Source organism: Phenylobacterium sp., assembly GCF_004297125.1.
Classification (GTDB): domain Bacteria; phylum Pseudomonadota; class Alphaproteobacteria; order Caulobacterales; family Caulobacteraceae; genus Phenylobacterium.
This window is the reverse complement of sequence record NZ_SCVD01000023.1, coordinates 53,698-108,602: the sequence shown is the minus strand read 5'-3', so window position 1 is coordinate 108,602 and position 54,905 is coordinate 53,698. Positions and strand designations below refer to the sequence as shown.

Annotated in this window: 56 protein-coding genes (1 of these 56 running past the window's edge); 29 read left to right on the top strand and 27 right to left on the bottom strand. The window is 69.9% G+C overall.

Annotated features, from left to right (window positions below):
• The first annotated feature begins 69 nt into the window (after positions 1–69).
• Positions 70–1,191: an NF038122 family metalloprotease gene (locus EPO51_RS16125; RefSeq protein ID WP_293352365.1), complete on the top strand. Its 1,122-nt coding sequence runs from the start codon at positions 70–72 to the stop codon at positions 1,189–1,191.
• A gap of 61 nt (positions 1,192–1,252) precedes the next feature.
• On the opposite strand, the gene rpoD is transcribed toward EPO51_RS16125, so the two are convergent.
• The 6 genes from rpoD to EPO51_RS16095 form a co-directional block, all read right to left on the bottom strand.
• A complete protein-coding gene (rpoD, locus tag EPO51_RS16120) occupies positions 1,253–3,208 on the bottom strand; it encodes an RNA polymerase sigma factor RpoD (protein ID WP_293352363.1) in 1,956 nt (651 codons plus the stop codon).
• Positions 3,209–3,663: 455 nt separating this feature from the next.
• Complete coding sequence (gene dnaG / locus EPO51_RS16115) at positions 3,664–5,574, bottom strand: DNA primase (RefSeq protein ID WP_293352361.1); 1,911 nt, start codon at positions 5,572–5,574, stop codon at positions 3,664–3,666.
• A 304-nt stretch (positions 5,575–5,878) separates the two neighbouring features.
• On the bottom strand, positions 5,879–6,736 hold the full coding sequence (gene sigJ / locus EPO51_RS16110; protein ID WP_293352360.1) for an RNA polymerase sigma factor SigJ: 858 nt from the start codon (positions 6,734–6,736) through the stop codon (positions 5,879–5,881).
• A gap of 10 nt (positions 6,737–6,746) precedes the next feature.
• Entirely contained in the window at positions 6,747–7,292 is a 546-nt protein-coding gene (locus EPO51_RS16105) for a hypothetical protein (RefSeq protein WP_293352358.1), read from the bottom strand.
• A gap of 3 nt (positions 7,293–7,295) precedes the next feature.
• Positions 7,296–7,688, bottom strand: coding sequence for a hypothetical protein (locus EPO51_RS16100; RefSeq protein ID WP_293352357.1), 393 nt, complete (start codon positions 7,686–7,688; stop codon positions 7,296–7,298).
• A 76-nt stretch (positions 7,689–7,764) separates the two neighbouring features.
• Positions 7,765–8,463, bottom strand: coding sequence for an HAD family hydrolase (locus EPO51_RS16095; RefSeq protein ID WP_293352355.1), 699 nt, complete (start codon positions 8,461–8,463; stop codon positions 7,765–7,767).
• 161 nt (positions 8,464–8,624) lie between these two features.
• Here EPO51_RS16095 and EPO51_RS16090 point away from each other — a divergent pair, with 161 nt between their 5' ends.
• Positions 8,625–9,740 (top strand): response regulator, encoded by a 1,116-nt coding sequence (locus EPO51_RS16090; protein ID WP_293352353.1) that lies wholly within the window; start codon positions 8,625–8,627, stop codon positions 9,738–9,740.
• Here the strand turns inward: EPO51_RS16090 and aqpZ are convergent.
• The 3 genes from aqpZ to EPO51_RS16075 form a co-directional block, all read right to left on the bottom strand.
• A complete protein-coding gene (gene aqpZ / locus EPO51_RS16085; RefSeq protein WP_293352351.1) occupies positions 9,737–10,459 on the bottom strand; it encodes an aquaporin Z in 723 nt (240 codons plus the stop codon). The genes EPO51_RS16090 and aqpZ overlap by 4 nt on opposite strands.
• Positions 10,460–10,529: 70 nt before the next feature.
• Positions 10,530–10,775: a DUF1272 domain-containing protein gene (locus EPO51_RS16080; protein WP_293352349.1), complete on the bottom strand. Its 246-nt coding sequence runs from the start codon at positions 10,773–10,775 to the stop codon at positions 10,530–10,532.
• Positions 10,776–10,837: 62 nt separating this feature from the next.
• Positions 10,838–11,272 (bottom strand): DUF1330 domain-containing protein, encoded by a 435-nt coding sequence (locus EPO51_RS16075; RefSeq protein WP_293352347.1) that lies wholly within the window; start codon positions 11,270–11,272, stop codon positions 10,838–10,840.
• Positions 11,273–11,349: 77 nt separating this feature from the next.
• Here EPO51_RS16075 and carA point away from each other — a divergent pair, with 77 nt between their 5' ends.
• Positions 11,350–12,516 carry a glutamine-hydrolyzing carbamoyl-phosphate synthase small subunit gene (gene carA / locus EPO51_RS16070; protein ID WP_293352345.1) on the top strand — a complete coding sequence of 389 codons (1,167 nt, stop codon included), beginning with the start codon at positions 11,350–11,352 and terminating at the stop codon, positions 12,514–12,516.
• A gap of 7 nt (positions 12,517–12,523) precedes the next feature.
• Here the strand turns inward: carA and EPO51_RS16065 are convergent, their stop codons facing one another.
• The 5 genes from EPO51_RS16065 to EPO51_RS16045 form a co-directional block, all read right to left on the bottom strand.
• Positions 12,524–12,991 (bottom strand): YbjN domain-containing protein, encoded by a 468-nt coding sequence (locus EPO51_RS16065; protein ID WP_293352343.1) that lies wholly within the window; start codon positions 12,989–12,991, stop codon positions 12,524–12,526.
• 73 nt (positions 12,992–13,064) lie between these two features.
• Positions 13,065–13,823: an anti-sigma factor gene (locus EPO51_RS16060; protein WP_293352341.1), complete on the bottom strand. Its 759-nt coding sequence runs from the start codon at positions 13,821–13,823 to the stop codon at positions 13,065–13,067.
• The gene (locus EPO51_RS16055) at positions 13,820–14,377 is read right to left on the bottom strand and encodes a sigma-70 family RNA polymerase sigma factor (protein WP_293352339.1); all 558 of its coding nucleotides are present in this window, start codon (positions 14,375–14,377) and stop codon (positions 13,820–13,822) included. Before EPO51_RS16055 ends, EPO51_RS16060 begins: the two co-directional genes overlap by 4 nt.
• 88 nt (positions 14,378–14,465) lie before the next feature.
• The gene (locus EPO51_RS16050) at positions 14,466–14,894 is read right to left on the bottom strand and encodes a cupin domain-containing protein (protein ID WP_293352337.1); all 429 of its coding nucleotides are present in this window, start codon (positions 14,892–14,894) and stop codon (positions 14,466–14,468) included.
• Positions 14,895–14,927: 33 nt separating this feature from the next.
• Positions 14,928–15,158 carry a hypothetical protein gene (locus EPO51_RS16045; RefSeq protein ID WP_293352335.1) on the bottom strand — a complete coding sequence of 77 codons (231 nt, stop codon included), beginning with the start codon at positions 15,156–15,158 and terminating at the stop codon, positions 14,928–14,930.
• 248 nt (positions 15,159–15,406) lie between these two features.
• On the opposite strand from EPO51_RS16045, the gene carB reads away from it, so the two are divergent.
• Positions 15,407–18,697, top strand: coding sequence for a carbamoyl-phosphate synthase large subunit (gene carB / locus EPO51_RS16040; protein ID WP_293352333.1), 3,291 nt, complete (start codon positions 15,407–15,409; stop codon positions 18,695–18,697).
• Between the two features lie 93 nt (positions 18,698–18,790).
• Positions 18,791–19,486: a VIT1/CCC1 transporter family protein gene (locus EPO51_RS16035; RefSeq protein WP_293352331.1), complete on the top strand. Its 696-nt coding sequence runs from the start codon at positions 18,791–18,793 to the stop codon at positions 19,484–19,486.
• Here EPO51_RS16035 and EPO51_RS16030 read toward each other — a convergent pair.
• Positions 19,483–19,764: a hypothetical protein gene (locus tag EPO51_RS16030; RefSeq protein WP_293352329.1), complete on the bottom strand. Its 282-nt coding sequence runs from the start codon at positions 19,762–19,764 to the stop codon at positions 19,483–19,485. The genes EPO51_RS16035 and EPO51_RS16030 overlap by 4 nt on opposite strands.
• A 43-nt stretch (positions 19,765–19,807) precedes the next feature.
• Positions 19,808–21,727 carry a TonB-dependent receptor gene (locus EPO51_RS16025; protein WP_293352327.1) on the bottom strand — a complete coding sequence of 640 codons (1,920 nt, stop codon included), beginning with the start codon at positions 21,725–21,727 and terminating at the stop codon, positions 19,808–19,810.
• Positions 21,728–21,949: 222 nt separating this feature from the next.
• Between EPO51_RS16025 and EPO51_RS16020 the strand changes: the two genes are divergently transcribed.
• The 3 genes from EPO51_RS16020 to EPO51_RS16010 all read left to right on the top strand — a co-directional run bounded on the left by EPO51_RS16020 (position 21,950) and on the right by EPO51_RS16010 (position 24,301).
• Positions 21,950–22,939 carry an alpha/beta hydrolase gene (locus EPO51_RS16020; RefSeq protein ID WP_293352325.1) on the top strand — a complete coding sequence of 330 codons (990 nt, stop codon included), beginning with the start codon at positions 21,950–21,952 and terminating at the stop codon, positions 22,937–22,939.
• Positions 22,936–23,895 carry a hypothetical protein gene (locus tag EPO51_RS16015; RefSeq protein ID WP_293352323.1) on the top strand — a complete coding sequence of 320 codons (960 nt, stop codon included), beginning with the start codon at positions 22,936–22,938 and terminating at the stop codon, positions 23,893–23,895. The genes EPO51_RS16020 and EPO51_RS16015 overlap by 4 nt, the downstream gene beginning before the upstream one ends.
• A 232-nt stretch (positions 23,896–24,127) precedes the next feature.
• Positions 24,128–24,301 (top strand): hypothetical protein, encoded by a 174-nt coding sequence (locus tag EPO51_RS16010; RefSeq protein ID WP_293352321.1) that lies wholly within the window; start codon positions 24,128–24,130, stop codon positions 24,299–24,301.
• 14 nt (positions 24,302–24,315) lie between these two features.
• Here the strand turns inward: EPO51_RS16010 and EPO51_RS16005 are convergent, their stop codons facing one another.
• Positions 24,316–24,837, bottom strand: coding sequence for a GNAT family N-acetyltransferase (locus EPO51_RS16005; RefSeq protein ID WP_293352319.1), 522 nt, complete (start codon positions 24,835–24,837; stop codon positions 24,316–24,318).
• A 195-nt stretch (positions 24,838–25,032) separates the two neighbouring features.
• Here EPO51_RS16005 and EPO51_RS16000 point away from each other — a divergent pair, with 195 nt between their 5' ends.
• Complete coding sequence (locus EPO51_RS16000; protein ID WP_293352317.1) at positions 25,033–25,821, top strand: SDR family NAD(P)-dependent oxidoreductase; 789 nt, start codon at positions 25,033–25,035, stop codon at positions 25,819–25,821.
• A gap of 45 nt (positions 25,822–25,866) precedes the next feature.
• On the opposite strand, the gene EPO51_RS15995 is transcribed toward EPO51_RS16000, so the two are convergent.
• From EPO51_RS15995 to EPO51_RS15985, 3 genes are all read right to left on the bottom strand, one after another.
• A complete protein-coding gene (locus EPO51_RS15995) occupies positions 25,867–26,271 on the bottom strand; it encodes a hypothetical protein (RefSeq protein ID WP_293352315.1) in 405 nt (134 codons plus the stop codon).
• 298 nt (positions 26,272–26,569) lie between these two features.
• Entirely contained in the window at positions 26,570–27,052 is a 483-nt protein-coding gene (locus EPO51_RS15990) for an SRPBCC family protein (protein WP_293352313.1), read from the bottom strand.
• 4 nt (positions 27,053–27,056) lie between these two features.
• Positions 27,057–27,392 carry an ArsR/SmtB family transcription factor gene (locus EPO51_RS15985; RefSeq protein ID WP_293352311.1) on the bottom strand — a complete coding sequence of 112 codons (336 nt, stop codon included), beginning with the start codon at positions 27,390–27,392 and terminating at the stop codon, positions 27,057–27,059.
• Between the two features lie 73 nt (positions 27,393–27,465).
• Between EPO51_RS15985 and EPO51_RS15980 the strand changes: the two genes are divergently transcribed.
• Positions 27,466–27,966, top strand: coding sequence for a P-loop nucleotide/nucleoside kinase family protein (locus tag EPO51_RS15980; protein WP_293352309.1), 501 nt, complete (start codon positions 27,466–27,468; stop codon positions 27,964–27,966).
• 6 nt (positions 27,967–27,972) lie between these two features.
• On the opposite strand, the gene EPO51_RS15975 is transcribed toward EPO51_RS15980, so the two are convergent.
• Complete coding sequence (locus tag EPO51_RS15975) at positions 27,973–28,608, bottom strand: glutathione S-transferase family protein (protein WP_293352307.1); 636 nt, start codon at positions 28,606–28,608, stop codon at positions 27,973–27,975.
• A gap of 137 nt (positions 28,609–28,745) precedes the next feature.
• On the opposite strand from EPO51_RS15975, the gene EPO51_RS15970 reads away from it, so the two are divergent.
• The 8 genes from EPO51_RS15970 to EPO51_RS15935 all read left to right on the top strand — a co-directional run bounded on the left by EPO51_RS15970 (position 28,746) and on the right by EPO51_RS15935 (position 37,941).
• A complete protein-coding gene (locus EPO51_RS15970; protein WP_293352305.1) occupies positions 28,746–28,952 on the top strand; it encodes a hypothetical protein in 207 nt (68 codons plus the stop codon).
• 174 nt (positions 28,953–29,126) lie between these two features.
• On the top strand, positions 29,127–29,810 hold the full coding sequence (locus tag EPO51_RS15965; RefSeq protein ID WP_293352303.1) for a winged helix-turn-helix domain-containing protein: 684 nt from the start codon (positions 29,127–29,129) through the stop codon (positions 29,808–29,810).
• A gap of 28 nt (positions 29,811–29,838) precedes the next feature.
• On the top strand, positions 29,839–31,191 hold the full coding sequence (locus tag EPO51_RS15960) for a sensor histidine kinase (protein ID WP_293352301.1): 1,353 nt from the start codon (positions 29,839–29,841) through the stop codon (positions 31,189–31,191).
• Between the two features lie 91 nt (positions 31,192–31,282).
• Entirely contained in the window at positions 31,283–31,756 is a 474-nt protein-coding gene (greA, locus tag EPO51_RS15955) for a transcription elongation factor GreA (RefSeq protein WP_293352299.1), read from the top strand.
• Positions 31,757–31,766: 10 nt separating this feature from the next.
• Complete coding sequence (locus EPO51_RS15950) at positions 31,767–32,735, top strand: mitochondrial fission ELM1 family protein (protein WP_293352297.1); 969 nt, start codon at positions 31,767–31,769, stop codon at positions 32,733–32,735.
• 130 nt (positions 32,736–32,865) lie between these two features.
• Positions 32,866–35,142: a beta strand repeat-containing protein gene (locus tag EPO51_RS15945; RefSeq protein ID WP_293352295.1), complete on the top strand. Its 2,277-nt coding sequence runs from the start codon at positions 32,866–32,868 to the stop codon at positions 35,140–35,142.
• A 141-nt stretch (positions 35,143–35,283) separates the two neighbouring features.
• Entirely contained in the window at positions 35,284–36,297 is a 1,014-nt protein-coding gene (gene pseG, locus EPO51_RS15940; RefSeq protein WP_293352293.1) for a UDP-2,4-diacetamido-2,4,6-trideoxy-beta-L-altropyranose hydrolase, read from the top strand.
• A 63-nt stretch (positions 36,298–36,360) separates the two neighbouring features.
• On the top strand, positions 36,361–37,941 hold the full coding sequence (locus EPO51_RS15935; RefSeq protein ID WP_293352291.1) for an aminotransferase class I/II-fold pyridoxal phosphate-dependent enzyme: 1,581 nt from the start codon (positions 36,361–36,363) through the stop codon (positions 37,939–37,941).
• Positions 37,942–38,052: 111 nt separating this feature from the next.
• On the opposite strand, the gene EPO51_RS15930 is transcribed toward EPO51_RS15935, so the two are convergent.
• From EPO51_RS15930 to pseI, 4 genes are all read right to left on the bottom strand, one after another.
• The gene (locus EPO51_RS15930) at positions 38,053–39,768 is read right to left on the bottom strand and encodes an O-linked N-acetylglucosamine transferase, SPINDLY family protein (RefSeq protein ID WP_293352289.1); all 1,716 of its coding nucleotides are present in this window, start codon (positions 39,766–39,768) and stop codon (positions 38,053–38,055) included.
• Between the two features lie 2 nt (positions 39,769–39,770).
• Complete coding sequence (locus tag EPO51_RS15925; RefSeq protein WP_293352407.1) at positions 39,771–40,706, bottom strand: phytanoyl-CoA dioxygenase family protein; 936 nt, start codon at positions 40,704–40,706, stop codon at positions 39,771–39,773.
• A 94-nt stretch (positions 40,707–40,800) separates the two neighbouring features.
• A complete protein-coding gene (locus tag EPO51_RS15920; RefSeq protein ID WP_293352287.1) occupies positions 40,801–42,315 on the bottom strand; it encodes a flavin-containing monooxygenase in 1,515 nt (504 codons plus the stop codon).
• Positions 42,316–42,448: 133 nt separating this feature from the next.
• The gene (gene pseI / locus EPO51_RS15915) at positions 42,449–43,504 is read right to left on the bottom strand and encodes a pseudaminic acid synthase (protein ID WP_293352285.1); all 1,056 of its coding nucleotides are present in this window, start codon (positions 43,502–43,504) and stop codon (positions 42,449–42,451) included.
• A 92-nt stretch (positions 43,505–43,596) separates the two neighbouring features.
• Between pseI and trxB the strand changes: the two genes are divergently transcribed.
• From trxB to EPO51_RS15895, 4 genes are all read left to right on the top strand, one after another.
• The gene (gene trxB / locus EPO51_RS15910; RefSeq protein WP_293352283.1) at positions 43,597–44,610 is read left to right on the top strand and encodes a thioredoxin-disulfide reductase; all 1,014 of its coding nucleotides are present in this window, start codon (positions 43,597–43,599) and stop codon (positions 44,608–44,610) included.
• A gap of 120 nt (positions 44,611–44,730) precedes the next feature.
• Positions 44,731–44,889, top strand: a complete 159-nt coding sequence (locus EPO51_RS15905; RefSeq protein WP_293352281.1) for a hypothetical protein — start codon at positions 44,731–44,733, stop codon at positions 44,887–44,889.
• Positions 44,890–44,920: 31 nt separating this feature from the next.
• Entirely contained in the window at positions 44,921–45,406 is a 486-nt protein-coding gene (locus tag EPO51_RS15900) for a GNAT family N-acetyltransferase (RefSeq protein ID WP_293352279.1), read from the top strand.
• Between the two features lie 60 nt (positions 45,407–45,466).
• Entirely contained in the window at positions 45,467–45,811 is a 345-nt protein-coding gene (locus tag EPO51_RS15895; RefSeq protein ID WP_293352277.1) for a hypothetical protein, read from the top strand.
• On the opposite strand, the gene EPO51_RS15890 is transcribed toward EPO51_RS15895, so the two are convergent.
• Positions 45,808–47,010, bottom strand: coding sequence for a cell wall hydrolase (locus EPO51_RS15890; protein ID WP_293352275.1), 1,203 nt, complete (start codon positions 47,008–47,010; stop codon positions 45,808–45,810). The genes EPO51_RS15895 and EPO51_RS15890 overlap by 4 nt on opposite strands.
• Before the next feature lie 246 nt (positions 47,011–47,256).
• On the opposite strand from EPO51_RS15890, the gene EPO51_RS15885 reads away from it, so the two are divergent.
• The 4 genes from EPO51_RS15885 to nadC all read left to right on the top strand — a co-directional run bounded on the left by EPO51_RS15885 (position 47,257) and on the right by nadC (position 52,798).
• On the top strand, positions 47,257–49,188 hold the full coding sequence (locus EPO51_RS15885; protein ID WP_293352273.1) for an ATP-binding protein: 1,932 nt from the start codon (positions 47,257–47,259) through the stop codon (positions 49,186–49,188).
• Positions 49,189–49,341: 153 nt separating this feature from the next.
• On the top strand, positions 49,342–50,427 hold the full coding sequence (nadA, locus tag EPO51_RS15880; RefSeq protein WP_293352271.1) for a quinolinate synthase NadA: 1,086 nt from the start codon (positions 49,342–49,344) through the stop codon (positions 50,425–50,427).
• The gene (locus EPO51_RS15875) at positions 50,427–51,950 is read left to right on the top strand and encodes an L-aspartate oxidase (RefSeq protein ID WP_465246609.1); all 1,524 of its coding nucleotides are present in this window, start codon (positions 50,427–50,429) and stop codon (positions 51,948–51,950) included. Before nadA ends, EPO51_RS15875 begins: the two co-directional genes overlap by 1 nt.
• Entirely contained in the window at positions 51,947–52,798 is an 852-nt protein-coding gene (gene nadC, locus EPO51_RS15870) for a carboxylating nicotinate-nucleotide diphosphorylase (protein ID WP_293352269.1), read from the top strand. Before EPO51_RS15875 ends, nadC begins: the two co-directional genes overlap by 4 nt.
• Before the next feature lie 82 nt (positions 52,799–52,880).
• Here the strand turns inward: nadC and EPO51_RS15865 are convergent, their stop codons facing one another.
• Positions 52,881–53,423 carry an AAA family ATPase gene (locus tag EPO51_RS15865; protein ID WP_293352267.1) on the bottom strand — a complete coding sequence of 181 codons (543 nt, stop codon included), beginning with the start codon at positions 53,421–53,423 and terminating at the stop codon, positions 52,881–52,883.
• Between the two features lie 82 nt (positions 53,424–53,505).
• Here EPO51_RS15865 and EPO51_RS15860 point away from each other — a divergent pair, with 82 nt between their 5' ends.
• The 3 genes in view from EPO51_RS15860 to EPO51_RS15850 are tightly spaced (at most 32 nt apart) and all read left to right on the top strand, a layout consistent with a single transcriptional unit that may run on beyond the window.
• Entirely contained in the window at positions 53,506–53,871 is a 366-nt protein-coding gene (locus EPO51_RS15860) for an ArsR/SmtB family transcription factor (RefSeq protein ID WP_293352265.1), read from the top strand.
• A complete protein-coding gene (locus EPO51_RS15855; protein ID WP_293352263.1) occupies positions 53,868–54,401 on the top strand; it encodes an SRPBCC family protein in 534 nt (177 codons plus the stop codon). The genes EPO51_RS15860 and EPO51_RS15855 overlap by 4 nt, the downstream gene beginning before the upstream one ends.
• A gap of 32 nt (positions 54,402–54,433) precedes the next feature.
• Positions 54,434–54,905, top strand: the 5' portion of a protein-coding gene (locus EPO51_RS15850) for a DUF899 domain-containing protein (protein WP_293352261.1). Its footprint extends 284 nt past the window's final position; the window shows 472 of its 756 coding nt (coding positions 1–472); it begins with the start codon at positions 54,434–54,436; the stop codon falls past the right edge of the window.

Genomic DNA, 54,905 nt, shown 5'->3' with positions numbered 1-54,905 from the left:
GCAGTGGGGTAACGAATGTCGGCTTCCGGACTAAAGTATTTACTGTTGGGAACGCTTGCCGTGGGGGCCGTGACCTCCGCGACACCCGCGGCGGCCCTCACGATCGCCCTGAACGACATCGGTGGCGTCACGGGCTCGCAGGCGGAGAAGGGCTTCCGCATCGCGGCCAAGTATTGGGAATCGGTTCTGACGAACTCCGGCACCGTCGACCTGAACGTCGGCTTCAGCAGCCTGGGCTCGGGGATCCTGGGCGGAACCAGCAGCGCCCTCGCCACCTACGTGCCGATCGACCTCTACTACGACCTCCTGGGCGCCAGCGGTAACAGCGCCCTGGACGCGATCGCCGTCTCCAACCTGTCGCCTACCAACGCGGCGGGAAGCGTGCAGGTGACCGTGCCGGGCGAGACGGTCCCCGGCGGCGGCGTGGACCCGTTCTCGACGCGCCTGGCGCCCACCGACGGCTCCGAGATCAGCAGCACGATCGCGCTGTCGACAGCCAATGTCCTGGCCCTCGGCTTCGACATCAATCCCGGCGCCGACGCGGAGATCCAGTTCTCCAGCGACTTCGCCTTCGACTTCGATCCGACCGACGGCATCGCCACCGGCAAGTACGACTTCATCGGCGTCGCGGTGCATGAGATCGGCCACGCCCTGGGCTTTATCAGCGGCGTCGACGACTTCGACTTCGTCGCGGGCACGGACGATCCGGTCGATCCGTACTGGTGGGGCTATGGCGCGGACATGTTCCGCTACAGCGACGCCGACAAGCTGGACTGGAGCATTGGGACGTCGTCGTATTTCTCCATCGACGGCGGCCAGACCGCGCTGTTCGACGGCTACTTCTCGACGGGGACCGACTACGGCAACGGATGGCAGGCGTCGCACTGGCTCCCGCCGAACGACGCCAGTCAGCCTTGCGTCGATTTCCGCGGCATCATGAACCCGTACATCTGCAGCCGGTTGGTGGACTCCGTGACGGGCCTCGACCTGGCGCTGTTCGACGCCATCGGCTGGAACATCAACTTCGACGTCCTGGCCGACAACAACGCCTACGACTTCACGACGGCCCAGATGTACGACAAGTTCCTAGCCGAGGTGCCCGAGCCTGGGACTTGGGCGCTGATGATCCTGGGCTTCGGCCTGACGGGCCAGATGGTCCGCCGCCGCCGGCTCGCGCCGACCCCCGGCTGAGAAAAAGGAAGCGCCACCGGCTTCGAACCGGCGGCGCTTCTTTCGTCCTGGGCTTTGGCGCCTAGCTGTCGAGGAAGCTGCGCAGCTTCCGCGACCGCGAGGGGTGCTTCAGCTTGCGGAGCGCCTTGGCCTCGATCTGGCGGATCCGTTCGCGGGTGACCGAGAACTGCTGACCGACCTCTTCGAGGGTGTGGTCGGTGTTCATGCCGATGCCGAAGCGCATGCGCAGCACGCGTTCTTCCCGCGGCGTCAGCGAGGCCAGCACGCGGGTGGTGGTTTCCCGCAGGTTCGACTGGATGGCCGCGTCGATCGGCAGGATCGCGTTCTTGTCCTCGATGAAGTCGCCCAGGTGGCTGTCTTCCTCGTCGCCGATCGGCGTCTCGAGGCTGATCGGCTCCTTGGCGATCTTCAGGACCTTGCGCACCTTCTCCAGCGGCATGGCCAGCTTCTCGGCCAACTCCTCGGGGGTCGGTTCGCGGCCGATCTCGTGCAGCATCTGGCGGCTGGTGCGGACGATCTTGTTGATCGTCTCGATCATATGCACCGGGATGCGGATGGTCCGCGCCTGGTCGGCGATCGAGCGGGTGATCGCCTGGCGGATCCACCAGGTCGCGTAGGTCGAGAACTTGTAGCCGCGGCGGTACTCGAACTTGTCCACCGCCTTCATCAGGCCGATGTTGCCCTCCTGGATCAGGTCCAGGAACTGCAGGCCGCGGTTGGTGTACTTCTTGGCGATGGAGATCACGAGGCGCAGGTTGGCCTCGACCATTTCCTTCTTCGCCTGACGGGCCTCGCGCTCGCCCTTCTGCACGGTCTGGACGATGCGGCGATAGTCGTCGATCGGCACGCCCGTTTCCTGGGCCAGGGCCGCGATCTCGTTGCGGATGTCCCCGATCTGGCCGGCGTCGTTCTCGGCGAACTTGGTCCAGCGGACGCCCAGGGCCTTCACCTGGTCGCCCCAGTCCGGGCGCATCTCCTGGCCGAAGTAGGCCTTGAGGAATTCCACCCGGCTGATGCCGTAGCTGTCGGCCAGCCGAAGCAGGCGGCCTTCCAGGACCATCAGGCGCTTGTTGATCGCATAGAGCTGCTCGACCAGCGCCTCGATGCGGTTGTTGTTCAGCTTCAGGGTCTTGAGGTGCTGGACGATGGCGCCGGCGGCCGTCTGGTAGGCGGCGCGGTCCTTGTCGGCCAGGTCCTCGCCTTTCAGGCGCTGGGCGACCAACTTCTCCTGCAGGAGGCGGAAGGCTTCGAACTCGCCGGCGATGGCGTCCAGGGTCGCCATGACCCCTTCGCGCAGTTCGGCCTCCATCGCGCTGATGGTCGGGCCGGCGCCGTCGTCGAATTCGTCGTCGTCGTCGCTTTCGCCCTTGGCGACGGCCTCGCCGTCCTCGTTGACCTCGGGCGCCTCTTCCTCGACCTCGGCCGGCGGCGGCGCGTTGGCGGCCAGTTCCTCGGCTGCGGCGGCGTTCATGCCGCCGTAGGTCTGTTCGAGGTCGATCACCTCGCGCAGCAGGATGCGGCCGCCTTCCAGCTCCTCGCGCCACACCATGATGGCTTCGAAGGTCAGCGCGCTCTCGCACAGGCCGCGGATCATCGTGTCGCGGCCGGCCTCGATGCGCTTGGCGATGGCGATTTCGCCCTCGCGGGACAGCAGCTCGACCGAGCCCATCTCGCGCAGGTACATCCGCACCGGGTCGTCCGTACGGTCGTAGGCCGGCTCCTTCGTCGTCTCGACGACGGCGGACTCCTCGCGGACCGCGACCTCGCCGCCCTCGGCGTCGTCCTCGGATTCCACGACGTTGACGCCCATCTCGCTCAGCATGGCGAGGGTGTCTTCGATCTGTTCCGAGGTGACTTCCTCGGAGGGCAGGACCTTGTTCAGCTCGTCCATCGTGACGTAGCCGCGGGTCTTAGCCTGCTTGATGAACTTCTTGACCGCCGCATCCGTCAGGTCGAGCAGCGGACCGTCGCCGGCTGTGGTCTCTGGCGTATCGGCTTCGGCCGTGTTTGCGCTCATCTAAATCTCCGACATCGGCTGCCGTCCCATGCAAGGGACGGGCCGAAAATGGTGGGCGGCGGCCCAGGATCGAGAGGTCGCGTCAATACGACCCGCAGTCCGCCGAAATCGTTCCCGTCTTTCTCGAATGCGCCAGTGGATACGCCGGCCCGGCCAAGTCAGACGCCGCCATAGGACAACCACCACGAAAGTTTCCCTTCGCAGCGCCCTGTGGCGTCGACCGCGGAACGGCGCGACCACTGCGATTTCCGCGCAACCGAGGGAGACATCATCATCCGCGTGGGGGGCGCGTCCGTGTTCGCAACGGCCCATCGATGTCTATCGTCACGCGCTAAATGCGCAGGACGGCAGATGGCGCGTGACACGCGCAGTGTCAAGACACCGCCATCCACAGGGGAATGCGCACCGGACGTTTCGCCGCAGGGTGGCGACCGCTTGCGTCGATAGTCCGACCGTCAATGCGGCAGGACCACCGCACCGCCCTCTTCGCCGTTGGCCCAATCGCTCTTCAGCAGCTTGCGCAGTTGGTCGCGCTCAGCCTTCAGGCTGTTCAGCGCGGTGACGTCCTGGTCGCGGGAGAGGTCCTGGGCCGCGGCGCTCACGGCGCGCTCCAGCGACTCCAGCTGCATCAGGAGATCGAAGGCCTGGCGCCAGAGCTGGCGCGCCCGCTCGCCGGTTTCCTTCAGGAACGGCGCGCTGACGCCCGCCCGCTCGGCCTCCTTCTGCAGCCGCACGAAGTCGGCGGGCGTGAAGCCCTTGGCCTGCAACCGGCGCAGCGAGGCGTCCATCTCCAGGTGCTCGGCCTCGTAGCGCAGGCTGACCAGCTCCTGGGCCAGGCCGTCCAGCTTCTCGTCGCCGAAGCCGTGCGACCCGACGCGCTCGATGGCGTCGTCGATCACCCCCGGATCGCGCACCGCCGCCACGGCCAACGCCGCCGACAGGGCCCGCGGCGCGCCGCGCAGGCGCTCCATGGCGTCCTTGGTCTCCACATGGGCGCCGGCCAGCGGCGCCTTGCGCTTGTCCCAGCGGGCCCGCGACAGCTCCCGGCCCGCCGCGCCCACCGTGTAGACCGGTTGGCGGGTCGGCCACAGGCCCTCGAAGCGGGCGAGCAGGTCCTCCTTGTAGGCCTGGGCCAGATCCGGGTCGGCGATGGTGGCGGCCAGCTTGCGCAGCCGCACCTTCAGCGCGGTCTTGCGTTCGGGGGTGTCGAGGTCTTCCAGGTCCTTCTCGCGCAGGAACAGGGCCTCGGCGAACGGCGTGGTCTTTGAGAGCTGGGCCTTCAACACCGCCGGCCCCTGTTCCCGCAGGACGTCGTCCGGGTCCTTGCCGCCCTCGACGAGCGCAAAGCGGAAGCTCTTACCCGGCTTCAGCAGCGGCAGCGCCCGGTCGATGGCCCGCCCCGCCGCCTGCCGTCCGGCCCGGTCGCCGTCGAAGCACAGGGTGGGCTCCGGGTGGTGGCGCCACAGCACCTCCATCTGGTCCTCGCCCAGCGCCGTGCCCATGGCCGCCACCGCCGGCACGCCCGCGCGCTGACAGGCGATCACGTCCATATAGCCTTCCACCACCACCAGCGGCGGCTCCTCGCCGGCCGGCGCGGCGGCGATGATCTTGCGCGCCTCGGACAGGCCGTAGAGCTGGTGGCCCTTGTGGAAGACCACCGTCTCGGGGCCGTTCAGGTACTTGGCGCGGGCCTGCGGGTCCATCGCCCGGCCGCCGAACGAGACCACCCGGCCTCGCACGTCCAGGATCGGGAAGATGATCCGGTCGCGGAACCGGTCGTAGGCCGCCCCGCCGTCCTCGGGCGCGATCAGCAGGCCGGCCTCGATCAGCTCGGGCGGCCGCGCGCCCTTGGTGACCAGGTAGTCCTTCAGCGCCGTGCGCCCGCCCGGCGAGAAGCCCAGCCGAAACCGCGACCACTCGCTCTCGGGCAGGCCGCGCTTCTCCAGATAGGCCCGCGCGTCGCGGCCGGACGGCCGGCGCAGTTCGCCCTCGAACCACTGGGCGGCCATCTCCAGCCACTCGCCCAGGCCGTGGCGCTTCTTGTCCTGCTCCTGCCCCCGCGGATCCAGCGCCGGCAGCGGAACCCCCGCCTCGGCCGCCAGCCGCTCCACGGCCTCCGCGAAGGTGAGCCGCTCGGTCTCCTGCAGGAAGGTGATCAGGTCGCCGGTCTTGCCCGACGAGAAGTCGAAGAACTGGCCCTTGTCGTCGTTCACGTAGAACGAGGGCGTCTTTTCCTTGTTGAACGGCGACAGGCCTACGTACTCGCGGCCCTGCTTGCGCAGCTTCACGGTCCGGCCGATGACGTCCGACGGCCGCAGCCGGGACTTCACCTCCTCCAGAAACCGCTCGTCAAATCGCCCGACCATTGCACCTGCACCTGCGGTCCGGGCGGCTCAAGACGCACCCCCCGCCGCCTGTGAATCGCGGGAACAACCGAGGAGCATTGTGGATAGATTCGGCGTCAGAAACGGACGCCTCCTCTCCCCCGACACGAAGTGCGAGGGGAGAGGGTAGGGTGAGGGGCGGCTCGTGAGACCGGTTCGCGCCAATGGTCCAGCGATGACCCAGTGTCGGCGCCACTGATCCTCGCGGGACCCACGGGGGAGCTTCGAGGCCCAGCCGCCCCTCACCCTACCCTCTCCCCTCTCGCTTCGCGGGGGGCGAGGACAACTAGATGTGCGTGAGCTTGTCCGGATTGCGCACCGCATAAACCGCGGCGATCTTCCCGTCCTCGCCGGGCTCGAAGGCGAAGGTGGCCGGGCCATCCTCCAGCTGGATCAGGAACCCCGGATAGCCGTTCACCCGCACCGCCACGATGTCGCCCACCCATTGCGGGCCATGGCGCCAGCGCAGGCGCTCCAGCAGCCGGATGATGTCTTCGCGTCCGACCATGACCCGGAGGGCCGCCGTGCGCTTGCCGCCGCCGTCCGACACCATGATGGCGTCCTCGGCCAGCAGCTCGGTCAGCGACTTGGTGTCGGCGGTCCGCGACGCGGTCATGAACGCAGCGGCGAGTTGCATCATCCGGTCGTGGTCCACCGAGAACCGCGGACGGGCGTCCTGGACGTGCTGGCGGGCGCGGGCGGCGAGCTGGCGGATCGCCGGTTCCGTGCGCTCCAGCGTGCCGGCGACCTCGGCGTAGTCCTGGTCGAACACGTCGTGCAGCAGGAATACGGCACGCTCCAGTGGCGACAGGCGCTCCAGAGCCAGCAGGAAGGCCACCGAGACCTCCTCCGCCTTCTCCACGGGATCGTCGGTCAAGGGCTCGATCAGCGGCTCCGGGAGCCACGGGCCCCTGTACGCCGCGCGCTCGGCCTTGGCGGCGCGCAGGCGGTCGATGCAGAGGCGGGTGGTGGCGCGGACGAGCCAGGCGGCGGGGTCGGTGACGCCCTCTCCCGCCCGCTGCCAGCGGATCCAGGCGTCCTGGACCGCGTCCTCGGCCTCCGAGACCGAGCCCAGCATGCGGTAGGCCAGCCGCTTCAGCCGCTGGCGATTGACCTCGAAGGCGTCGGTGAGGCTCGCATCCATCACCGCGATCCTACGCCGCCAGCCGGAGCGGGGCGACGGTCTCGCCGCCCACCTTCACCCGCGAGCACGCCTTGCCGTAGCCCAGGGCGTACTTCAGCGTGGGGTACATCCGCGCCTGGGTGAGCATCAGGCCGATGGCGACCAGCCCCTTGTCGCCCCAGCGGCGGACGATCTCATCGCGCAGCGGGTCGCAGGCTTCCATGTCGCGAGCCAGGCTGGCCTGGGCGAAGCGGTAGGCGAGGCTCGCGGTCTCGCCCATGGCGTCCAGATCGCCGGCGATGACGGCCCGGATGATGGCTGGGTCCATGCCGTTCGCTGTGGCGATGTCCACGCCCACCTGCACGCAGGGGCCACAGTCCTCCGACAGCGTGCCGACCAGGCCGGCGGCGAACAGCGCCTCCATCGGCGCGGCCTTGCGGTCCGCCGCCTGGCTGCCGAGGCTGAATTTCAGCAGGCTGGCGGGGCTCGCCCGCAGCACGTGGCGCATGTAGCTGGCGTCGTAGTCGAAGGTCTTCTCGAACTTGTCGAGCCAGCGGGAGAGGAGGATCTTCAGCATCGGTCAGGCTCCTTTCGGCTTGCGGGTGAGGGCCAGCGCCAGCGGGATCGCGGCGAACACGTAGATGGCCAGGAAGTCGCGCTTGAAGTCAGCCAGCGGCGTCGATCCGCAGGTGGCGTCGTACACATGGATCGCCGCATGGATCGTCAGCCAGGCGGCCGTGGCGGCCATCGCCGCCCACCCCTGCGCCGGCCGCCAGGCGAACCAGGCCATGCCCAGCGCGCCCATCAGGTAGACGGCGCCGATGTCGCGGACAAAGTGCGGGTTGAACGGCCCGGTCTGCGGCACGCCCGGAACCGCGTCGTACCAGGGCAGCGGCGCGAACAGCATCGCTGCGCTGTTCGCCGCGAAGAGCAGGGCCATCAGCCCGGCCAGATATCGATCCCAGTTCCGCATGCGCCCAATCCCTCGGTTTCAGGCCAAGGACGGAGCGGTGGGCGCGGCTGTGACATGGGCGCCGCGGAATCTCTCGTCAGGTCAGCGAACCCACCCACGCCGGCAACTCGGAGATGCTCTTCAACTCGGCGAACCGCGGATGCTCGCCGGGGGGTTCGGCGACCTCGTGGGCCCAGGTGATGTGGTAGGGGATGTAGGCCCCCCAGCAACCCGCCTCGAGCGCCGGCAGGATGTCGGAGCGCATGGAGTTGCCGCACATCACGGCCTCCGCCGCCCCGCTGCCGTAGCGGTCGAACACCCGCGAATAGGTCGAGGCGTCCTTCTCGCTGACGATCTCCACGGCGGCGAACAGGTCGCCCAGGCCCGAGGCGGCCAGCTTCTGCTCCTGGTGCAGGAGGTCGCCCTTGGTGATCAGCACCAGCCGGTACCCCGCCTCCGACAGTTCGGCCAGCGCGTGGTCGACCCCCGGCAGCGGCTCCACCGGCTCGGACAGCATCTCGCGGCCCGCGGCCAGGATGTCGGCGATCAGGCGCCCCGGCGGCTCGCCCTGCGTCAGCTCCATCGCCGTCTCGATCATCGAGAGCGTGAAGCCCTTCACGCCGTAGCCGTAGAGCCGCAGGTTGCGCTTCTCCACCTCGGCCAGCTTGGCGTTGGTGGTGTCGCGGTCGGCGAAGTCCGCCAGCATCTCGCGCAACCGGTCCTGGGTCAGGCGGAAGATCGTCTCGTTGTGCCAGAGCGTGTCGTCGGCATCGAGGCCGACCGTGGTGATGCGCATGGAGGTTCCCTTAAGGCGCGGCCCCCGCCTTGCGCAATCGCCGGGCGCCTCATGCGTTCGACTTGGGCGCCGGGCGTCAATCCCCCGCGCGCCCGGCGATTGCGAACCTCCGGTAACCCGCGCGACGCATGCTTTCGGCGGGTGAGTCGGGGATCGTGCGTATGGCGTCAGGGGGGCTCAAGGGTTGGTTCGCGCGGCTGACCGGCGCGGCGGCGCTCGCCGATGCGAGGGCCCAGGCCGAGCTCGCCGAGGCGCGGCTGCGCGACGCCATCGACGCGATTCCCGAGGGCGTCGTCTTCCTGGACGCCGAGGGCCGCTACATCCTCTGGAACCGGCGTTACGCCGAGATCTACCACCGATCGGCCGACCTGTTCCGGCCGGGCGCCCGGCTGATCGACACCCTGCGCGAAGGTGTGCGGCGCGGCGACTATCCCGACGCCATCGGGCGCGAGGAAGCCTGGCTGGCCGAGCGGGAGGCCAAGCTCGCCACCGCCACCGGCCAGCGCCATGAGCAGCAGGTAGCCGACGGCCGCTGGCTGATGATCGAAGAGCGGCGCACGTCGGACGGCGGCGTCATCGGCCTGCGCGTCGACATCACCGAGATGAAGCGCCAGGCCGAGGCGCTGGAACAGGCCCTGGCCCACGCCGAGGCCGCCCATCGGGCCAAGGCCGAGTTCCTGGCCGACATGAGCCACGAACTGCGCACCCCGCTGAACGGCGTCGAGGGGCTGGCCCGGGCGCTCGACGCCTCCAAGCTCGACCCGACGCAGCGCGGGCTGGTCGCCGACATCCGCGCCGCCGCCCGCCAGCTCGACCGGCTGGTCAGCGGCCTGCTGGACTATGGCGACGCGGACCTCGCGCCTGAGGAAGGCGCCCACGTGGCGCCGGACCGGCCGCTGCGGGTCCTGGCGGCGGACGACAACCCCACCAACCGCAAGGTCATCGAACTGATGCTGGAGGCCGCGGGCGTCCAGGTGGTGACGGTGGAGAACGGCTTCGAGGCGGTCGAGGCCTGGCGGGCTGGCGGCTTCGATGCTGTGCTGATGGATCTGCGGATGCCGGTGACCGACGGCCTGAGCGCGATCCGGGCGATCCGGGCGGAGGAGGAGGCGCTGGGCCGCGCCCGCATTCCGGCCATCGTGCTGTCGGCCAATACCTCCCCCGACGATCGCGCCGCCAGCGCCGCCGCCGGCGCGGACGGGCACATCGGCAAGCCGATCCGCGTGGACGTCCTGTTCGCCGCCATGGAATCGGCGCTCGCGGCCGCCGCGGCCTAGCTGCCGGTGACGGGAACCGGCTCGGGCTCGGGGCCGCCCACCCAGCGATAGACCACGCCCGCCAGCGCCGCTCCGGCGATCGGGGCCAGCCAGAACAGCCACAGCTGGCCGATCGCCCAGTCGCCGACGAAGACCGCCACGCCCGTGCTGCGCGCCGGGTTCACCGAGGTGTTGGTCACCGGGATGCTGATCAGGTGGATCAGGGTCAGGCACAGGCCGATGGCGATCGGCGCGAAGCCCTTCGGCGCGCTGCCATGCGTCGAGCCCAGGATCACGAACAGGAAGCCGAAGGTCATCACCACCTCGCAGACCAGCGCCGCCAGCAGGCCATAGTGGCCGGGCGAGTGCTCGCCGTAGCCGTTGGACGCGAAGCCGGCCGCTACGTCGAAGCCCGGGGCGCCGCTGGCGATCACATAGAGGATGCCGCCGCCGGCGATCCCGCCCAGCACCTGGGCGGCCACATAGGGCAGGAGGTCCTTGGCGGGGAACCGGCCGCCCACCAGCAGCCCGACCGACACCGCGGGATTGAGATGACATCCGGAGACGTGGCCGATCGCATAGGCCATGGTCAGGACCGTCAGCCCGAAGGCCAGGGAGACGCCCAGCAACCCGATGCCGACGTCGGGAAATGCGGCGGCCAGCACGGCCGAGCCGCAGCCGCCCAGCACCAGCCACAAGGTTCCGAGGAATTCCGCCGACAACCGCTTGACCAGGCTCATCGCGCCCTCCGCGTCCGCGGTGGAAACAGAGACCGCACTCAACCGGAGGTCAAGTGAAGTTCACCCTCGGTCAGGCGGCGCAGGCCTTGTGCGCCTTGGTGACCCGTTCGGTCGAGGCGGGGAAGCGGGCCAGCGCGTCGGCCGGCCGGATCGGCCGCTCCACGAGGTTGCCGCCGCAGTTGGGGCAGACGCCGCCCAGGCGGTTGTCCACGCAGTCGGCGCAGAAGGTACACTCGAAGGTGCAGATGCGGGCGTCGCGGCTGTCGGGCGCGAGGTCACGGTCGCAGCATTCGCAGTTGGGTCGGAGGGCGAGCATGCCGTGACTCTAGCTCACGTCGCGAACGGCTGGAATGCCAGACTTCCCTCGTTTCCAGCCAGCTATTCGCCGAAGCCGTCGCCGGGCTCGCGCACCGGCTCCAGGCGCAACAGGCGCGAGTCCGCCACGCCGGCCGTCCTGTGCGCCACGAGCTGGCGGTACTCGGGATCGCGGACCATGGCGATGAACGCCTCGGAGCTCGGATATTCGGCGATGAAGGCGATGTCCCACGCCTCGGCGCCCGGCCCGGTCACCATCACCTGCGGCTTGCCCACCCAGACCTGCCTGCCGCCGACGCGGGTGAAGATGTGGGCGGTGGTGCGGCCATAGGCGCGGTAGGCGTCCAGGCCGGTAAGGTCGCGGCCATGGTCAGGGTGACCTTCGGGATATTCCGCCCGCGGCTTGAGCTTCACCAGGTTCAGCATCTGGATCGGCTGGTCGCGCGGCAGGGCTTTGAAGACCTCCCAGGCCTCGCGGTCCGGATCGATATAGGCCATAGGTCCCTCGCGTCGCATTGACCCCGCGTCCGGGACTCACTACCTACGCCGCCGTTTGCCCACAAGGAGCCCCAACTATGTCGCGTGATCTGCTGCCTGGCGTCACCGGCGTTCTGGTGCTGGCCGACGGGACCGTCCTGCAGGGCGTCGGCGTCGGCGCGGTGGGTGAGGCCGTGGGGGAGGTGTGCTTCAACACCGCCATGACCGGCTACCAGGAGATCCTGACGGACCCCTCCTACATGGCCCAGATCGTGGCCTTCACCTTCCCCCACATCGGCAATGTCGGCACGAACATCGAGGACATCGAGCAGATGTCCGGCTCGGCCGAGACGGCGGCCCGGGGCGCGATCTTCCGCGACCTGCCGACCAAGCCGGCCAACTGGCGCGCCGACAGCGACCTGGAGACCTGGATGACCCGGCGCGGCGTCATTGGCCTGGCCGGCGTCGACACCCGGGCGCTCACCCGCGTCATCCGCGAGAAGGGCATGCCGCACGCCATGATCGCCCACAGCCCGGATGGCGTGTTCGACCTGGACGACCTGGTCGCCAAGGCCAAGGCGTGGTCGGGCCTGGAGGGCCTGGACCTGGCCAAGGACGCCTCGTGCCTGCAGCCCTTCACCTATGACGAGGGTCTGTGGGACTGGAACGGCGGCTACGCCAAGCCGGGCCAGCCCAAGTACGAGGTGGTGGTCGTCGACTACGGGGTGAAGCGCAACATCCTGCGCGCGCTCACCTCGGTGGGCGCCCACGTCACGGTCGTGCCGGCGAAGACCACCGCGGAAGAGATCCTGGCGCGCAATCCCGACGGCGTGCTGCTGTCCAACGGCCCCGGCGACCCCGCGGCCACCGGCGAATACGCGGTGCCCGAGATCAAGAAGCTGGTCGACAGCGGCAAGCCGGTGTTCGGCATCTGCCTGGGCCACCAGATGCTGTCGCTGGCGCTGGGCGCCAAGACCGTGAAGATGGACCAGGGCCACCACGGGGCGAACCACCCGGTGAAGGACCTGACCACCGGCAAGGTCGAGATCGTCTCGATGAACCACGGCTTCACGGTCGATCGCGACAGCCTGCCGGAGCCGGTGGTGGAAACCCACGTGTCGCTGTTCGACGGCACCAACGCGGGCCTGGCCCTCAGGGACCGCCCCGTCTTCTCAATCCAGCACCATCCCGAAGCCTCCCCCGGCCCCACGGACAGCCTCTACCTGTTCGAACGCTTCGCCGGCCTTATGGACAAGGCGAAGTAGGCCGGAGCTACCAGCCGATGTGCTCGAGGATTTCGGGGAAGAACTGGACGAAGACGTCCAGGTCGTCCTCCAGCGCCTCGTAGCTGCCGCCCGGCGCCAAGTTGGCGTCGTAGGCGAAGATCGGATCGCCGCTGCCGTCCAGATAGGCCCGGACATAACGCTTCTTGAGGTTCCACTCGTTGGCCTTGGCGGCCGGCAGCGGGTCCTTCAGGTCGAAGCTGGCGACGAACTGCACGGCGCGGCAGCGGCGGTCCGCGCAGTCGTAGAGGTCGATATTGAAATTGACGCCGTCCTTCTGGGTGGCGACGTAGGGCTCGCCGGCGTCGGTCTTGGCGATCTTCGCGTCGAAGCCGGCGCTCTTCATGAAGGCCAGCACCTCTTCGACCGTGAGGCCCGCGTCGGGGATCGGGCGCGCCTGGGCTGCGCCCACGCCCAGGACCAGCGCGGAGACGGCCGCCAGCAACATGCGCTTCATCACGACTCCCAGGACATAGGCCCGCGGAGAACGGCGCCGCGCCCCGCGTCTTCGCGGAGGGCGGCGCCCGTTCCTACAGCTTCGACAGCTTGCCGACGCCGATCACCGGGCCGCTCGGGCCGTCGGGGTTCTTGGAACCGCCGGGCGGTTCGACCGACACGGCCAGGGCCGCGCCTTCGGCCATCTTAGCCATGACTTCCGTCGGCAGCGCGATGACCTTGGCCTTGCCGGACTCCACCAGGCCCAGGGACTTGGGATTGTCCTGGCCGGCGATCAGCCACAGCTCGTGCACCTTGTCGCGGTCGGAGCCTTCCGGCAGCAGCGAGGTGACGATCAGGGCCTTGCGGTCGGGGTCGTAGGAGGCCGTGAACAGCGGCTGGACGCGGCTGCCTTCCTGGCTGACGACGCTGGCGCTGAGCAGTTGCCCCTGCGGCTGCACCGGGATCTGGCGCTCCACCACCACCGGCGGCTGGTTCACCTGCACCAGGACGCCCGCAAGGCTGGCCGCGGCCAGGGCGAAGCCGCCCACGGCCGAGTTCCGCCAGAAGCGCAGCCTGTTCATGATCGCGCCGTTGTCGTTGGCCGGCGCGCGGGATTCGTTGGCCGGCAGCAGGCGCTCGATCCGCGGCCACAGGCCGGCCGGGGCCGGGACAGCCTCCACGCTCTCAAGCATGGGCGCCAGGCGCGCGCGCCAGGCCTCTACATCGGCGGCGAAGGTCGGCTCGCGGGCCATGCGGGTCTCGGCCTCGGCCCGTTCGCGGGCATTCAGAACGCCAAGCGCATGTTCGGCGGCCAGGGCTTCGTCTTCGGACAGGTCAGGGGCTTCGCTCATGACTGGAGGCACCCCTTCAGCTTCGCCAGTCCCCGACGGATCCAACTCTTAACGGTGCCAAGCGGAGCATCCATGCGCTTGGCTAAGGCTTCGTAAGTGACGCCCTCGAAAAACGCCGTCCGGATGACCGACTGGGTGCGGTCGTCCAGTTCCGACATGCATCCGTGCAGCCGGTTCCGGTCGTCCGCCGCGGACAGCAGCGTCTCGGCGCTGTCCTGCCCGTCGGCGATTTCCAGGTCGTCCACCTGCTCGGCGTAGGCCATCGGCCCGCGCGCCCGCAGCCGGTCGATCGCCCGGTTCCGCGCGATCGTCGATACCCAGGTCATCACGCTCGCGCGGGCGCCGTCGAAGCGGTCAGCCCGTCGCCATATGGTGACGTACACGTCCTGCAAAACGTCCTCACTCTCCTCGCGGTCGGAGAGGATACGGAGGCAGACGCCAAATAGCTTCGCGGAGGTGGCCTGGTACAATTGTCGCAGGGCCTCGCGCTCGCCCGCGGCGATGCGTTCCATCAGCGGCGTCAGGATGTCGGTTGTCGTCGCGGCGGCGGCCAAGGCAGTCCCTATGGTTGTGTCGCTTTGATCAGCGAACGAATTAAGGCGAAGCTGCCTCGCTGCGCCGCAAGACGCAAGCATTCCCGTATCAAGGGAAGCGGGGAATCGTGACGGTTGCGCCGGGAGGCGCCTGGTCGACGGTCATCAGGCGCGCGGGTTCGTCGCCGATCACCTGGGCCTCGTGCCACTGGTCGACGGCGTCGACCATCCAATCGCCGGCGACGGCTTCACGCGCCTCGCCCGTGTCGAGGTTGGTGATCTTCAGCCGCCCGGCCAGCAGGTTCACGACCCGCGGGTAAGGATGTTTATGGACCGGCAGGCGGCCGCCCGCGGGGATCACCGTCTGGGTGATGACGACCCGCAAGGCGCCTTCCGGGGCGCGGATGGGCTGGCCCGAGAGCGTGGCGTCGATCGTCACCGGCTTGCCGGGCGGCGGCGGAACCTGGGCCGCAGCGGGCGGGGCGAGCGCGGCGGAAGCGAGCAGGACGAGGGCTGGGATCGGCAGGGTGCATCGCATGGGCCCCACCCTGCCTTGGCCGTGAGCCAAGCGCTAGGCGGCGGCGGCCTTCGTGGTGGCCTTGCGCGTGGCGGCGCGCTTTTCCTTGGCGCGCTCCAGTCGCGCCTCCTTGCGCTGGTCGGCCTCGGCCTGCAGCGGCTCCAGAAGCTCGGCGGCGGCCGCCTTCTGCTTCTCGTCACCCTGTTCGCTGAGGCGCCGCGCGTTGGCCAGCAGGTTCACGACCTCGTCGTCGCTGAGGGTCGGGATTCTGTCGAGCAGGCTCATGGCGACTCCGCATGTCATGGAGCGCCGAACATCGACGCCCACAAATATAGAGCCCCAGGCCGGGGTTAGTTGCGTGATTCGCTTGAGAAATTTCCGGGAACCAAAGATCGGGTGGCGACTTGCCGACGCTGGCGTCGGAAGCGTGCTTGCGCGAGCCGCCCTACCCCTCTAAATCGCCCGCTTAACCTGCAGTTCTGACCTTAGAGGCGGCGGTGCGAAAGCACGCGCGGCCCTTGCGCGCGAGACCCATGCCCAAACGCACCGACATTTCCTCGATCCTGATCATCGGCGCGGGGCCGATCGTCATCGGCCAGGCCTGCGAGTTCGACTATTCCGGCGTCCAGGCCTGTAAGGCGCTGCGCGCTGAGGGCTACCGGATCGTGCTGGTGAACTCGAACCCGGCGACGATCATGACCGACCCGGACGTGGCCGACGCCACCTACATCGAGCCGATCACGCCCGAGATGGTCGAGAAGATCATCGCCAAGGAGCGCCCCGACGCCCTGCTGCCCACCATGGGCGGCCAGACGGCGCTGAACACCGCCCTGGCTCTGGAAGCCTCCGGCGCGCTGGCCAAGTACGGCGTGGAGATGATCGGCGCGCGGGCCGACGTCATCGACAAGGCCGAGGACCGCCAGAAATTCCGCGACGCCATGGACAAGATCGGGCTGGAAAGCCCCAAGTCCAAGGCCGCCCACACCCTGGACGAGGCCATGGAGGGCCTGGAGTTCGTGGGCCTGCCCGCGATCATCCGCCCGTCCTTCACGCTCGCCGGCACCGGCGGCGGCATCGCCTACAACGTCGAGGAATTCCGCGAGATCGTCGAGCGCGGCCTGGATCTGTCCCCCACCACCGAGGTGCTCATCGAGGAGAGCGTGCTCGGCTGGAAGGAGTACGAGATGGAGGTCGTCCGCGACAAGGCGGACAACTGCATCATCGTCTGCTCGATCGAGAACATCGATCCGATGGGCGTACACACCGGCGACTCGATCACCGTCGCCCCGGCCCTGACGCTGACCGACAAGGAATACCAGTGGATGCGCCGCGCCTCGATCGCGGTGCTGCGCGAGATCGGCGTCGAGACCGGCGGCTCCAACGTCCAGTTCGCGGTGAACCCCGCCGACGGCCGGATGGTGGTCATCGAGATGAACCCGCGGGTGTCGCGCTCCTCGGCCCTGGCGTCGAAGGCCACCGGCTTCCCGATCGCCAAGGTCGCCGCCCGCCTGGCCGTGGGCTACACCCTGGACGAGCTGATGAACGACATCACGGGCGCCACGCCCGCCTCGTTCGAGCCCAGCATCGACTACGTCGTCACCAAGATCCCGCGCTTCGCCTTCGAGAAATACCCGGGCGCGGAGCCCTACCTGACCACCTCCATGAAGTCGGTGGGCGAGGTCATGGCCATCGGCCGCACCTTCGCCGAGAGCCTGCAGAAGGCGCTGCGCGGCCTGGAGACCGGACTGACGGGCCTGGACGAGATCGTCATCGAGGGCGGCGACGATCCGGAGATGCGCCACGCCGCGGTGCTGCGCGCGCTGGCCCAGCCCACGCCGGACCGGCTGCGGGTCATCGCCCAGGCGTTCCGCCACGGCCTGACCTGCGACGAGATCCACGGCGCCTGTTCCTACGAGCCCTGGTTCCTGCGCCAGATCGAGACCCTGGTCCGCACCGAGGACGCCGTCCGCGCGGGCGGCCTGCCCACCGACGCGGCCAGCTTCCGCAAACTGAAGGCCCAGGGCTTCTCCGACGCCCGCCTGGCCAAGCTGACCCACACCACCGAGAAGGAAGCCCGCGAGCAGCGGCGCGCCCTGGGGGTGCGGCCGGTGTTCAAGCGCATCGACACCTGCGCCGGCGAGTTCCGCGCCGAAACGCCGTACATGTACTCGACCTACGAGAGCGGCGCCCTGGGCCAGCTTCCCGACTGCGAGTCCGAGCCCTCGGACCGCAGGAAGGCGATCATCCTGGGCGGGGGTCCGAACCGGATCGGCCAGGGCATCGAGTTCGACTACTGCTGCTGCCACGCGGCCTTCGCCCTGGACGAGATCGGCATCGAGTCGATCATGGTGAACTGCAATCCCGAGACGGTCTCCACCGACTACGACACCTCCGACCGCCTCTACTTCGAGCCGCTCACGGCCGAGGACGTGCTGGAGCTGATCGCGGTCGAGCAGACCCGTGGCGAGCTGGCCGGGGTCATCGTCCAGTTCGGCGGCCAGACCCCGCTGAAACTGGCGGCCGCCCTGGAAGACGCCGGGATCCCGATCCTGGGGACCTCGCCCGACGCCATCGACCTGGCCGAGGACCGCGAGCGCTTCCAGCAGCTGCTGCACAAGCTGAACATCGCCCAGCCGGTCAACGCCATCGCCCGCAGCCGCGACGAGGCCTTCGCGGGCGCGCACAAGGTCGGCTACCCCGTCGTGATCCGCCCCTCCTACGTGCTGGGCGGCCGGGCGATGGAGATCGTCCGCGATGACGAGCAGCTCGAGCGCTACATCACCCACGCGGTCCAGGTGTCCGGCGACAGCCCGGTCCTGATCGACCAGTACCTGTCCCGCGCCACTGAGGTGGACGTGGACGCCCTGTGCGACGACACCGGCGCCGTCTTCGTGGCCGGCGTCATGGAACACATCGAGGAGGCCGGGGTGCATTCCGGCGACAGCGCCTGCTCGATGCCGCCCTTCTCGCTCAGGCCCGACACCATCGCCGAGCTGAAGCGCCAGACCGAAGAGATGGCCCGGGCGCTGAAGGTCCGCGGCCTGATGAACGTGCAGTTCGCCATCGAGGAGCCGGCCAGCGCCAGTCCGCGGATCTATGTCCTGGAGGTCAACCCCCGCGCCAGCCGCACGGTGCCCTTCGTAGCCAAGACCATCGGCCAGCCCGTCGCCGCGATCGCCGCCAAGCTGATGGCCGGCAAGCCGCTCAGCGACTTCAACCTGACGGACAAGCCCTACGACCACATCGCGGTGAAGGAGGCGGTCTTCCCGTTCGCCCGCTTTGCCGGCGTCGACACCATCCTGGGTCCCGAGATGCGCTCGACGGGCGAGGTCATGGGCCTGGACTGGATCCGCCCGGGCGAAGGCCCCGGCCCCGCCTTTGCGCGCGCCTTCGCCAAGAGCCAGCTCGGCGGCGGAACCGTGCTGCCGGCCACGGGCTGCGCCTTCATCTCGGTGAAGGACAGCGACAAGGAATGGATCCTGGAGGCCGCCCGGATCATCTCGGCCCAGGGCTTCCGCATCCTGGCCACCTCCGGCACCGCCGCCTATCTCGCCGGGCAGGGGGTGAAGGTCGAACTGGTGAAGAAGGTGCTGGAGGGCCGCCCGCACATCGTCGACGCCATGAAGAATGGCGAGGTGCAGCTGGTCTTCAACACCACCGAGGGCAAGCAGTCGCTGCTGGACAGCTTCGAGATCCGACGCAGCGCCCTGATGATGAAGATCCCCTACTTCACCACCTCGCCGGCGGCGCTGGCCGCGGCGAGGGCTATCGCGGCGGTGGCCGAAGGGCCGCTCGAGGTGCGCCCGCTGCAGAGTTACGCCTGACGCAGATCAAGGCGACGCCTTGCCCCGAGCGCCAGATGCAGCTTGGCTGAAATCCGCCAGCGCCGCCTCCTGCGCCGGTGATCGGGGGACACCATGGCGCCGCGCCATCTCGAACGACACATGGTCCAGCGCATCGGCTGGCTGCGCGCCGCCGTGCTCGGGGCCAACGATGGGATCGTCTCCACGGCCAGCCTGCTGGTGGGCGTCGCCGCCGCCGCGCAGGGGCGCAGCGAGATCCTCCTCGCAGGTGTCGCGGGCCTTGTGGCGGGCGCCTTCTCGATGGCCGCCGGCGAATATGTGTCGGTGAGTTCGCAGTCCGATACCGAGCGGGCCGACCTGGCGCGGGAGCGCGCCGAACTCGCCAGCCAGCCGGCGTTCGAGCGCGAGGAACTGGCCAACCTCTACGTCGCCCGCGGACTGGAACTCGGCCTCGCCCGCCAGGTGGCCGACCAGCTGATGGCCAAGGACGCTCTGGGCGCCCATGCCCGGGACGAACTCGGAATCTCAGACATCACCACGGCGCGGCCAATCCAGGCGGCGGTCGCCTCCGCCCTCACCTTCTCGGCCGGCGCGGCCCTGCCGCTCCTGGCCGCCCTGCTCGCGCCCACAAACCTGATCGTCGCCGTCGTCTCGGCCGCCGCTATCGCGTTCCTCGCGCTGCTGGGCGCGATCGGCGCCCGGGCCGGAGGCGCCGGCATCGGCAAGGCGGTCGTGCGGGTCACGTTCTGGGGCGCCCTCGCGCTGGCCGCCACCGCGGGCGTCGGCGCCCTGTTCGGCGTCGCCGCCTAGCCTTCGTCGTCCGGCTCTTCCAACGGCGCCTCTTCGTCCCCGCTCGTGAGGACGCCGAACGCCTCGTGGAAGCGCTTGAGGGCGCCGATGGAAGCCTGAACCCGCTGGGTCGCCGCCTGGACGTCGCCCTGGGCGCCGTTGATCACCGCCAGGTTCGTGCTGGCGATGGCGTCGGCCAGGGCCTGCAGGCAGCCTTTCAGCGCGGCGAAGTCGGCCGCGACGTCCGGGCCCTCGTCATCGCCTTCGCCGTCGTCGATGTAGTCGTCCAGGCTGACCATGGCGTCCTCCGAAGGGTTCGGCGCCGGTGTGCCGCCATGCGGCCTAGAAGTCCATGGTCAGGAACAGGCTGAAGGTGCGCGGCTGGTTCACCTCGTAGGCGCCGCTGCTGACCACCTTCCAGTCGAAGGCGTTGGTCAGGTTGGTCACCTGGAACCGTAGCAGGGCCGGCGTGCCCGCGGCCTCGAACCTATAGCGCAGGCCGGCGTCCAGGAGGGTCCGGGCCGGGACCTTCACCCGATTGGCCTGGTCGCCCGTACGCGCGCCGTGGTGGTTGGCCGCGAAGGTCAGCGACAGGCCGGGCGGCGGCAGGGCGTAGGTTCCGCTGAGCGTCACCACGCGGCGCGCCTGACCCACCGGCCGGCGGCCGATGCGCCCTTCGTCCACGGGATCGCCCGTGACCCGCGGCTGCATCAGCACCACGCCCCCCACCACCGTCAGTCCCTTCGCCGGCTGGCCCGTCAGGCTGAGCTCGACGCCCCGATGGCGCACCTGCCCGAGTTCGCGGAACACATTGGCGTCGTCGGGCGAGAAGTAGGGCTTTTCCACCTGGAAGACGCCGGCCACCAGCCGCAGGTCCCTGGCCACGACCCAACGGACGCCCGCGTCCCACTGATCGGTGAGGATCGCCGGCAACGCTTCCCCCCGGTTGGCCGCGCTGTCGGGCGCCGCGCCGCTCTCCTCCAGGCCGCGGGTCACGCTGCCGTAGGCCGCCAGGTCGGGCCGCAGCTCGACCGCCAGGGCGCCGTTGTAGAGCCAGGTGGGGTCATGGGTCTCGGACCTCGCCACGCCCGGCCGCGCCACACGCTTGCGGTAGTCGGTGCGCTGCAGGCCCAGGTTCAGCGACCCCCGGCCCCGCCAGCGGCCTTCGTAGGCGACGCCGCCGGTCCACTGGTCCACGCGGTCCGTCGATCCCGGCCGGGGCGTGAACGCCGGCTGGGCCACGGTGATCGGCGCCAGGAGCGACACGCGCCCGAACTCGGTCGCCACGCCGCCGCCGTACGCGGCTTCCCGCCGGCGTCCGCGCAGGGACGCGTAGACTGTGTGCCGGAGGTCGCCATCAGTGAAGGTGCGGCTGGCGCGCAGTTCACCGCTTGTCGCGTCCGTCCCCTGCGAGGGGTCGCGGTTGATGCGCAGGCGCGCCGTGCCATCCGGCCCGAATTCCGAGAACACCTCGGCGTAGTTGGCGCGCACCTGGTTCTCGGAGCGGAACAGGATCGCCGCCACTTGGACGCCAAGGAACGACGGCCCCCGGGCCAGGAGGCCGTAGTTGTTCGAGACGTTGCGCTGATCCGGCCAGACCGGTCCGGGATAGCGCCGCCGCGAGACCCTGGGCGGCAGTCCGGTCGATCCGGTCACGTAGAGCGGCGCGGCCTCGCGGTCGTAGTCGTCGATCCGGCTCCAGAATGGGATCACCTCCGCTCCGGGCGCGGGCTTCCAGCGGGCGACCAGGCCGTACGAGACCGCCAGCGGATCGACGCCGTTCGCGTACTCGTGCTCGAAGATGGCCGCGCCAGCCGCCAGGCTGAGGTTCGGCGCCAGGGGGATCTGGGCATCGACCTCCAGCCGCCCGCCGCCCATCGGGCCATAGCCCGCCAGAACGCTGACGATCCGGTCCGGGCCGGCCCGGCGCAGCCGGTACTCGACGATGCCGGTCGGGGCCGGGAACAGGTAGTTCTGCGCGGCCAGCCCCACGCGCACCGTGTTGCTCTCCACCAGCCGGTCGGTGAACGTGGCCGGGCGGTCGACGTAGAGCCCTTCGAGCCGGATGTTGCCGGCGGTCACGGGCGAGAATCCCCGCACGTCGCTGGCGCTGTAGAGGCCGACCTTCTCGGTGCCGATGCTGGCGCCGAAGGCGTCCTCGGCTGTGGCCACCGTATTATCGTTCACCCGCTGGGCCGAGGCAGGCGCCGCCCACGCCGCCAGCGCCGCCGCCAGGGCCGCGCCACGCCAACTCCACCCCATCACCCACACGCTCCCACGCACTGGAGTGTGCCGGACCCTGAACGGCGCCCGACGGCAAGCCGGCGCGTGCGTCTATACAGTCCTGCCCGTCCCTCTGCCGCCCAGGCCCCCGCCTGACCGCGGGCGTGACCGCAAAAGCGGCAGACCCTTGGCATAGACCCCGGCTATGCCCGCGCCGCCGCGCGCCGGTGATAGCCTCGCGCAAAGGCCAGGGAGGCGGGCGTGCTGAGAGTGTTGCTGGGCGCGGTGATGGCGCTGTTCATGGCCGGGCTGGCCCACGCGCAGGCGCGGGTCGAGACCATCGAGCTGACCTCGAAGCTGGTCCCCTCGCCGGTGAAGGTCTCGGTGCTGCTGCCGGCCGGCTATCAGGCGTCGCAGAAGCTGCCGCTGCTGCTGATGCTGCACGGCGGCGGGGGCGACAACGGCTTCCTGGAGCGGATGCGGCCCGTCGTGGCAGCCGCCTGGGCCACGGGCGATTTCCCGCCCGCCGTGGTGGTGACGCCGGACGTCGGCCGGTCACTCTACATGGACTTCAAGGATGGGTCGCAGAGGTGGGAGACCTTCCTGGTCAGCGAGATGATCCCGGAGCTTCGCCGCCGCTACGGCCTGTCCGACCAGCGCAGCAAGACCGTGGTCACCGGCATCTCCATGGGTGGCCTTGGCTCCCTGCGCCTGGGCTTCGATCATCCCGAGGTCTTCGGGGGGCTCGCGGCCATGGAGCCGGGAATCGAGCCGGCCCTGGCGTTCGACGACGTCAGGATGCGCAACCGCTTCCAGCGCGACGACAGGTTCTTCAAGACCATCTTCGGCGATCCGGTCGACCGCGAGTTCTGGAAGCGGGCGAACCCGGCGAACATGGTCCTGACCAACAAGGCGGCCATCCTGAAGTCGGGCCTGGCCATCTACATCGAGGTCGGCGACCAGGACATGTTCCACCTCGACGAGGGGACCGAGTACCTGCACCGCGTCATGTGGGACCACGGGATCCCGCACGAGTACCGGCTGGTGCGCAACGCCGACCACACCGGCAAGACGGTGCCGGCGCGGATGCGCGACGCCCTGCGGTTCCTGGATCGCGAGGTGCTGAACCCACCGCCGCCCGACGAGACCCTGGCCGCCAGCCGGCCGCGTATCGACCGCCTGCGTCGGGCCATGGGCGTGCCCGACGACGAGCCGCGTCCGCCCCTTCCCCCGACGAGCCCCGCCCGATGATCGACCGCCGCTCGCTCATCGCGGCCACGCCGGCCCTGCTGGCGACCCCGGCCCTGGCGGCGCCCTCGGGGGACCTCGCCGTGCGCGGATCCAAAGCCTATTCCGAATCCGCCATGGTCATGTCGGTGACGCCCGACGGCGGCAGCGCGCTCACCCTGCGGTTCTGCCGCTTTCCGGTGGAAGGCCAGACGTGGCTCTGGTGCCACATCTTCCATGAGGGACGGTTCTACGCCTTCACCAGCCACGACCTGCCCTGCGCCAGCGAGCGGTTGGCCGGCGTCCAGGTCGCCGAATACCGCGCGGCGCCGGCGCAGGCCGAGCTGGTCCGCGTTCGCCGAGGCGACAAGTTGCCGGCCGTGCGCCTGGCGGCCGACCTGAACTTCCACGAAAGCCGCACCGCGCCCCACGGCCCGGGCGAGATCCCGGGCAAGTTCACCGCGCAGTTTCTCGCCGTCAGCCCGCTGGGGAGCCAGGTGCTGGAGGGGCGTGAGGAGATCTATGGCTGGTGCGTCGCCGAGGTGGAGATCGACGGCCGCAAGTTCGTCCACGAGGGACTGGCCAAGTACCACGAGCAGCGCCAGGAGGCGGCCCGGTTCGCGGCCCCGTTCTGTTATTCGTTCCTGGCGGGCGACTCGATGAACTGCACCGCATTGCTGCACGCCAAAGGCGCCAGCGGCGGCTGGCGGATCGACGGGGTCGAGACCGCCCTGGCCGACATGACCGTCGATCCGCCGAGTCCGATGCGCGCCGTTTCCTGGAAGCTGAAGGACAAGCCTGCCCTGCCAGGCCGCCTCACCGACCTCGTCCGCTACGAGATCCCGATCTACGGCCGGCCCTGGCAGGGCAGCTTCGTTCAGGGTTCGTGCGACGGACGGCCCATCGTCGGAACCATGAACGACTGGATCGTCCCGCCCGACATCTACGCCGCCGCCATTGCGCGTGCGTCGCAATCTTAGGGTGCAACAGGTTACCACCCAAGCTTGTGGATTGACCGGCCCCAAATCCGGGCGCAGACTCGCAAAATCGCCTGACTGAGACAGGTGGCAAGGGCGCGCCCCGGCGGCCCGCATCCTTCCCTCTCTTCCTGAAAGAAAGGGGGCGGCGAACTTCCGGGGGACGCCACTGGCGTCTGCCGCAGCCTGGCGTGGAGCTCAAGAACTCCACCAAACAGGATTGCGAGGAAGTCTCATGCATACCGAGCCGCATAGTGGCGACGTACGTCATCACAAGCCGAAACATCTGGCCGAGAAGTTCGAAGGCGTCGTGGGGATCGTCATGGTCGCCGCCATCGTCCTGCTCGCCATCGGTCTGATCTACGGGATCATGACCACCGGCAGCACCGAACCCAAGTGGATGCAGTAGGCCCCAAGCTCCGGCTAAAGGACCTTCGCCAGCACCAGATCGTCATAGGTGTTGGCGCCCACCTGGAACTTCCGGACGCCCGCCTCGGTGAACCCCTGGCGGGCGTAGAAGGCGAGTGCGTTCGCGTTCTCGCCATAGACGCCCAGCAGCACCCGCGGGGCGCCGAGGGCTTTTGCGGTCTCCAGGGCCATCGCCATCAGGCGGGCGCCCACGCCGCCGCCATGGAAGCGTGAAAGGAGGTAGATCCGCTTCACCTCCAGATCGCCCGGACCGGTCGCAACCGGCAGGTCGGGCGAGCTCAGCATCACATAGCCGACCAGGACGCCGGATTCCGTGATCTCCGCGCCCCAGAGCCGGTGGTCGGCAGGCTTCGCCAGCCATTCCGCATAGCGCGCCGGGCCGTGCTCATGCGCACAGTGCGCCAGCAGGTCCGCCGCCGGCAGGTTCGTCGCGTAGGTCTCCAGGAACGTCGCCTGCCCCACCAGCGCCAGCGCGCCCGCGTCGGCCGCCGTGCAGGGCCGTATGTTCAGGTTCATGGCTTCGTCTCGCCCCTCGTTTCGCGCTGCCTATCCCATTCTTCCGCGCCATCCCACGGTCAGCCGGAGGCTGAGCCGAGGCCAAGCCGAATCCGCCCTGCGCGCGACCGTGGGATGACGTGGCGCGAGGGAGGCTGGCGCGCCAGTCGCCGCCGCGCTACCACTCAACTGATCAACGATAAGGGAGGGACGGAAATGGCAGGTCGCGTCAGTGGCAAGGTGGCGCTCGTGACGGGCGGAGCCAGCGGGATCGGGCGCGGATGCGCCGAGAAGCTGGCCGCGGAAGGCGCATTCGTCGTCGTCACCGACATCCAGGACGCCCTGGGCGAAGAGGTCGTCGCCGGGATCAGGAAGGCCGGCGGCCAGGCCGAGTACCGTCGCCAGGACGTCACCGACGAGGACGTCTGGATCGAGGTCGTCGAGGGGATCAAGGCGCGCCATGGCCGCCTCGACTTCCTCGTCAACAACGCCGGCATCGGCATCGGCGGGTCGGTCCTGGACATGACGCTCGCCAACTGGCGGCGCCAGACCGCCATCAACCTGGACGGGGTGTTCCTGGGGACCAAGCATTCCATCCCGCTGATGCGCGCCTCGGGCGACGGCGGCAGCATCGTCAACATCTCGTCGGTGGCCGGCCTGAAGGGCTCGGCGAACCTGGCCGGCTATTGCGCGACCAAGGGCGGCGTGCGGCTCTTCACCAAGGCGGTGGCCATGGAGTGCGCCAACGCCAAGGACGGCATCCGGGTGAACTCGGTGCACCCGGGCCTGATCGAGACGCCCATCTGGCTGACCGTGGGCGAGGCGGTGAATCCCGGCGCCAACGCGCCGCCGGACCTCGACGCCATGTCGGCCATGGCGGTGCCGTTGGGCGTGAAGGGCTATCCCGAGGACATCGCCAACGGGGTCCTCTGGCTGTGCTCGGACGAAAGCCGCTATGTCACCGGCCAGGAACTGGTGATCGACGGCGGCCTCACGGTGCGCTGAGCCGGGCCTTGGCGCGCTCGGAGGCGGGGCGCGCCATCATGGTGATCACGCCTTGCCTCCTGCCAGGCGGCCGCCCAGCCAGGCGCAGGGCAGCGTGCTTGCCGCGAGGCCCCAGGAGTACCAGGCGGGCCCCAGGTCCATGTCTCGCGTCACAATGGCTCCAAGCGCGCTGAGCGCCAGGCCGATGCCGCCAACGATGAGCGCGTGGCGCATGGGGTGGTGCGGCGCGACCCGGGCCGCCACCCAGCTCCCGGCGACGCCGAACACGGCCCGGTAGGCCAATGCCAGCGCGAAGAGGCGGGGGTCGTGCATCGGCTCGCTGCGCGGCGGGAAGACGTGCGTGGCGTACATCACCTCGTCGGCGCCCATGGACAGCGCTACGACCGTCGTCATGCCGGCCAGGATGGCCAGCGCGCTTCTCACCAGGCGCCGCGGCGGCCGAGTCGTCATAGAGGACGTCATATCAGGGTTCCCTTGTCCGCCTTGGCGAAGGCGCGGAGCGCGTCCCTGCCGGTCCAGCGCGCCCTCCGGCCGCTGGACGCCGCAATCTCTCCGCCATCGCCCGCGCCTCGGCGCGTAGCCGCAGCAGCTTGGCCACCGCCTGCATACGGTTCATCGACAGGCCTACGGCCCTGTCGACCACCAGGTCATAGCGCGGGGCCATCTCGTCGCGGATCTTCGGCGAGGCGTGGCTCTGCAACGCAGCCAGCACCGCTTCGACGCGCTCGGCGATGCCCCCCGCCGCGGATCAGGCCGCCGCCAATTCGGCCAGGATGTCGTCCATCCGGTCGTAGCCCATGGCCATGCCGTCCGACATGCCCGACTGAAGGGCGCCGTCGCGGGCTTCCTTGGAGGCGAACAGCATGGTGATGGTCGCGGTGGTGCGGCCGTCCGCCTCCTCGAACACCAAGGTGTTCACCGCCTCGCCGTCGAAGCCTTCCATCCGTTCGGTCGTGACGATCCTCTCGAACGGCGCGATCTCGGTGTGAATCCCGCTGGAGCCGAACTCGGTCCCGTCCGCGTCGCTGCGCCAGCGGTAGCGGTAGGCGCCGCCCACCCTCAGGTCGACCTCGCAGACCGGCATCGACCAGCCCGGCGGGCCCAGCATCCAGCGGCGGATCAGTTCCGGCTTGGTGTGGCAGTCCCAGACCAGCTTCGCAGGCGCATCGAACAGGCGCGCCACGCGGATTTCTCGGTCGGACGGGGTGGAGACGTCGACAGGCTTCGGCATCGGCTCAGTCCTCCTTGGCTTTCAGTTCTTCCAGCAGGTTGTCGAGGCGGGCGTAGTTCGCCTCCCAGAGCTCGCGGTAGCGCTCGATCCACATGTTGGCCTCGCGCAGCGGCTTGGCCTCGATCCGCGCCGGCCGGCGTTGGGCGTCGCGGCCGCGGCGGATCAGCCCGGCGCGCTCCAGCACCTTCAGGTGCTTGGAGATCGCCGGCTGGCTCATCGAGAAGGGTTCGGCCAGTTCATGGACCGAGGCCTCGCCCGACGCCAACCGGGCGAGGATCGCCCTTCGCGTCGGGTCGGCCAGCGCCGCGAAGGTGGCGTCGAGCTGTTGTTCATAACTCATGAGTTCTAGAACTAATCGGTTATATTAAGGCCGTCAAGTCGACGTTTCCCGCGCCGTCCGCTAGACGCCGGCCATGGCTGCGACCCTGCATGTGATCTTCGGCCCTTCCGGCGCCGGCAAGACGACCTACGCCCACGCCTTCGCACGGCGGGAGAAGGCCGTGGCCTTCATCCTGGACGACTGGATGGCCAAGCTGTTCGCCCCCGACATGCCCGAGCCCATCGAGTACGAGTGGATGATCGAGCGGGTGCAGCGCTGCGAGGCGCAGATCTGGGCGACAGCCGCCGGTGTGCTGGCGACCGGGACCTCGGTGATCCTGGACATCGGCCTGATGCGGAAGGCCGACCGCGAGCGGGTCCGGGAGATCGCCGCGGCGACCGACCTGCCGCTGCAGTTCCATTTCGTCACCGCCAGCGCCGAGGCCCGGCGGGGCCGGGTGTCCGAGCGCAACGTGGTCAGGGGTGAGAACTTCGCCATCGAGGTCACGCCCGAGCTCTTCGACTTCATCGAGGGCGTCTACGAGGCGCCCGATCCCGAGGAACTGGTCGGCGCGGTGATCAGCGAGAGCGCCTGATCGTCCTCAGTGCTGGAACGTCGGGTAGAGGTGCGCCGGCCAGGTGGCGTCGGCCGCCCGATGGTAGGCCTCGCGCTGGGTCAGGCGGGCGTTGTACTCCACCAGCACCGGGTGCTCGGGCAGGACCTTGCGGTAGAACAGCCGTGAGATCGTGCCGCCCAGCACCACGTCGGCGGCGGTGAACCGGTCCCCCAGCAACCACTTGCGACCGTCCAGGGTGCTGGTCAGCGCCCCCACCATGTCGTCGAAGCCGCCGAAGCCCATGTCGGAGCCGGGCAGGTCGATCTTCTGCGCGTGCAGGGACGCCACGGGATCGACCACGGCGGTCGCATAGACCATCCACTTCAGATAGGCGCCGCGGTCCTTGTCCTCGATCCGGGGGGCCAGCGCGCCGTAGCTGTAGCGGTCGGCCAGGTAGATCGCGATGGCCGGGTTCTCGCTGACCACCACCTCGCCGTCCGTGAGCGTCGGCACCTTCCCGGCGGGATTGAGCTTCAGGTAGGCCGGGTTCTTCTGCTCGCCCTTGCGGATGTCGACGGTCTTCACGTCGAAGGCGACGCCGATCTCCTCCAGCATCCAATAGGCGGTGAACGCCCGGCTGCCCGGCGAATGGTAGAGGGTGATCCCGCGCTTGGCGGCCATGGCACTCTCCTGGCTGGGCGCATAGCTAGTGCGAACCTTACAAATTTGCGAGGCGGCGGTCAGGCGGCCGCGAGCCGGACCGGGTCAGATGTCCCTCGCCGCCGCAAGGGCGGTTCCACCAGGAGACGACCCAACCCATGCGCAACATCCTTCTCTCTTCGGCTCTCGTCCTCTCGCTCGTCGGCGGCGCGTCCGCGATGGCGGCGACCAAGGCCGCGCCGGCCGCCAAGCCCGCCGCGACCGCCACCGCTTCCAAGAGCGCCGACTGCGCCAAGCAGTGGAAGGCCGAGAAGACCCACACCCAGACGCGCAAGGCCTTCATGGCCGCCTGCACGAAGGCCTGATCGCGGCCGTCTGACTCCAGTCGAAGCTTCACTCTTGGCCCCGCCGTTTGCGTTTGGGCGGCGAGACCAAGGGGGGCGGCGGCGGGCGCTACGCGTCCCCCATCCGGGCGCCCGCCGCTTTTTCGACCCTTTCGGGGCGCTAACAGACTGCACTGTTGCGAGCAGGAGGCGCCGATGGGCGCGAAGATCCTCGTCGTCGAGGACGACGGCGGGACGGCCGAAACCCTCCTGAACGGTCTTCGCCAGGAAGGCTATACCGTCGAGCACGTGGCCGATGGCCGCGACGGCCTCTACCTGGCCACCTCCGCCGACTTCGACGCCGTCATCCTCGACCGCATGCTGCCGGGCATGGATGGGCTCAGCGTCGTCAAGGCGCTGCGGGCGGCGGACGTCCACACGCCGCTGCTGATCCTCTCGGCGCTCGGCCAGCTGGACGAGCGGGTGCGGGGCCTGAGGGCCGGTGGCGACGACTACCTGGCCAAACCCTTCGCCTTCTCCGAGCTCTCCGCCCGCCTGGCCGCCATGCTGCGCCGGCCCGTCGCCCGCCAGGAAACGACCTCGATGTCCTGCGGCGACCTCGACATGGACCTGCTGCAGCGACGGGTCACCCGCGCCGGCCGGCGGCTGGACCTCCTGCCCCGCGAGTTCAAGCTGCTGGAGCACCTGCTCCGCCACAAGGACCGCGTCGTCACCCGCACCATGATGCTGGAGGAGTTGTGGGACTACCGCTTCGACCCGCACACCAGCCTGATCGACACGCACATCAGCCGGCTGCGCAAGAAGATCGACGACGGCTTCGACACGCCGCTGCTGCACACCGTGCGGGGCTCGGGCTACCGTCTCTCCGAGCGGCCGTGAGCGCCTTCGGGGATGGGCCGCGCGTCCGATGCGGCTGAAGCCCTGGATCTGGCCGGCGGCGGCGGCGCTGGTGGCCCTGGCGGCCCTCGTGGTGGGCCTGCTGATCGTCGATCGCCTGGGTGAGCGCGCCATCGCCCAGCAGCAGACCGCCATGGCCGGGGCGGCGCGCGACTACTTCGTGGCCTTCGCCCGGGACGAGGGGGTAAGGGCGCTGGCGGACACGCTGAACCGCCATGCCCAGGTGGGCGCCGCCGACGGCTTCCGCTACGCCCTGGAGGACCAGAGCGGTCGCATGCTGGCCGGCGCCGACGTGGTGAGTTCGCTGGACGCACCCGACGCGGGATGGCGCACGGTGACCGAGCCGGACTCCTCGCCGCGCCGGCTGTGGCGGGTGCTGGCCCAGCCGCTGGGCGGCGGCTACACCCTGATCGTCGCAGAGGACCTGGCGGCCCGGGACGCCCTGCGCGCCGCCGTGTTCCGAGGCTCGGCCCTGGCGATCCTCATCGCAGCCCTGGGCGCCGCCGCGGCGGGCTTTGGCCTCAACGCCGTGCTGCTGCGCCGGACGCGGGCCATCGCCCACACGGCCGAGCGTATCGCCGGCGGCGACCTCTCCGCCCGCGCGCCGGTGCGTCCCAAGGGCGACGTCTTCGACGACCTGGGCGCGTCGATGAACGTGATGCTGGGCCGCATCGAGGAACTGATGACCGGCATGCGCACGGTGGCCGACTCCATCGCCCACGACCTCCGCTCGCCCCTGACCCGGATGAAGGGCGCCCTGGTTCGCGCCGCCGATCCCCACGCACCGGAGGCCGTGCGGCTGCAGGCGCTGGACGACGCCCACGCCGAGGCCGACACCGTGCTGGCGACGCTGAACGCGCTCCTCGACATCGCCCACGCCGAGTCCGGCCTCAGCCGCGAGAACATGCAGCGGATCGACGTGGCGGCGCTGGTGCTGAACATCGCCGAGCTGTTCGGCCCCGTCATCGAGGACGCGGGCCAGGCGCTGGTCACCCAAGCGCCGAACATTCCGGTGCTGGCCCGCGCGCACCCCGACCTGCTGCGCCAGGCGGTGGGCAACCTGCTGCACAATGCGGTCATCCATGCCGGGCCCGGCGCGACGGTGGTCGTGCGGGTCGAGGACGCAGGCGCCGGCCGGGCCCGGATCTGCGTCGCCGACGACGGCCCGGGCGTGCCGCCCGAGCACCTGGGCCGGGTCCAGGAGCGATTCGTGCGCCTGGAGGCCTCGAGGACGACGCCCGGTTCCGGCCTCGGGCTTGCGCTCGTCGCGGCTTGCGCCAAGCTGCACGGTGGCCGGCTGGTGCTGGGGGACAACCGGCCCGGCCTGGTCGCCGCGCTGGAGCTCAGCGACCAGCGCTCTTGATTTTTGCGCCGCACAATCCTAGCTTCTTTGCCCCCGGGTCGCATTCGCCCGCGGCCGGGTTGGGGATCACCAAGGCGCACCTCGAGTCACAATGGAAAAAGTTCCGATGACCGTCGAGGGCTACAGAGCCCTCGACGAAGAACTGAAGCGTTTGAAGACGCTGGAGCGTCCGGCGGTGATCGCGGCGATCGCGGAAGCGCGCGCGCACGGTGACCTGTCCGAAAACGCTGAGTACCATGCCGCTAAGGAGCGGCAGGGCTGGATCGAAGGCCAGATCGCCGACATCGAGGACCGCATGGCGCGGGCCCAGGTGATCGACGTGTCGAAGCTCAGCGGCAGCCAGATCAAGTTCGGCGCTACGGTGTCGGTCGTTGACGAGGACACCGAGGAGGAGGCCCGCTACCAGATCGTCGGCGAGCACGAGGCCGACGTGAAGAGCGGCCGTGTCTCGATCACCTCGCCCATCGCACGTGCGATCATCGGCAAGGAAACCGGCGACGTCGTCGAGGTCCTCACGCCCAGCGGCGCCAAGGCCTACGAGATCACCAAGGTGGAGTGGGTCTGAGCCCACTCCAATGGCCGGCGCGCGTCCCTTAAGGATCTGGGCCGTCTCGGACGGCCGCGCCGGCATCGAAGCCCAGGCCTTGGGACTCGCCGAGGCGGTCGCACGCCTGAAGCCGGCGCACATCGGCGTCAAGCGGATCGGCTGGAAGGCTGGCCTGGGCCGCTTGCCGTGGCGGTTGATCCCGCCCGGCGCGCGGACCGGAGACGCCGTCGCCGCGCCCTATCCCGACATCTGGATCGCCGCGGGCCGCGCGACCCTGCCGCTCTCGAGCCGCATGCTGAAGTGGAGCGAAGGCCGGACCTTCGTGGTCCAGACCCAGGATCCCCGCGCCCCGCTCGACCGCTTCGACCTGGTCGTCCCGCCCGAGCATGATGGGCTGACCGGGCCGAACGTCTTCCCGATCCTGGGCGCCCCCAACCGGATCACGCCCGAGAAGCTCGCGCTCGACCTGGCGCGTTTCCAGGACCGCCTGGCGCCCCTGCCCCACCCACGCGTCGCCGTCGTCATCGGCGGCAAGTCCAGGGCCCATGATCTGCCCCTCGCCGGCGCCCGGGCGCTGGCGGCGGAGATCGCCCACGCCATCCAGGCGGCGGGCGGGACCATCCTCCTCAGCTTCACCCGCCGCACGCCCGCGCCTGCGCGCGAGGCCATGGCCGCCGCGCTGGCCCATCTGCCCGGCGTGATCTGGGACGGATCCGGCGAAAATCCCTACTTCGCCTTCCTCGCCGCGGCCGACGCGATCCTCGTCACGGAGGATTCCACCAACCTCGCCACCGACGCCGGGGCGACCGGGAAGCCGCTGTTCATCCTTCCGATGGCCGGCCGGAGCGCAAAGCTGGAGCGGTTCCATGCCGAGCTGCGGCGGCGTGGGATCGCACGCCCCTTCGCGGGCGAGTTGACAGCGCCACCATATCCGCCACTGCTGGAAACCGACCGGGCCGCCCGCGAACTGTTGCGCCGATACGACGGCTCGACCTGATCGCGGACGTTCGCTCAACCCTAGGCGTTGTTTTCTTGCCGCGTTCGCCCGCTGCGGTAACCTTGCCTAAGGATTTGGCGTTAGCCTTCCCGCTAGGGACACCAACTGATTCGTAATCGGGGGCCGCACAGTGGCGACTTTTTTCTTCGACGACATGACCGCTGTGCAGGCGGCCTCCTACAACTCGGCGAACGACCGCATCATCGTCTCCGACTCGACGCTGACGGCGGCGAAGTTCTCGGTGTCTTTCATCCCGTTCACGATCGACTCGCCGGACCGGATCATCGTGGCCTCGCCGACCAAGTCGCTCACCTTCGCGGATCCGGGCGGCTTCCGCGCCCCGACGAACGGGGCGACCAGCATGGTCTTCGCCGATAGCTCGCTGCTCTACGCGGGCCTGACGACGGGCGACACGGTCCAGGGCGGGGCGGGCGCCGACGGCCTCTTCGGCGGCACCGGCAACGACACTTTGGCCGGCGGCGCGGGTAACGACGTGCTTCAGGGCAACCAGGACAACGACGTCCTGTCGGGCGAAGGCGGCGACGACGTGATCTACGGCGGTCGCGACAATGACCTCATCGACGTCGGTGGCTTCACCAACGCCACGCTCCTGCAGTTCGCGCAAGGCAACCTCGGCAACGACACCATCTCGGGCGGCGCCGGCGCCGACCTGCTGCTGGGCGGCCAGGGTGACGACAGCATCAACGCCAGCCAGGGCGGCAGCGACTATGTGCTGGGCAACCTCGGCAACGACAGCCTCACCGGCTCGTCGGCGGCCGACACGCTCGGCGGCCAGGACGGCGACGACAGGGTCACCGGGGGCGGCGGCAAGGACTCACTGGATGGCGGCACGGGCGCCGACACCATCGTCGCCACGGGCTCCGGGGCTGACACGATCGACGCGGGTGATGGCAATGACACCGTCGACGCCGCCGACGGCGCCAACGTCGTCGCGCTTGGCGCCGGCAACGACACCCTCGTCAGCACCGACGGCGCCGACTCGGTCGACGGCGGAGCCGGCGACGATGTGATCACCGCCGGCGACGGCGCCAACACCGTCAACTCCGGCGCCGGCGCCGACAACGTGACGACCACGGGCGGCGCCGACGTGATCACCACCGGCGACGACAACGACACGGTGAACGCCGGAGCCGGGTCCAACAACGTCTCCACGGGAGCCGGCACGGACAACGTGACGACGCTCGGCGGTAACGACACCATCGCCACGGGCGACGGCAACGACACGATCAACGCCGGCGGCGGGACGGACGCGATCGACGCCGGGGCCGGCGCCAACGTCGTCGTCCTGTCGGGCGGCGGATCGGTGACCGGCGGCGAAGGCAACGATAATGTCTCCGGCGCGACTGAAGACGTATCTATCAACGTCGCCGCCGGCGACGACACGGTCACCACGACCAGCGGCAACGGCTCGTTCCTCCTGGGCGAGGGCGTCAACAGCCTCAGCTCCGGGAGCGGCAACGACACGGTCACGGCCGGCACGGGCGCCGACATCCTGTCGACGGCCGGCGGCAACGACTCCATCGACGCCGGCGCGGGCGCCAACGACATCGACGCCGGGAGCGGCAATAACGTCGTGGTTTCCGGCGCGGGTAACGACACGATCGACACCGGGTCGGGCAACGACAACGTCAGTTCCGGCGATGGTGGCGACGTGATCAACGTCGACACCACCACCGCGGGGGGCGTGGACATCGTCAATTCCGGCGCGGGTGACGACGCGGTCACCTTCAGCGGCCGCGCCGCGATCCAGACCGGCGAAGGCGCGGACACGATCAACGGCAGCGGATCGTCCGACAGCATTCTCAACGGCGGAGAGGGCGGCAACGCCATCACCGCGGGGACCGGCGCCGACAGCATCACCACGGGTTCCGGCAACGACACCATCAGCGGAGGCGCCACGGGCCTCAACAGCATCGACGCGGGTGGCGGCGCGGACAGCATTTCGGGGGCGGGCACGCTCCTGGGCGGCGCTGGCAACGACACGATCACTGGAACCGCCGGCGTTGAAACCATCACCGGGGGCGCCGGCGCCGACAGCCTCACCGGCGGCGGCGGAGCCGACGTCTTCAACTTCAGTGCGGCAGACTCGCCGGCGACGGCTGCCGGCGCCGACCGGATCGCCGCCTTCGATTCGGCCAGCCTGCTGGAGTTCGGCGGCGCGGCCGGCAGCGGAGCGAACTACCTCGAAGTGGGGTCGGCCGCCGACTTCGCCGCCGCGCTCACCGCCGCCGACACTGCGCTGAATAGCACGGTTCTCTACTACGCCACGGCAGTCGGCTCCGATGTCTACGTCTTTGCCGACATCAACGGCGATGGCAGTGCGGACTCCGCAGTGCTTCTCGTCGGGCGAACGCTGGCGGATATCTCCACGGCCAATATCGTCTGATTCCGTCCTCACCGGACTTGAGCGAGGGCCGCCCTTCGGGGCGGCCCTTTGCTTTTGGGCCGCATCGGCTCATCAGGGGGCCATGATCGGCCTCGCGCCCTCCCGCCCCGACCTTGCCCCATTCGCGGGCGATCGACGGTCATGACCGGGCCGCGGATCCTCTTCGTCGTCGACGCCGGCCCGTCCGTGGGCGGCGGCCATGCGATGCGCTCGCTGACCCTCGCGCGCGCGCTCGAGGCCCACGGCGCGACCTGCGTCTTCGTCGGCCCGCCGGCGGTATCGGAACTGCTGGACGCCTTCGCCCCCGAGACGCCGCGCATACCGGCCGAGGACCTGGCCGCCGCTGCGGTTCGGGAGGCGTTCGACGCCATCGTCTTCGACCACTACGGCCTTTCCGAGCCGGACCACCGGGCCATGGCCCAGGGCCGTCCGGTGCTGGTGATCGACGACCTGGCCAACCGACCGCTGGGGGCCGACATCGTCCTGGATTCGGGGCCCGAGCGGCGCGCCGGCGACTACCTCGGCCTGACCCCCGAGACGACCCGGCTGCTGCTGGGACCGGCCTACGCCCCCATCCGGCCGGAATTCGCCGTCCTGCGCGAACCGGCCCTGGCCTGGCGCGGGGAGCCGGTGCAACGGGTCCTGGTCTCCATGGGCCTGACCGACGTCGGCGGCGTCACCGCCCGCGTCGTCGAGCGGCTGCGCCATAGGGTGCAGGAGATCGGGATCGACGTCGTGCTGGGCGGCCAGTCCCCCAGCCTGCCAGGCCTGGCCAAGGTCGCCCGGCGCGACCCGCGGCTGATGCTGCATGTCGACACGCCGCACATGGCCCGCCTCACCGCCGAGGCCGACATCGGCGTCGGCGCCGCCGGCTCGGCGACCTGGGAGCGGTGCGTCCTGGGCCTGCCGTCCCTGATGGTCGTGCTGGCCGACAACCAGCGCGGCGCGGCCCGCGCGATGGCCGAGCGCGAGGCCGCTCTGGTCGTCGATATCGCCGCCGCGGATTTCGACGCGGCATTCGACCGCGCCCTGATGCGCCTGCTGCGCGACGCCGACCTGCGCCGCAAGCTGGCCGCGGCAAGCGCCGAGGTCTGCGACGGACTGGGAGCGGGCCGCACGGCCGAGGCCTTCCTGAACCTCATCGCCGCCCCCTGACGGCCCCTAATCGTGCGTTAACCGCAACGTGGTGCCTTCTATCTGAATTCGGAGGCATCGGCCGTGGCCGCCAATCACCCGCAACCGGAGGGGGCGCACTCGTCCTCCTCCGGCTCTTCGACGGTCGAACCGCTCGTCCGGCTGGCGGATCTGCAGACTATTCCGATGCCCAACGGCATCCTGGGCGTCGCCGAGGTCTCCAAGCACATCGGCTTCCCGGTCCACAGGGTCTATTACATCCGCGACGTGCCGACCGGCGCGGGCCGCGGCAGCCACGGCCATAGGGCGCTGCGGCAGTGCTTCCTGTGCCTGCGCGGCAGCGTGCGGCTGAAGATCACCCGGGATGGCCGCACCGAGACCGTCGAACTGAGCCGGCCATCGCAGGCGGCGGTGGTGCCGGCCGGCTGCTGGCGCGACCTGAGCGACTTCTCCCATGACTCCGTCGTCATCGTCCTGGCGTCGGAGGAGTACGACGAGGCCGACTACATCCGCTCGTACGAGGACTTCGTGCGCTGGGACGCCGGTGACGAACCGGTCACGGCCGTACCCTACCTGGACCTGAAGCGGACCTCGCAGGCCGTCGGCCCCGAAATGGAACTGGCCATGCGCCGGGTCGTGAAGTCCGGCGCTCTGATCGGCGGCCCCGAGGTCGCGGCGTTCGAAAGCCGCTTCGCGGACTATTGCGGCGCCGAGCACATGGTGGGCGTCGGCAACGGCCTGGACGCCCTGGCCATAGCGCTGCGCGCCTGGGGCGTCGGCCCGGGCGACGAGGTGATCGTGCCCGCTCACACCTTCATCGCCACCGCCCTGGCGGTCGACGAGGTCGGGGCGACGCCGGTCCTGGTGGACGTGGAACCCGACACCGGTCTGATGGACATGGCGTGCCTGGAGGCCGCGATCACCGGCCGGACACGCGTGATCATCCCGGTCCATCTCTACGGTCATCCGGTGGATATGGACGGCCTGCGCGCCGCCATCGACGGGCGCGAGATCAAGGTGCTCGAAGACGCCTGCCAGGCGCACGGCGCGCGCTATAAGGGCCGCCGGGTCGGCGCCCTGGGCGACGCAGCCGCCTTCAGCTTCTATCCGACCAAGAACCTGGGCGCGCTTGGCGACGGCGGCGCCCTGGTCACCGACGATCCCGACATCGCCAGCGCGGTCCGGATGATCGCCAACTACGGCTCTCTGGAGAAGTATCGCCACGAGATCGCCGGTCGCAACTCGCGGCTGGATCCGCTTCAGGCCGCCGTGCTGGGCGTGAAACTGGATCATCTCGACGCCGGCAACGCCCGGCGCAGCCAGCTGGCGCTACGCTACTTCCTGGGCCTCACCGACGTGCGCGGCCTGGAGCTGCCCACGGTCCGAGGCTGGGCGCAGCCGGTATGGCACGTCTTCCCGGTCCGGGCCCCAGGCGTGCGTGACGAGTTGCAGGCCTTCCTCGCGGAGGGCGGCGTGGGGACGAACATCCATTACCCGACGCCGGTTTGCTCGCAGCCTTGCTACGCCGGCCGCTGGCGCGCGGGCCAGTTCCCTGTCGCCGAGGCCCTGGGCGGATCGCTCCTCAGCCTCCCCTTGGACCCGACCCACTCCGACCGCGAGATCGACTTCGTGATCGCCCGCGTGCGGGCGTTCTTCGGCGCCTGACCCCGACGCCCAGAGCGCTATTCGCTCCGATTGAATCGGAGCGGCGCTCCAGGTCTTTGCTTTGTCGCGCTTTCTGGCGGCGAACCGGTATCCACTTCGCCGGAAAGCACTCTAGGAGGCGGCGCGGACCGGCTGGCCGTCCAGCCCAGCTTCACGGCGCCATCGGGTGAACATCTCGCCGAAGGCCTGCTCCATCCGGCGGGTGAACCCGACCTCGTCGCAGCATCCGCCCGCCTCGAACGACGGGCGCACCCGCGCCCGCAGGGCGTCGAGCCGCTGGAGATCCTCCGTCAGTTCCAAGGCGCGCTCGACGAAGGCGTCCGGCGTATCCGTGAGCAGGTCCGGCAACCCGGACGCCTTGAGCATGGCCTGCGCGTAGGCGCCCCCCTGGAAATCGCAGTCGGCCATGGTCAGCACGGGCACGCCGTTCGAAAGGGCGTCGAGAGTCGTGGTCGACCCGGCGAACGGCCAGGCGTCCAGCATGAGGTCCACCTGGCGGTAGGCGGCGAAATAGGCCTCGCCCGTCGTATGGCCCTCGAACACGATCCGCTCCGGCGCGACGCCCCGGGCGGCGAACCTGGCCTGGGTCGCCCGCTGCAGGACGGGATCGCTGAAGTAGGAGTACTTCAGCAGCAGCCGCGACGATGGCGTCGACCGCAGGATGGCGGCCCAGGCGTCGAGCACCCAGTCGTTCAGTTTGGCGGGGTGATTGAACGAGCCGAACGTCAGAAGCCCGGACGCCAGCGCCGGCGTCGGAACGGGCGGCAGGCGGCCCTCGGCCGGACGGAAGGCCGTATAGACCGGGCCGATCTGCCAGATCTCCTCCGTATAGCGGCCCTCCGGATAGCTGCGGTCCGAGGTCGCATGCGGGATGTAGTCGACCTGCTCGAGGCCGGTCGTGTGGCTGGAATTGATCCACGCCACTTGGACGGGCGCCGGCCTCCGCGCGAGGACGGAGATGCGCGAGCCGGCCGTATGGCCCCAGCAGTCGGCGAGGACGTCGACGCCGTCGCGGCGGATCAGGGCCGCGGCGTCGGCATCCGACAGATGGCCGATCGGATGCACGGCGATCCAGTCCGGCCAATTCGACTCCGTGTCCGCGCTCGCCGGGTAAAGCGTGACCTCCACGGCCGCCGGATCGTGGTTCTCCAGCAACGGCGTCATGTACTGGCGAAGCTGTGAGCCGGCGAAGTTCGGGGCGACATAGCCGATACGCAGCCGCCGCCCTCCCAAGGGCGGGTTCGAGAAAGGGGCCGCGGGGTGCGCAGGCGCATGACGGCGGGCCCAGGCCTTGGCCTCCTCGGCGAACCGGGCTTCGCCATCCTCGCAGAACAGGGTCGCCCAAAGGCGGAACTGGGAGGCCCGTGGGGTGGGGCGGGCTTCGGCGACCATCCCGAACACCTCGGACGCCTCTTCGACGCGTCCCTGATGCTGCAGGCTGAGGCCGTAGGCCAGCAGGTCCTCGGCGCCCATTCGCCCGGCCGACAGGCACAGCGCCCTCACCACGGCGGACATGGCGACCATGTGCTGGCCGTAGAGCTGATCGGCGATGAGGGCGGCATGCGCGGCGTCGGTGCGACACCGGCCCGCATCCCCGCCCCTGGCGGTCACCAGCGGCAGGGTGTGCAGGATCCGGGCGTCCTCCATCGCCAAGGCCGCGCCGTTCGGATCGCCCGAGGTCAGCTTCGCGCTCGCCAGCCAGTAGCGGACCTCCGCGTTGGCCGGCTCGCGGGCGGCGAGGTCCTCGAAGATCTCGACGGCGGTCCAGGGATCGCCGGCCAGTTGCGCCTCGCGCCCGGCCCGCATCATCGTTTGGGTCGTGCTCACCATCAGGCCTTCAGCACGGTGTTCTTGCGGATCACCGCGGCGCCGGCGGCGTCCAGGTCCTCGCGCGTCGCGGTGAGACTGAGCGGGCCGTCCAGCGTGGCGTTCACCGCATCCATGCCGGACGCTCGGCCCTTCCCGCGCGCCACGAGATAGCGGAGCGAGATGCGCTCGTGGTCGGCGGCGTCCGGCTGGGTGCCGTGCAGGGTGCAGGCGTGCCACATGGCCGCGAAGCCCGTGCCCCCGGTCAGGATGCGCTGCTGGGTCACCGTCTCGCCGTGCTCGCCGTTGCGGTAGAGCCAGGTTCCGTCCGGGGCGCGGGTCAGGTCGTGCGGGAACACCGACCCGCCGAGCCGGTGGCTGCCCTCGAGCAGGTACAGCGGCGCGTCCGCCTTCGTGACCGGGTGCAGGTAGATGTAGAGGGTCAGGAAATCGGCTTCCCGGTCCTTGTAGTCGATCAGGTCCTGGTGGAAGTCGATGCCGTAGAAATAGGTGATGTCCCGGTGCTGCGGCTTCACATAGGCGCCCAGGTTGTTCACCGGGTTGCCGTGGATGCGGGTCTTCAGCCAGTCGGGGATCGAGCGGGCCGGCACGCCGCAGACAACCTTCTTGTTCAGGATCTCGTAGTCGGCGCCCAGCAAGGCGGTGATCGCCTCCACGATATGCGGGGCCTGTTCGACGAAGCCCAGCTTGGCCTCGAAGCGCTCCAGCAGGTTGCGGCCCGGCTTCGGATTGACGCCGGTGTACTGCGGGTCGGCGTCGAAGTCCGCCTCGCTCTGGAACAGGGTCTCGTCGAAGGCCCGCGTGGCGCGGATGTCGGCCAGCAGCTCGGTCGCGGCGTCGGCGTCCACCGGGGCGTGGAACAGGTGCGCGCCGGTCTCGATGAAGTCCGAGATCGCGTCGGCGGCCAGCCCGGGGCCGGCCATCGGCTTCGCCATCATGTTCACGGGGACTCTCCGCATCGTCGTCGTGGTTAAGCGGCCAGAAGAGCCGCTTCGCGTTAACCCACGCTTACGATGCGGCGCTTCTCCGCTTCTAGGCGGCCTTCGAACCCATCGCCTGCCCCTCGTAGACGAACGCGGGGTCGTCCAGATCGATCAGGGGCAGCGCGTCCTTCTCGCGCCAGTAGTCCTGGCTGTGCTGCCACTCGGGCTTGTCGCCGCTCTTGGGCAGCAGATGCATGCCCCGCATCAGATAGCCCGGATTGAAGTTTTCGGGATCCATCCACGGCAGCAGCGGCATGTCGCGGTCCTCGGGCCTAAGCGCCACCTCGACCTTCGCGGCGCCCTTGTCGCGCATGTGGTTCAGCAGCCGGCAGACGAAGTCCGCGATCAGGTCGGCGCGCAGGGTCCAGCTCGCCCGGAAGTAACCGAACACCCAGACCATGTTCGGCACGCCGGTGAACATCATGCCGCGGTAGGTGACGGTCTTGGAGAAATCGAGAGGTTCGCCGTCGATGGAGAAATCGATGTCGCCCAGGACGTTGAGGTTGAAGCCGGTCGCCGTGACGATGATGTCGGCCTCGAGGGTTTCGCCCGACTTCAGCAGGATCCCGGCCTCGGTGAACCGGTCGATCTCGTCGGTCACGACCGAGGCCTTGCCCGCCTTCACCGCCTGGAAGATGTCGCCCTCCGGCACGAAAGCGATCCGCTGGCGCCAGGGCCGGTAGCTGGGCGTGAAATGCTTGGCCGTCACCTCAGGCCCCACGAAGGCGCTGACGCCGGCCAGCAGCTCCTGCTTGACGGACTCCGGCTCCTCGAAGGCGCGGCGGGTGAAGGCGTCCTGGTCGAACAGGATCTTCCGCCGCACGATCTCGTGGATCCAGTTCTCGTCGACCTTCAGCTCGCGAAGCGTGTCGGCGAGCTCGTTGGCGTTGCGGCCGGGGATGAAATAGGTGGGCGAGCGCTGCAGCAGAGTCACGTGCCCACAGTCGTCCGCGATGTTGGGCAGCAGGGTCGCGGCGGTCGCGCCCGAGCCGATGATGACGACCTTCTTGTCCTTCAGGTCCAGGTCGTCCGGCCAGGTCTGCGGATGGACGATACGGCCCTTGAAGCTGTCCATGCCGGCCCACTCAGGCGTGTAGCCTTCCGACTGGCGGTAGTAGCCCTGGCACATCCACAGGAAGTTCGCGGTGAATCGGAGCTTCTCCCCGGTGTCGAGACGCACCGCCTCGATGGTCCAGAGGTTCTCGGTGTTCGACCAGCTCGCCCGCTCGATCCGGTGGCCGTAACGGATGTGCTGCGCCAGGTCGTTCTCTTCGATCACCTCGCCCATGTACGAGAGAATTTCCTCCGCCGTGGCGATCGGCGGGCCCACCCAGGGCTTGAACCGGTAGCCGAAGGTGTAGAGGTCGCTGTCCGACCGGATGCCCGGATATTTGTGGGTGAGCCAGGTGCCGCCGAAGCTCTCGAGAGTCTCCAGCACGACGAAGGAGCGGTCCGGGGATTGCTGGCGCAGGTGGTAGGCGGCGCCGACCCCCGAGATCCCCGCCCCCACGATCAGGACGTCGAAATGACCGGCGTCCGTGACAGTCGCACTGATGGCGTTCATGGCTCTGGGCCTCCCAATTGCTTCGTTGGGGCCGACCATGGGGCATCCGCCAGGGCCTGGCCCTTGATGCAGATCAATCTAAGTGATCGTTGATAACTAATCTAGCCGGAAGGTGGCCGGCGATGACGCCCGCTCAGGCCAGCATGTCCCAGGCCAGCGGCTCGCCCCGCCGCAGGTCGCGTCTCGCCGTCCGGCCCAGCACCTCCTCGAAGTGCGCCGGCGGCAGGCCATGGCCCGGCCGGATGGAACGCACGTTGGCCCGGCTCAGCCGCTCGCCCGCCTTCACGTCGGCGGAAACGTACAGCGAGCGCCGGAACTGCAGATTGCCCCGTTCCGACCCCAGCACGTCGTAGTGGGCGCGGCCCAGCGCCTCCCAGGCCGCCTTGGTGTCGTGGACCAGCGCCGTGAATTCGGCCGGCTCCAGGCTGAAGTCGGCGTCCGGCCCGCCGTCGGCGCGGGCCAGGGTGAAGTGCTTCTCGATGATCGAGGCGCCCATGGCCACCGCCGCCACCGAGGCCGCCGTCCCCATGGTGTGGTCCGAGAGCCCGATCGGGCAGCCGAAACGGTCGGCCATGTCGGCCACCGTGCGCACATTGGCGTCGGCGAAAGTCGCGGGATAGCTCGACACGCAGTGCAGCAGGGCCACGCCCGGCGCGCCGGCGTCCAGCGCCGCGTTCCGCGCGGCCTCCATCTCGGCCAGGTTGGCCATGCCGGTGGAGATGATCAGCGGCTTGCCCTTGGCCGCCGCATAGCGGATCAGCGGCAGGTCCACGGCCTCGAACGAGGCGATCTTGAAGGCCGGCGCGTCCAGGTCGGCCAGCAGGTCGACCGCCGTCTCGTCGAACGGGCTGGAGAAGATCGTCACGCCCCGCTTGCGGGCCCGCTCGAAGATCGCTGGATGCCATTCGTAGGGGGTGTAGGCCTCCTGGTAGAGCTCATAGAGGCTGCGCCCGTCCCACAGGCCGCCGTGGATCCGGAATTCGGGCCGGTCCACGTCCATGGTGATGGTGTCGGCGGTGTAGGTCTGGATCTTGATCGCGTCACAGCCGGTGTCGGCCGCGGCGTCCACCATGGTCAGCGCCCGCTCCAGGCTGCCGTTGTGGTTGCCCGACAGCTCGCAGATCACGAACGGGGGATGCTCGGCGCCGATCTTCCGGCCGGCGATCTCGATCTCGGGGCTCCTGGCCATGCGGGTCTTCTAACGCCCGCTCGCTGAAAGCGGTGTTAACCAACGCGGCATCGGGCGTCGCACCGCATCGGAATCGACACTACATTAGCGCCATGTCCGCACCTCGCCCCGAACCACGCAATGTCCGCTGCCTGATCGTGGGCTCCGGCCCCGCTGGCTACACCGCCGCCGTCTATGCCGCGCGCGCCCTGCTGAATCCCGTACTGATCCAGGGCATCCAGCCCGGCGGTCAGCTCACCATCACCACCGACGTCGAGAATTATCCGGGCTTCGCCGACGTCATCCAGGGTCCCTGGCTGATGGAGCAGATGCAGGCCCAGGCCGCGCACGTCGGCACGGAGATCGTCACCGACATCGTCACCAGGGCCGACCTGTCCCAGCGCCCGTTCCGGCTGGAGACCGACAGCGGCCAGGTCTGGCTGGCCGAGACCCTGATCATCGCCACCGGCGCCCAGGCCAAGTGGCTGGGAATCGAGACAGAGCAGAAGTTCCAGGGCTTCGGCGTCTCGGCCTGCGCCACCTGCGACGGCTTCTTCTACCGGGGCAAGAACGTGGTCGTGGTCGGCGGCGGCAACACGGCGGTGGAGGAGGCCCTGTTCCTCACCAACTTCGCCGCCAAGGTCACCGTCGTCCACCGCAAGGACGAGTTCCGCGCCGAGCGCATCCTGCAGGAGCGCCTGTTCAACCACCCGAAGATCGAGGTGGTCTGGGAGCATGTGCTGGACGAGGTCACCGGCGACACCGATCCTCTCGGCGTCACAGGCGTGAAGCTCAAGAATGTGAAGACCGGCGCCACCCGGACGCTCGACGCCGACGGGGTCTTCATCGCCATCGGCCACGCCCCGGCCTCCGAATTGTTCAAGGGCCAGCTCGAGATGGACGCCAGCGGCTATCTGAAGGTGAAGGCCGGCACGGCCTCGACCGCGATCGACGGCGTCTACGCGGCGGGCGACGTCACCGACGACGTCTACCGCCAGGCGGTGACCGCGGCCGGCATGGGCTGCATGGCCGCGCTGGAGGCCGTGCGCTTCCTCGCCGAGGAAGACCACCGCAAGGCTCACCACCCGATCAGCCACCATGAGGCGCAGAAGATCGGCGCCTGGTGAGAATAATCCGCAACGGCCAAGCTATGTCTGAAACCCGACGCATGTCTGGACCGTTACCCCAGCGTGCAGGCCCAAAACCAGAGTGCGAGTGATCGGTACAGACAGCAGGCGGAGGTCGTCATGCGGCTGGCCGCCAGGGCCGACAATCCGGCCGAGAAGGATGTCTACCTTTCGATCGCCGAGGGCTGGCGCAAGCTGGCCGCGGAGGCCCTGCGCAACGAGCGCCAGGACCTGCCGCAGGCCGCCAAGGAGCGCCGCAGCTTCCGCCGCGACGACTGACGCCGCCGCCGCGAAGCGCTAGCCTGGGCGGATGATCCGCTATGCCCGCGCCGCCGACCACCCCGCCATCGCCGAAGTGGTCGAGGCCGCCTTCGGCCAGCCCGACGAAGCCCGGCTGGTGGAACGGTTGCGCGCCGCCGGCGACGTGCTGTTCGAACTGGTCGCGCTGGACGACGGCGTGGTCGCCGGGCACGTCCTGTTCAGCCGCCTGTGGGCCGACAGCCAGCAGCTCTACGCCGCCTTGGCCCCGCTCGCCGTCCGTCCGGGCCTGCAGCGGACCGGCGTCGGCTCGGCCCTGACCCGCGCCAGTCTGGAACAGGCCCGAGAGTTCGGCGCCCACGGCGTCATCGTCCTGGGCCACCCGGCCTACTATCCCCGCTTCGGCTTCTCGGCGGCCGCCGCGGCGAAGGTGCGGTCGGTCTACGCCGGCGGTCCCGGCTTCATGGCGCTCGCGCTGGAGCCCGGCGCCTTCGACGCGCCCCTCAGCATCATCTATCCCGACGCCTTCGCGGGCTGAGGGTGGTCCCGGCGTCGCTCCGGGGCGTACATTGAGGATCGTCAGGCAAGGACCCCACGCATGAAGGCCGCGCTCATCGCCCTGATCGCCCTCTCCGCCGGCTCGACCCAGGCCCAGACGGCCGAGGCGCTGATGAAGGCCCCGCTGCGCGCCACCGCCAACGGCGTCGCCTTGGACCTGGCCCGACCCGCCCTGTCGTACGCACCGCGCTACGCCAACGTGCCCGAGCCGCGCATCCCCGGGGTCGCCAAGACCTCCGTCGACCACCGCTACGATGCGGGTGTCGTCGGTTCGCTGGGGTTCCTCTGCGGACTTGAGCCCGGCCAGGAGCGCAAGGGCGCCGTGCAGGGCTACGACCCGACCGGACGGTTCGTAGGCGCGAAGCTGCGCGTGGCGTTCCGTTAGGCGGACGGCGCGGGCGCCGTTGCGGCTGCGGGCGCGGCCACCGTTGCGGCCGAGGGCGCGGTGGCGGCCGGCTTCTGGTCCATCGCGCGCTCCATCGCCTCCAGGCTCTGGTTGATGCGCTTGACCTCGTCCGCCGTCGGCGCGCGGCGGGTGGACATCAGGACGCCCATGACACGCTTGCGCTCGCCGCTGGGCATGGTGGGATCCACGACGCTGTAGGTGCGCACCTCGCCGGCCACGGCCAGGGTGATCTTGCGCTCGGTGGGGACGCCCTGCGCGTCCAGCGTCATCAGGCCGCCCTGCGTGCGCGCATCGATGCTGCCCAGGACGGCGGGGCTCAGGTAGGCCTCGCCGCCGGCGTAGCGGCCGGTGAAGGCCGGGGGTTCGCCCCACGGCCCGGTCCAGCGGTAGAAGATGTGCTGCCCCACCTGGGTCATCTTCACCAGGGTCGGGGCCCAATACGGGGCGACGTACTGGGCGTGATAATGGGTGGCCGAGCCCACGGTCTTGTCGACGTAGCCATTGAGCGCCCGCTCCGCCACGGCCCGGGCCCGCTTCCACAGCGCCGGCTGCGGCGCCCAGCGCAGCGACCCGTCGCAGGTGAAGGTGAACTGGCAGCCGGTGACCCGGGCCGACCCCTGGTAGACCACGCCGCATACGGACTTCGGATAGGCTGGGTGGCGCATGCGGTTCAGCACCACCTGGGCGACCGCCTCCTGGCCCACTTCGGGCTCGCGGGCGGCTTCATAGTAGACGGCCTCCGCAAGACACTGCACCGCCCGGGCGCGATCGGCGCCCGAGGCCGGCAGCACGAAGGGCTTCATCGGCCGGATCGGCAGTCTGGCGAAGGGACGTAACGCGTTCACATCCTCGGCCGTGGCCGCGTCGGTCTCGGTGGCCAGTCCCAGATCGGGAACGTCGTCCATGTCCAGGCTGCCCCAGCCCTCTGGCCGAGCCCAGAGGTCGGGAGCGCGCGAGGCAGGGTCGTGTCGCAGAGCCAGGGCCCGCATCGCCGGATCCATGGAGGAGGCCAGCTTCAGGAGGCCGTCGTTCGAGAGATCGCGCGACGCGAAGCGCGCCGCTTCCACCTTGGGCTGGGGCGCGCAGGCGGGTCCGGCCGCGGCGGCCGTCAGGACCAGCGCGGCCCCCATCTTCGCCCGGAACGGGCGAAGCCTATGCCTGCGGAACTCCAGGATCACATCCCCTCGTACGGCTTGAGGCGTCGCATATAGGCGCACACCGGCGATATTTGGACTCATACCCGGCAAAAATCGTGCAAGTGAGGCGGGTTCGACATGTCGTCGCACGTCCCGCCAGGGCGGTTGCAAGGCCCTTCCGCTCATCCCATGCTGGCGGCGGCCCGCTCGGGCCGGGGGTTCGATGCCACGTCCATGATGCCGGCCCTCTGGCCCCTTCGGCTCATTCCGCGACGTTCGCCGCCGTTCTTGACGGCGCTGGCGATCAGCGCCGCGTCGCTGGCGGCCGCGGTGGGGCTGCGCGCCATCCTGCTCGGGCCGCAGAACGCCACCGGCCTCTCGGCTACGACCTTCCCCGCCCTGATCATCGCCACGCTCTACGCAGGTCCCCGCTGGGGCTGGGCGACGCTCGCGGCGGCGCTGGTCGCCGGCTTCTGGGCGCCGCTGACCACCGCTGTAGGGGTCTCGAACGGCGCGGTGATCGCGATGTTCACGGTGTCCGCCGTCCTGACCATCGTCGTCTCGTCCAGCCTGCGCGAGGCCCTGCTGCGCCTCGACGAGGCCAACGCCGCCCAGGGAAAGGCGCAGAAGGCGCTGGAGGCCACCGAGGCGCGATTCCGCGCCCTGGCCGACAGCGCCCCGATCCTGATGTGGGTCACCCGCACCGACGGCAAGCGCGAGTTCGCCAACCAAGCCTATGTCGATTTTCTGGGCGACAGCTTCCAGACCGCGCTGGACTTCGACTGGCGCAAGGTCCTGCACCCCGACGACCTGCCGCGCATCCTGCAGGAGCAGGTGGCCGGAGAGGCCTCGCGCAGGCAGTTCACGCTGGAGGCCCGCTTCCTGCGCCACGACGGCGAATACCGCTGGGTGCGGTCCGTGTCCCAGCCGCGCTGGGGCCCGGACGGCGCGTTCGCCGGCTTCGTGGGCGTCGGCTACGACTTCACCGACGCCAGGCGGGCGGAGGAGGACCTGAAGCGGATCAACGACCTGCTGGCCGAGCGGGTCGAGGAGGCCCTGGCCGAGCGCGACGAGGCCGAGGCGGCGCTCCAGCGCGCCCAGAAGCTGGAGGCCGTGGGCCAGCTCACCGGCGGCGTGGCGCACGACTTCAACAACCTGCTGACCGTGGTGATCGGCGCGCTGGACCTGATGCAACGCCACCCCAGCGACGAGGCCCGCCGCGAACGGATGATCGAGGCCGCGCTGGGCGCCGCCCGGCGGGGCGAGCGCCTGACCCAGCAACTCCTGGCCTTCTCGCGCCGCCAGGCGCTGAAGCCCGAGCCGGTCCAGGTGGACGCGCTGCTCAAGGACTCCGAAGCCCTCCTGCGCCGGGCGGTCGGCGAGGCCGTCCGCCTGGTGATCGCCCCCAGCGCGCCCGAGGCCGTGGTGAGCCTCGACCCCAGCCAGTTCGAGGCGGCGATCATGAACCTGGTGGTCAACGCTCGCGACGCCACGCCCGCCGGCGGCATGATCCGCATCGAGACCCTGCCCGTCCGGCTGGAAGCCCGCCAGGTCGAGGCCCTGGAAGCCGGCGACTACCTTTGCGTGGCCGTCCACGACACCGGCTCGGGGATGGACGCCGCCACCATCGGGCGCGCGTTCGAACCCTTCTTCACCACAAAGCCGCCGGGCCGGGGGACGGGCCTAGGCCTCAGCCAGGTCTACGGCTTCACCCACCAGAGCGGCGGGGCGGCCACCGTGGACAGCGCCCCGGGCAAGGGCGCCAGCGTCTGCCTGTACCTGCCCCGCATCGCCGGCGACGCCGCCGCGATCGTCGACGCCCTGCCGGCCCGCGCCGACCGCGGGCCCATGCAGCGCGTGCTGCTGGTCGAGGACGACGCCCAGGTGGCGGAACTGGTCGAGGCCATGCTGCGGGACCTGGGCCACGAGGTGCGCCGCGCCGAGCACGCCGACGCGGCCCTGGCGATCCTGCGGGCCGGCGAGACCTTCGACCTGATGCTCACTGACCTGATCATGCCCGGCGACAAGTCCGGCGTGGATCTGGCGCGCGAGGCCGTCGCCCTGCGGGCGGGGCTGCCCGTGATCCTGTCGTCGGGCTATACGGGCGAGGTGCTGCTGGCCGCCGAGGACGCCCCCTGGCCTCTGCTCCGCAAGCCTTACGGCTCCCAGCAGCTCGCTAACACCATCGCTCAAGTTATCCGGCCCGCCCCCGAGAAGTGAACGGCTGAATCCACAAGCCCCTTGCGCGCCGCTGCGTGAGCCCTATATGCTCGCTTATGCTCCAAGTGAGCAAAAGGGAGTAGCGCCGAGCCTCGACGCCCGGCGCATTTTATAGGCCTGAGAAATGCTCACTTTGAGCATAAGGAGGGATCCATGGCCGCTGACGGTTTCCAGTTCCCGTTTACCCCCGCTGTCCAGGCGCAGACCGCTCCCGCGTGGGAGAAGGTGAAGCGCCACGTCACGCCCATGGAATGGCGGCTCCAGGCGCCGCTGATCGCCGAGATCAACCGGCTGAAGCGCGAGAAGAACGCGGTCATCCTGGCCCACAACTATATGACGCCCGAGATCTTCCACGGGGTCGGCGACTACGTGGGCGACAGCCTGGGCCTGGCCAAGGCGGCCGCGCGCTCGGACGCCGCGGTGATCGTCCAGGCCGGCGTTCACTTCATGGCCGAGACGTCCAAGATCCTGTCGCCGGAGAAGCGCGTCCTGATCCCGGACCTGCGCGCCGGCTGCAGCCTCGCCAGCTCGATCACCGGCGCCGACGTGCGGCTGATCAAGCAGCGCTACCCCGGCCTGCCGGTGGTCACCTACGTGAACACCACCGCCGACGTGAAGGCCGAGACCGACATCTGCTGCACCAGCGCCAACGCCGTGCAGGTCGTCGAGGAAGCCGCGCGCCTCTGGGGCGTCGACCGGGTGATCATGATCCCGGACGAGTTCCTGGCCCGCAACGTGGCCCGCCAGACCGACATCAAGATCATCGCCTGGAAGGGCCGCTGCGAGGTGCATGAGCGCTTCACCGCCGCCGACATCCTGGAGATCAAGGAGGCCTATCCCGACGCCGAGGTCCTGGCGCACCCCGAGTGCCCGGCCGAGGTGCTGGAGGTCTCCGACTTCGCCGGCTCCACCGCGGCCATGAACGACTACGTGATCCAGCGGAAGCCGAAGCGCGTGGTGCTGATCACCGAGTGCTCGATGGCCGACAACGTCGCCGCCGACGCGCCCGACACCGAGTTCGTGCGCCCCTGCAACCTGTGCCCGCACATGAAGATGATCAGCCTGGAGAACATCTACGAGGCGCTGCTCCACGACCGCCACGAGGTGACCGTCGACCCGGCGATCGCCGACCGCGCCCGCCTGGCCGTTCAGCGGATGATCGACCTGCCGCCGCCGGCGGTCCCGGCGCGCTATGACCTCGTGAAGGCCCGCCACCACGTCGATGTGGAGCTGATCTGATGGCCGAGCGCCTCCGTCATGACGGGGTGCTGGTGGTCGGCGCGGGCCTTGCGGGGCTCTCCGCCGCCCTGGCCGCCGCGCCCGCCAAGGTGCTGCTGCTGACCGAGGCCGCGCTGAACCACGGCTGTTCCTCGGCCTGGGCCCAGGGCGGTGTCGCCGCGGCGCTCTCGGCTGACGACGCGCCCGCGCTGCACGCCGCGGACACCGTCATGGCCGGCGCGGGTCTGGTGGTTCCCGAGGCCGCTCGCCTGCTGGCCGAGGAAGGGCCCGATGCGGTGCGCCGGCTGGCCGCCCTGGGCGCGCCCTTCGACCGCAGGGCCGACGGCGGCTTCGCCCAAAGCCTGGAGGCCGCCCACTCCAGGGCGCGGGTCGCCCGCGTGAAGGGCGACCAGGCCGGCCGCGCGATCATGGAGGCGGTGACGGTCGCCGCCCTGGCCGCCCCGCACATTCAAGTGAAGACCGGCGCCAAGCTGACCGGCCTGCTGCAGGACGCCACCGGCCGCATCCGTGGCGTGCTGGCCCGCATCGACGGCCAGCCCGTCGAGATCACCGCCCACGCCGTGATCCTGGCCACCGGTGGCGTCGGCGGCCTGTACGCCGTCACCACCACCCCGGCCGAGCTGAAGGGCGAGGGCCTCGGCCTGGCCGCCCTGGCCGGCGCGACGGTCGCCGATCCCGAGTTCGTGCAGTTCCACCCCACGGCCATCGACATCGGCCGCGACCCCGCGCCGCTCGCCACCGAGGCCCTGCGCGGCGAGGGCGCCAAACTGATCGACGCCGCCGGCCGCGCCTTCATGGCCAACTACCACCCTGCCGCCGAGCTCGCCCCACGCGACGTGGTGGCCCGCGCCATCCACGCCGAGCGCGCGGTCCGCGGCGGCGCCTTCCTGGACGCCCGCGAGGCCGTGGGCGCCCACTTCCCCGAGGAATTCCCGGCCGTCTTCGCGGCCTGCATGGCGGGCGGCATCGACCCGCGGGTGCAGCCGATCCCGGTGGCCCCCGCCTGCCACTACCACATGGGCGGGATCGCCACGGACACCGACGGCGCGACCTCGCTCCCCGGCCTCTACGCCGCCGGAGAGTGCGCCTCGACCGGCGTCCACGGGGCCAACCGCCTGGCCTCGAACTCGCTGTTGGAAGCCGCGGTCTTTGGTCAGCGGGCTGGACGGGCCGCCGCCGCGCTCCCGCCTCCGCCCCCCGCGCCGCACACGGCGGTCACCGCGACCGAACTGCCCGACGAGGCGCTGCAGACGCTGCGCGAGGCGATGAGCCGCGACGCCGGCGTGGTCCGCGACGCCGCGGGCCTCGTCCGCCTGCTCAATCTGATCGGCGCCCTGGAGACCCGGCACGGCCGCAGCGCCCCGCTGGTCGCCGCCCGCCTGGTCGCGGCCTGCGCCCTGGCCCGCCGGGAGAGCCGCGGCGGCCACTTCCGGTCCGATTTCCCGGAACCGCTCGAGCCCGAGCGGACCTTTGTCACCCTGGACCGGATCGACCGGGCCGGCCTTAAGTACGCGGCGGAATGATCCACCCCCTTCCCGACCTCCTGATCCAGCCCATCGTCCGCGCCGCCCTCGCCGAAGACCTCGGCCGGGCCGGCGACATCACGGCCCAGGCCTGCGTGCCGGCCGACGCCAAGCTCACCGCCGACTTCTCCGCCCGCCGCGGCGGGGTGGTGGCGGGCCTGTCCTGCATCCGCCTCGCCCTGGCCGAGCTGGATCCCTCGGTCACCGTCGAACCCCTGACCGCGGACGGCCAGGCCGTGCCCGCCAGCACCACCCTGGCTCGGGTCAGCGGCAATGCGCGGGCGATCCTCACCGCCGAGCGCACCGCGCTGAACCTGGTGGGCCGCCTCTGCGGTATCGCCACCCTCACCCAGGACTTCGTCGACGCGGTCGCCGGCACGAGCGCGAAGATCACAGACACGCGCAAGACCACGCCTGGCCTGCGCGCCCTGGAGAAGTACGCCGTACGCTGCGGAGGCGGGGTCAACCACCGCTTCGGCCTGGATGACGCCATCCTGATCAAGGACAACCACGTGGCCGCCTGTGGCTCGGTCGGCGAGGCCATCCGCCGCGCCAAGGCCTTCGCCGGCCATCTGGTGAAGGTCGAGGTCGAGGTGGACAGCCTGGTCCAGCTCCAGGAAGCCCTGGCGCACGACCCGGACGTGATCATGCTGGACAACTTCACGCTGCAGGACATGCGCGAGGCGGTGAAGCTGGCCGATCGGCGCGTGACTCTCGAGGCCTCGGGCGGCGTGACCCTCGACACGGTGCGCGCCATCGCCGAGACGGGGGTGGACGTGATCAGCGTCGGCGCCCTCACCCACTCCGCCAAGGTGCTCGACATCGGCCTCGACGCCGTCGGAAACTAACCGCGGTCCCGTGGGTTGAGACCTTTCACCGGTCTGCAGTCCGAGCAGCCCGTCGACGCCGTCCAGCACGGCATCAGGCCCGCTAGGCCAGCCGGAAGCGCCCATCCCTGAGGCCGGCGAAGATCGCCTCGGCCGTCTGGTCGGGCGACTGTCCCGTGGTGTCGATGCGATGGCGTGCTTCGCCCGCCTCACTCTGCAGCGCCTGCCACATCTGCCGCACCACGCCGACGTCCCGCATGGCGTCCGGGACGGTCCGGCCAGTCGCCCGACTGACGGTCGTGGGCTCGTCCGGCAACAGCACGACGTAGTGCAGCTCGACCTCGTGGGTCCGCGCGGCCTCGATCCACGGGGCGAAGAACCAGGGCCCAACGATCCCGTCGATGAAGACCTCGTAGCCGCCCCTGGCGCAGATCCCGGCCGACGCCGCCACGGCGTTCATCAGCGTGACGTTCTGGTCCCGCGACTCCGGCATCCACGGCGGCACGAAGCCCTTCTTCACGTAGGCGTACATATCGTCGGTGTGCATGTGCATGGCCAACGCCGCGGTGGTCCGCTGCGACAGCCGCCGCGAGACGGTGGATTTCCCCGCGCCCGGCGGCCCTGAAACGATGACGAGTCTTCCCATGCGACAGGTGTAGCGCCTCGTCGGACCTCTATCTTCAACCAAATGGTTGACAATTGAAGTCCGAACCAACACATTCAACCACATGGTTGAACTAAAGACCGCGTCCGCCGCCCGGCTCGACGCCGTGTTCCACGCCCTCGGCGACGCCACGCGCCGCCAGATGCTCCGCGACCTGGCCGGCGGTCAGCGCAGCGTCGGCGAGTTGGCCTCACCGCATCACATGTCGCTCGCTGCGGCTTCCAAGCACATCAAGGCGTTGGAGAAGGCCGGCCTGGTCAACCGAACCATACGCGGACGCACCCACATCTGCCGGCTGGAAGCCCGTCCGCTGGAAGACGCCCGTGAGTGGATCAATTTCTACGAGCGCTTCTGGAACAGCCGCCTCGACGTCCTCGAAGGTCTCCTGCGCGGCGAGCCCACCCCCGAGCCCCAAGGAGACGACCGATGACCGAGACCGCCCTCAGCGCCTATGGCGAACTGATCGACCCCGTCAGCGTGAGGATCGAACGCATGCTGCCCGGCCCCGTCGAGCGGGTCTGGGCCTATCTCACCGAGAGCGACATGCGCGCCCAGTGGCTGGCCAGCGGCGACATGAAGCTGGAGCCCGGCGCCCCGGTCGAGTTCGTCTGGCGCAACGACGAACTGGGCGGCGGCGCTGAGCACCGGCCGGAGGGCGTCCCGGAGGAACGGCGGATGCAGTGCGCCGTCGTCCGGGCCGAGGCCCCTCGCATGCTGGTGATCCGCTGGGGCGAGTCCGGCAGCGAAGTGACTTTCGAACTGGAGCCGAGAGGGTCCGAGGTGAATCTCGTCCTCACCCACCGCCGCCTGCCCGACCGCGCGAACCTGCTCGGCGTCTCGGCCGGCTGGCACGCCCACCTGGAGCTTCTGATGGCCCGCTTGAATGGAACGGCGGCGCCCTCGTTCTGGAAGACCTGGACAGATCTCAGGACCGCCTACGACCAGCGCCTGCCCGCCTGACGCCGCCCCCACCGCAAGCCCGAGGAGTTCCCATGAACACGCCCCCCGTCGTTTCGCCCGAGGCCTGGGAAGCCGCCCGCGAGCAGCTGCTCGTGAAGGAGAAGGCCCACACGCACGCGCGCGACGCTCTGGCCGCTGAGCGCCGGCGGATGCCTTGGATGGCCGTGGACAAGACTTACGCGTTCGAGACCCCCGACGGCCGCAAGAGCCTGCTCGGGCTGTTCGACGGGCGTCGCCAGCTCATCGTCTACCGCGCGTTCTACGAACCGGGGGTGTTCGGATGGCCCGACCATGCCTGCCGCGGCTGCTCCATGGTGGCGGACCAGGTCGCCCACCCCGCCCACCTGAACGCGCGGGACACCACCCTCGTCTTCGCCTCCCGCGCGCCGCAGGCCGATGTCGCGCGGCTCAAGGCGCGGATGGGTTGGGAGGCGATCCCCTGGGTCACCCTGACGGACGGGTTCGACGCCGATTTCGGGGTCGATGAGTGGCACGGCACCAACG

Bases quoted from the DNA above. Each gene is read 5' to 3' on its own strand.
- EPO51_RS15905 (WP_293352281.1), top strand. From the start codon at position 44,731: ATGCGGCTGGCCGCCAGGGCCGACAATCCGGCCGAGAAGGATGTCTAC.
- EPO51_RS16050 (WP_293352337.1), bottom strand. From the start codon at position 14,894: ATGCGATGCACCCTGCCGATCCCAGCCCTCGTCCTGCTCGCTTCCGCC.
- EPO51_RS15925 (WP_293352407.1), bottom strand. From the start codon at position 40,706: ATGATGGCGAAGCCGATGGCCGGCCCCGGGCTGGCCGCCGACGCGATC.
- EPO51_RS15960 (WP_293352301.1), top strand. From the start codon at position 29,839: ATGCGGCTGAAGCCCTGGATCTGGCCGGCGGCGGCGGCGCTGGTGGCC.
- EPO51_RS15895 (WP_293352277.1), top strand. From the start codon at position 45,467: ATGAAGGCCGCGCTCATCGCCCTGATCGCCCTCTCCGCCGGCTCGACC.
- EPO51_RS15855 (WP_293352263.1), top strand. From the start codon at position 53,868: ATGACCGAGACCGCCCTCAGCGCCTATGGCGAACTGATCGACCCCGTC.
- EPO51_RS16080 (WP_293352349.1), bottom strand. From the start codon at position 10,775: ATGCTCGCCCTCCGACCCAACTGCGAATGCTGCGACCGTGACCTCGCG.
- nadA (WP_293352271.1), top strand. From the start codon at position 49,342: ATGGCCGCTGACGGTTTCCAGTTCCCGTTTACCCCCGCTGTCCAGGCG.
- dnaG (WP_293352361.1), bottom strand. From the start codon at position 5,574: ATGGTCGGGCGATTTGACGAGCGGTTTCTGGAGGAGGTGAAGTCCCGG.
- carA (WP_293352345.1), top strand. From the start codon at position 11,350: ATGTCGCGTGATCTGCTGCCTGGCGTCACCGGCGTTCTGGTGCTGGCC.
- EPO51_RS16010 (WP_293352321.1), top strand. From the start codon at position 24,128: ATGCATACCGAGCCGCATAGTGGCGACGTACGTCATCACAAGCCGAAA.
- EPO51_RS15860 (WP_293352265.1), top strand. From the start codon at position 53,506: ATGGTTGAACTAAAGACCGCGTCCGCCGCCCGGCTCGACGCCGTGTTC.
- EPO51_RS16015 (WP_293352323.1), top strand. From the start codon at position 22,936: ATGATCGACCGCCGCTCGCTCATCGCGGCCACGCCGGCCCTGCTGGCG.
- EPO51_RS16045 (WP_293352335.1), bottom strand. From the start codon at position 15,158: ATGAGCCTGCTCGACAGAATCCCGACCCTCAGCGACGACGAGGTCGTG.
- EPO51_RS16095 (WP_293352355.1), bottom strand. From the start codon at position 8,463: ATGCGCATCACCACGGTCGGCCTCGATGCCGACGACACGCTCTGGCAC.
- EPO51_RS15970 (WP_293352305.1), top strand. From the start codon at position 28,746: ATGCGCAACATCCTTCTCTCTTCGGCTCTCGTCCTCTCGCTCGTCGGC.
- EPO51_RS16100 (WP_293352357.1), bottom strand. From the start codon at position 7,688: ATGCGGAACTGGGATCGATATCTGGCCGGGCTGATGGCCCTGCTCTTC.
- pseI (WP_293352285.1), bottom strand. From the start codon at position 43,504: ATGGCCAGGAGCCCCGAGATCGAGATCGCCGGCCGGAAGATCGGCGCC.
- EPO51_RS15990 (WP_293352313.1), bottom strand. From the start codon at position 27,052: ATGCCGAAGCCTGTCGACGTCTCCACCCCGTCCGACCGAGAAATCCGC.
- trxB (WP_293352283.1), top strand. From the start codon at position 43,597: ATGTCCGCACCTCGCCCCGAACCACGCAATGTCCGCTGCCTGATCGTG.
- EPO51_RS16075 (WP_293352347.1), bottom strand. From the start codon at position 11,272: ATGGCCTATATCGATCCGGACCGCGAGGCCTGGGAGGTCTTCAAAGCC.
- EPO51_RS16065 (WP_293352343.1), bottom strand. From the start codon at position 12,991: ATGAAGCGCATGTTGCTGGCGGCCGTCTCCGCGCTGGTCCTGGGCGTG.
- nadC (WP_293352269.1), top strand. From the start codon at position 51,947: ATGATCCACCCCCTTCCCGACCTCCTGATCCAGCCCATCGTCCGCGCC.
- EPO51_RS15920 (WP_293352287.1), bottom strand. From the start codon at position 42,315: ATGAACGCCATCAGTGCGACTGTCACGGACGCCGGTCATTTCGACGTC.
- EPO51_RS15875 (WP_465246609.1), top strand. From the start codon at position 50,427: ATGGCCGAGCGCCTCCGTCATGACGGGGTGCTGGTGGTCGGCGCGGGC.
- EPO51_RS15980 (WP_293352309.1), top strand. From the start codon at position 27,466: ATGGCTGCGACCCTGCATGTGATCTTCGGCCCTTCCGGCGCCGGCAAG.
- EPO51_RS16030 (WP_293352329.1), bottom strand. From the start codon at position 19,764: ATGGTCAGCCTGGACGACTACATCGACGACGGCGAAGGCGATGACGAG.
- EPO51_RS16060 (WP_293352341.1), bottom strand. From the start codon at position 13,823: ATGAGCGAAGCCCCTGACCTGTCCGAAGACGAAGCCCTGGCCGCCGAA.
- EPO51_RS16105 (WP_293352358.1), bottom strand. From the start codon at position 7,292: ATGCTGAAGATCCTCCTCTCCCGCTGGCTCGACAAGTTCGAGAAGACC.
- EPO51_RS15995 (WP_293352315.1), bottom strand. From the start codon at position 26,271: ATGACGACTCGGCCGCCGCGGCGCCTGGTGAGAAGCGCGCTGGCCATC.
- EPO51_RS16035 (WP_293352331.1), top strand. From the start codon at position 18,791: ATGGCGCCGCGCCATCTCGAACGACACATGGTCCAGCGCATCGGCTGG.
- sigJ (WP_293352360.1), bottom strand. From the start codon at position 6,736: ATGGATGCGAGCCTCACCGACGCCTTCGAGGTCAATCGCCAGCGGCTG.
- pseG (WP_293352293.1), top strand. From the start codon at position 35,284: ATGACCGGGCCGCGGATCCTCTTCGTCGTCGACGCCGGCCCGTCCGTG.
- EPO51_RS15900 (WP_293352279.1), top strand. From the start codon at position 44,921: ATGATCCGCTATGCCCGCGCCGCCGACCACCCCGCCATCGCCGAAGTG.
- aqpZ (WP_293352351.1), bottom strand. From the start codon at position 10,459: ATGAGCCTGGTCAAGCGGTTGTCGGCGGAATTCCTCGGAACCTTGTGG.
- EPO51_RS16025 (WP_293352327.1), bottom strand. From the start codon at position 21,727: ATGGGGTGGAGTTGGCGTGGCGCGGCCCTGGCGGCGGCGCTGGCGGCG.
- EPO51_RS15950 (WP_293352297.1), top strand. From the start codon at position 31,767: ATGGCCGGCGCGCGTCCCTTAAGGATCTGGGCCGTCTCGGACGGCCGC.
- EPO51_RS16005 (WP_293352319.1), bottom strand. From the start codon at position 24,837: ATGAACCTGAACATACGGCCCTGCACGGCGGCCGACGCGGGCGCGCTG.
- carB (WP_293352333.1), top strand. From the start codon at position 15,407: ATGCCCAAACGCACCGACATTTCCTCGATCCTGATCATCGGCGCGGGG.
- EPO51_RS15865 (WP_293352267.1), bottom strand. From the start codon at position 53,423: ATGGGAAGACTCGTCATCGTTTCAGGGCCGCCGGGCGCGGGGAAATCC.
- EPO51_RS16000 (WP_293352317.1), top strand. From the start codon at position 25,033: ATGGCAGGTCGCGTCAGTGGCAAGGTGGCGCTCGTGACGGGCGGAGCC.
- EPO51_RS15965 (WP_293352303.1), top strand. From the start codon at position 29,127: ATGGGCGCGAAGATCCTCGTCGTCGAGGACGACGGCGGGACGGCCGAA.
- EPO51_RS15975 (WP_293352307.1), bottom strand. From the start codon at position 28,608: ATGGCCGCCAAGCGCGGGATCACCCTCTACCATTCGCCGGGCAGCCGG.
- EPO51_RS16090 (WP_293352353.1), top strand. From the start codon at position 8,625: ATGGCGTCAGGGGGGCTCAAGGGTTGGTTCGCGCGGCTGACCGGCGCG.
- EPO51_RS15985 (WP_293352311.1), bottom strand. From the start codon at position 27,392: ATGAGTTATGAACAACAGCTCGACGCCACCTTCGCGGCGCTGGCCGAC.
- greA (WP_293352299.1), top strand. From the start codon at position 31,283: ATGGAAAAAGTTCCGATGACCGTCGAGGGCTACAGAGCCCTCGACGAA.
- rpoD (WP_293352363.1), bottom strand. From the start codon at position 3,208: ATGAGCGCAAACACGGCCGAAGCCGATACGCCAGAGACCACAGCCGGC.